Source organism: Bacillus sp. FSL K6-1106 (assembly GCF_038005245.1).
In the GTDB taxonomy this organism is placed as follows: domain Bacteria; phylum Bacillota; class Bacilli; order Bacillales; family Bacillaceae; genus Bacillus; species Bacillus altitudinis.
Genome location: NZ_JBBOSV010000001.1, coordinates 2,304,974 through 2,362,644, shown reverse-complemented (window position 1 = coordinate 2,362,644; position 57,671 = coordinate 2,304,974). Strand labels below are relative to the sequence as shown.

The 57,671-nt window shown below is 41.1% G+C and carries 55 protein-coding genes, 1 pseudogene and 2 riboswitches (1 of these 58 cut by a window edge); of the genes and pseudogenes, 39 read left to right on the top strand and 17 right to left on the bottom strand.

Translation table 11 applies throughout. The features are described 5' to 3' along the window. Together MHI20_RS12375 and MHI20_RS12370 are read left to right on the top strand one after the other, a co-directional pair. Positions 1-356, top strand: partial view of a GntP family permease gene (locus MHI20_RS12375; protein ID WP_340938716.1) — the 3' end only. It extends 973 nt beyond the left edge of the window; 356 of the gene's 1,329 nt are visible here — the last part of the coding sequence; its start codon lies off the left edge, out of view; it ends in the stop codon at positions 354-356. A gap of 109 nt (positions 357-465) precedes the next feature. Further along, complete coding sequence (locus MHI20_RS12370; RefSeq protein ID WP_414642644.1) at positions 466-1,566, top strand: DNA alkylation repair protein; 1,101 nt, start codon at positions 466-468, stop codon at positions 1,564-1,566. Positions 1,567-1,587: 21 nt separating this feature from the next. Here the strand turns inward: MHI20_RS12370 and MHI20_RS12365 are convergent, their stop codons facing one another. Continuing rightward, on the bottom strand, positions 1,588-2,925 hold the full coding sequence (locus MHI20_RS12365; protein WP_168948355.1) for an amino acid permease: 1,338 nt from the start codon (positions 2,923-2,925) through the stop codon (positions 1,588-1,590). Positions 2,926-3,243: 318 nt separating this feature from the next. Here MHI20_RS12365 and MHI20_RS12360 point away from each other — a divergent pair, with 318 nt between their 5' ends. Continuing rightward, positions 3,244-4,758: a methyl-accepting chemotaxis protein gene (locus MHI20_RS12360; protein WP_340938711.1), complete on the top strand. Its 1,515-nt coding sequence runs from the start codon at positions 3,244-3,246 to the stop codon at positions 4,756-4,758. 41 nt (positions 4,759-4,799) lie between these two features. On the opposite strand, the gene MHI20_RS12355 is transcribed toward MHI20_RS12360, so the two are convergent. Together MHI20_RS12355 and MHI20_RS12350 are read right to left on the bottom strand one after the other, a co-directional pair. Next, a complete protein-coding gene (locus tag MHI20_RS12355; RefSeq protein ID WP_125589265.1) occupies positions 4,800-5,783 on the bottom strand; it encodes a Gfo/Idh/MocA family protein in 984 nt (327 codons plus the stop codon). Positions 5,784-5,927: 144 nt separating this feature from the next. Further along, positions 5,928-6,287, bottom strand: coding sequence for a MerR family transcriptional regulator (locus tag MHI20_RS12350; RefSeq protein ID WP_007498034.1), 360 nt, complete (start codon positions 6,285-6,287; stop codon positions 5,928-5,930). Between the two features lie 311 nt (positions 6,288-6,598). Between MHI20_RS12350 and yidA the strand changes: the two genes are divergently transcribed. Beyond that, positions 6,599-7,411, top strand: a complete 813-nt coding sequence (gene yidA, locus MHI20_RS12345; RefSeq protein WP_024719208.1) for a sugar-phosphatase — start codon at positions 6,599-6,601, stop codon at positions 7,409-7,411. Positions 7,412-7,446: 35 nt separating this feature from the next. On the opposite strand, the gene MHI20_RS12340 is transcribed toward yidA, so the two are convergent. Continuing rightward, positions 7,447-8,454, bottom strand: coding sequence for a helix-turn-helix transcriptional regulator (locus tag MHI20_RS12340; protein ID WP_268430832.1), 1,008 nt, complete (start codon positions 8,452-8,454; stop codon positions 7,447-7,449). 125 nt (positions 8,455-8,579) lie between these two features. Between MHI20_RS12340 and MHI20_RS12335 the strand changes: the two genes are divergently transcribed. The 3 genes from MHI20_RS12335 (at position 8,580) to MHI20_RS12325 (ending at position 11,872) form a co-directional block, all read left to right on the top strand. Continuing rightward, complete coding sequence (locus tag MHI20_RS12335; RefSeq protein ID WP_340938704.1) at positions 8,580-9,287, top strand: class I SAM-dependent methyltransferase; 708 nt, start codon at positions 8,580-8,582, stop codon at positions 9,285-9,287. After that, positions 9,284-10,381 carry a saccharopine dehydrogenase family protein gene (locus MHI20_RS12330; RefSeq protein WP_178929719.1) on the top strand — a complete coding sequence of 366 codons (1,098 nt, stop codon included), beginning with the start codon at positions 9,284-9,286 and terminating at the stop codon, positions 10,379-10,381. The genes MHI20_RS12335 and MHI20_RS12330 overlap by 4 nt, the downstream gene beginning before the upstream one ends. Positions 10,382-10,600: 219 nt before the next feature. Then, a complete protein-coding gene (locus MHI20_RS12325) occupies positions 10,601-11,872 on the top strand; it encodes an MFS transporter (RefSeq protein ID WP_340938700.1) in 1,272 nt (423 codons plus the stop codon). A gap of 95 nt (positions 11,873-11,967) precedes the next feature. On the opposite strand, the gene MHI20_RS12320 is transcribed toward MHI20_RS12325, so the two are convergent. Then, positions 11,968-13,791, bottom strand: a complete 1,824-nt coding sequence (locus MHI20_RS12320; RefSeq protein WP_047947041.1) for an acyltransferase family protein — start codon at positions 13,789-13,791, stop codon at positions 11,968-11,970. 239 nt (positions 13,792-14,030) lie between these two features. On the opposite strand from MHI20_RS12320, the gene MHI20_RS12315 reads away from it, so the two are divergent. From MHI20_RS12315 to MHI20_RS12265, 11 genes are all read left to right on the top strand, one after another. Next, a complete protein-coding gene (locus tag MHI20_RS12315) occupies positions 14,031-14,906 on the top strand; it encodes an aldose 1-epimerase family protein (RefSeq protein WP_007498022.1) in 876 nt (291 codons plus the stop codon). 60 nt (positions 14,907-14,966) lie between these two features. Continuing rightward, positions 14,967-15,911: a sugar-binding transcriptional regulator gene (locus tag MHI20_RS12310; RefSeq protein ID WP_007498020.1), complete on the top strand. Its 945-nt coding sequence runs from the start codon at positions 14,967-14,969 to the stop codon at positions 15,909-15,911. Positions 15,912-15,995: 84 nt separating this feature from the next. Next, complete coding sequence (gene deoC / locus MHI20_RS12305; RefSeq protein WP_096882069.1) at positions 15,996-16,667, top strand: deoxyribose-phosphate aldolase; 672 nt, start codon at positions 15,996-15,998, stop codon at positions 16,665-16,667. A 167-nt stretch (positions 16,668-16,834) separates the two neighbouring features. Next, positions 16,835-18,016, top strand: coding sequence for a NupC/NupG family nucleoside CNT transporter (locus tag MHI20_RS12300; RefSeq protein ID WP_017358632.1), 1,182 nt, complete (start codon positions 16,835-16,837; stop codon positions 18,014-18,016). Between the two features lie 24 nt (positions 18,017-18,040). Beyond that, positions 18,041-19,342 (top strand): pyrimidine-nucleoside phosphorylase, encoded by a 1,302-nt coding sequence (locus MHI20_RS12295; RefSeq protein WP_039164991.1) that lies wholly within the window; start codon positions 18,041-18,043, stop codon positions 19,340-19,342. Positions 19,343-19,694: 352 nt separating this feature from the next. Continuing rightward, positions 19,695-20,138 carry a MarR family winged helix-turn-helix transcriptional regulator gene (locus MHI20_RS12290; protein ID WP_045033720.1) on the top strand — a complete coding sequence of 148 codons (444 nt, stop codon included), beginning with the start codon at positions 19,695-19,697 and terminating at the stop codon, positions 20,136-20,138. Positions 20,139-20,151: 13 nt separating this feature from the next. Then, complete coding sequence (locus tag MHI20_RS12285) at positions 20,152-20,790, top strand: nitroreductase family protein (protein ID WP_017368360.1); 639 nt, start codon at positions 20,152-20,154, stop codon at positions 20,788-20,790. Positions 20,791-20,815: 25 nt separating this feature from the next. Then, positions 20,816-21,109 (top strand): putative quinol monooxygenase, encoded by a 294-nt coding sequence (locus MHI20_RS12280; RefSeq protein WP_340938689.1) that lies wholly within the window; start codon positions 20,816-20,818, stop codon positions 21,107-21,109. A gap of 189 nt (positions 21,110-21,298) precedes the next feature. Then, on the top strand, positions 21,299-23,680 hold the full coding sequence (locus tag MHI20_RS12275) for an immune inhibitor A domain-containing protein (RefSeq protein ID WP_340938687.1): 2,382 nt from the start codon (positions 21,299-21,301) through the stop codon (positions 23,678-23,680). Between the two features lie 207 nt (positions 23,681-23,887). Next, on the top strand, positions 23,888-24,151 hold the full coding sequence (locus tag MHI20_RS12270; RefSeq protein WP_008345710.1) for an ORF6C domain-containing protein: 264 nt from the start codon (positions 23,888-23,890) through the stop codon (positions 24,149-24,151). Continuing rightward, positions 24,148-24,519 (top strand): DUF1304 domain-containing protein, encoded by a 372-nt coding sequence (locus tag MHI20_RS12265; protein WP_007498006.1) that lies wholly within the window; start codon positions 24,148-24,150, stop codon positions 24,517-24,519. Before MHI20_RS12270 ends, MHI20_RS12265 begins: the two co-directional genes overlap by 4 nt. Before the next feature lie 143 nt (positions 24,520-24,662). Here the strand turns inward: MHI20_RS12265 and MHI20_RS12260 are convergent. After that, positions 24,663-24,854 (bottom strand): annotated as a pseudogene (locus MHI20_RS12260) (hypothetical protein); the annotation flags it as partial. Between the two features lie 227 nt (positions 24,855-25,081). Here MHI20_RS12260 and MHI20_RS12255 point away from each other — a divergent pair. The 11 genes from MHI20_RS12255 (at position 25,082) to MHI20_RS12205 (ending at position 37,487) form a co-directional block, all read left to right on the top strand. Further along, on the top strand, positions 25,082-25,738 hold the full coding sequence (locus MHI20_RS12255; RefSeq protein ID WP_017358640.1) for a type 1 glutamine amidotransferase domain-containing protein: 657 nt from the start codon (positions 25,082-25,084) through the stop codon (positions 25,736-25,738). Positions 25,739-25,879: 141 nt separating this feature from the next. Beyond that, the gene (locus tag MHI20_RS12250; protein ID WP_340938682.1) at positions 25,880-27,007 is read left to right on the top strand and encodes a hypothetical protein; all 1,128 of its coding nucleotides are present in this window, start codon (positions 25,880-25,882) and stop codon (positions 27,005-27,007) included. A gap of 56 nt (positions 27,008-27,063) precedes the next feature. Continuing rightward, a riboswitch (TPP riboswitch) is annotated at positions 27,064-27,167 on the top strand. Between the two features lie 87 nt (positions 27,168-27,254). After that, complete coding sequence (tenA, locus tag MHI20_RS12245) at positions 27,255-27,941, top strand: thiaminase II (RefSeq protein ID WP_017358641.1); 687 nt, start codon at positions 27,255-27,257, stop codon at positions 27,939-27,941. After that, positions 27,938-28,537: an ECF transporter S component gene (locus tag MHI20_RS12240; protein WP_019743666.1), complete on the top strand. Its 600-nt coding sequence runs from the start codon at positions 27,938-27,940 to the stop codon at positions 28,535-28,537. Before tenA ends, MHI20_RS12240 begins: the two co-directional genes overlap by 4 nt. Then, positions 28,512-30,104, top strand: coding sequence for an ABC transporter ATP-binding protein (locus MHI20_RS12235; RefSeq protein ID WP_340938679.1), 1,593 nt, complete (start codon positions 28,512-28,514; stop codon positions 30,102-30,104). Before MHI20_RS12240 ends, MHI20_RS12235 begins: the two co-directional genes overlap by 26 nt. Beyond that, positions 30,094-30,828 carry an energy-coupling factor transporter transmembrane component T family protein gene (locus MHI20_RS12230; RefSeq protein ID WP_340938678.1) on the top strand — a complete coding sequence of 245 codons (735 nt, stop codon included), beginning with the start codon at positions 30,094-30,096 and terminating at the stop codon, positions 30,826-30,828. Before MHI20_RS12235 ends, MHI20_RS12230 begins: the two co-directional genes overlap by 11 nt. Before the next feature lie 149 nt (positions 30,829-30,977). Next, on the top strand, positions 30,978-31,817 hold the full coding sequence (locus MHI20_RS12225) for a methyl-accepting chemotaxis protein (protein ID WP_116306502.1): 840 nt from the start codon (positions 30,978-30,980) through the stop codon (positions 31,815-31,817). A gap of 173 nt (positions 31,818-31,990) precedes the next feature. Beyond that, positions 31,991-32,806 (top strand): YwqG family protein, encoded by an 816-nt coding sequence (locus MHI20_RS12220; RefSeq protein WP_265154548.1) that lies wholly within the window; start codon positions 31,991-31,993, stop codon positions 32,804-32,806. Between the two features lie 224 nt (positions 32,807-33,030). Beyond that, positions 33,031-33,864: a BglG family transcription antiterminator LicT gene (licT, locus tag MHI20_RS12215; RefSeq protein ID WP_017368351.1), complete on the top strand. Its 834-nt coding sequence runs from the start codon at positions 33,031-33,033 to the stop codon at positions 33,862-33,864. A 325-nt stretch (positions 33,865-34,189) separates the two neighbouring features. Continuing rightward, positions 34,190-36,097: a beta-glucoside-specific PTS transporter subunit IIABC gene (locus MHI20_RS12210; RefSeq protein ID WP_340938671.1), complete on the top strand. Its 1,908-nt coding sequence runs from the start codon at positions 34,190-34,192 to the stop codon at positions 36,095-36,097. Continuing rightward, positions 36,069-37,487: a glycoside hydrolase family 1 protein gene (locus MHI20_RS12205; RefSeq protein WP_035702586.1), complete on the top strand. Its 1,419-nt coding sequence runs from the start codon at positions 36,069-36,071 to the stop codon at positions 37,485-37,487. Before MHI20_RS12210 ends, MHI20_RS12205 begins: the two co-directional genes overlap by 29 nt. 214 nt (positions 37,488-37,701) lie before the next feature. Here MHI20_RS12205 and MHI20_RS12200 read toward each other — a convergent pair whose 3' ends face one another. From MHI20_RS12200 to MHI20_RS12190, 3 genes are all read right to left on the bottom strand, one after another. Then, positions 37,702-37,956 (bottom strand): hypothetical protein, encoded by a 255-nt coding sequence (locus tag MHI20_RS12200; RefSeq protein WP_024719226.1) that lies wholly within the window; start codon positions 37,954-37,956, stop codon positions 37,702-37,704. A 115-nt stretch (positions 37,957-38,071) separates the two neighbouring features. Beyond that, the gene (locus tag MHI20_RS12195) at positions 38,072-39,061 is read right to left on the bottom strand and encodes a GNAT family N-acetyltransferase (RefSeq protein WP_017358651.1); all 990 of its coding nucleotides are present in this window, start codon (positions 39,059-39,061) and stop codon (positions 38,072-38,074) included. Further along, a complete protein-coding gene (locus MHI20_RS12190) occupies positions 39,058-39,234 on the bottom strand; it encodes a PqqD family protein (RefSeq protein WP_017358652.1) in 177 nt (58 codons plus the stop codon). The genes MHI20_RS12195 and MHI20_RS12190 overlap by 4 nt, the downstream gene beginning before the upstream one ends. A 681-nt stretch (positions 39,235-39,915) precedes the next feature. Between MHI20_RS12190 and MHI20_RS12185 the strand changes: the two genes are divergently transcribed. Further along, complete coding sequence (locus MHI20_RS12185; protein WP_327872008.1) at positions 39,916-40,461, top strand: JmjC domain-containing protein; 546 nt, start codon at positions 39,916-39,918, stop codon at positions 40,459-40,461. Positions 40,462-40,674: 213 nt separating this feature from the next. Here the strand turns inward: MHI20_RS12185 and MHI20_RS12180 are convergent, their stop codons facing one another. The 5 genes from MHI20_RS12180 to MHI20_RS12160 form a co-directional block, all read right to left on the bottom strand. Then, entirely contained in the window at positions 40,675-41,796 is a 1,122-nt protein-coding gene (locus MHI20_RS12180; protein WP_025208229.1) for a 5-methyltetrahydropteroyltriglutamate--homocysteine S-methyltransferase, read from the bottom strand. An 87-nt stretch (positions 41,797-41,883) separates the two neighbouring features. Continuing rightward, a riboswitch (SAM riboswitch) is annotated at positions 41,884-41,996 on the bottom strand. An 82-nt stretch (positions 41,997-42,078) separates the two neighbouring features. After that, a complete protein-coding gene (locus MHI20_RS12175) occupies positions 42,079-43,398 on the bottom strand; it encodes a gluconate:H+ symporter (RefSeq protein ID WP_173408409.1) in 1,320 nt (439 codons plus the stop codon). A 50-nt stretch (positions 43,399-43,448) separates the two neighbouring features. Further along, positions 43,449-44,870, bottom strand: a complete 1,422-nt coding sequence (locus MHI20_RS12170) for a four-carbon acid sugar kinase family protein (protein ID WP_251210594.1) — start codon at positions 44,868-44,870, stop codon at positions 43,449-43,451. A 6-nt stretch (positions 44,871-44,876) separates the two neighbouring features. Next, positions 44,877-45,770: a 2-hydroxy-3-oxopropionate reductase gene (gene garR, locus MHI20_RS12165; protein ID WP_144667503.1), complete on the bottom strand. Its 894-nt coding sequence runs from the start codon at positions 45,768-45,770 to the stop codon at positions 44,877-44,879. Between the two features lie 200 nt (positions 45,771-45,970). Continuing rightward, complete coding sequence (locus tag MHI20_RS12160; protein ID WP_024719230.1) at positions 45,971-46,828, bottom strand: MurR/RpiR family transcriptional regulator; 858 nt, start codon at positions 46,826-46,828, stop codon at positions 45,971-45,973. A 161-nt stretch (positions 46,829-46,989) separates the two neighbouring features. Between MHI20_RS12160 and MHI20_RS12155 the strand changes: the two genes are divergently transcribed. Further along, complete coding sequence (locus MHI20_RS12155) at positions 46,990-47,667, top strand: DUF3298 and DUF4163 domain-containing protein (RefSeq protein WP_024719231.1); 678 nt, start codon at positions 46,990-46,992, stop codon at positions 47,665-47,667. Between the two features lie 78 nt (positions 47,668-47,745). On the opposite strand, the gene MHI20_RS12150 is transcribed toward MHI20_RS12155, so the two are convergent. Together MHI20_RS12150 and pepT are read right to left on the bottom strand one after the other, a co-directional pair. Further along, positions 47,746-47,925 (bottom strand): hypothetical protein, encoded by a 180-nt coding sequence (locus tag MHI20_RS12150; protein ID WP_008345664.1) that lies wholly within the window; start codon positions 47,923-47,925, stop codon positions 47,746-47,748. Positions 47,926-48,213: 288 nt separating this feature from the next. After that, on the bottom strand, positions 48,214-49,446 hold the full coding sequence (gene pepT / locus MHI20_RS12145) for a peptidase T (RefSeq protein ID WP_008345662.1): 1,233 nt from the start codon (positions 49,444-49,446) through the stop codon (positions 48,214-48,216). 226 nt (positions 49,447-49,672) lie between these two features. On the opposite strand from pepT, the gene MHI20_RS12140 reads away from it, so the two are divergent. From MHI20_RS12140 to MHI20_RS12120, 5 genes are all read left to right on the top strand, one after another. Then, positions 49,673-49,996: a WXG100 family type VII secretion target gene (locus MHI20_RS12140; RefSeq protein ID WP_017358661.1), complete on the top strand. Its 324-nt coding sequence runs from the start codon at positions 49,673-49,675 to the stop codon at positions 49,994-49,996. Between the two features lie 4 nt (positions 49,997-50,000). Then, positions 50,001-51,197, top strand: coding sequence for a DUF6861 domain-containing protein (locus MHI20_RS12135; protein WP_017358662.1), 1,197 nt, complete (start codon positions 50,001-50,003; stop codon positions 51,195-51,197). Positions 51,198-51,209: 12 nt separating this feature from the next. Then, a complete protein-coding gene (locus MHI20_RS12130) occupies positions 51,210-51,968 on the top strand; it encodes a hypothetical protein (RefSeq protein WP_173408408.1) in 759 nt (252 codons plus the stop codon). Positions 51,969-51,989: 21 nt separating this feature from the next. Further along, positions 51,990-52,517, top strand: a complete 528-nt coding sequence (locus tag MHI20_RS12125; protein WP_024719538.1) for a YfjD family protein — start codon at positions 51,990-51,992, stop codon at positions 52,515-52,517. A 96-nt stretch (positions 52,518-52,613) separates the two neighbouring features. Then, on the top strand, positions 52,614-53,069 hold the full coding sequence (locus MHI20_RS12120) for a helix-turn-helix domain-containing protein (RefSeq protein ID WP_017368337.1): 456 nt from the start codon (positions 52,614-52,616) through the stop codon (positions 53,067-53,069). A gap of 51 nt (positions 53,070-53,120) precedes the next feature. On the opposite strand, the gene MHI20_RS12115 is transcribed toward MHI20_RS12120, so the two are convergent. Continuing rightward, positions 53,121-53,468, bottom strand: a complete 348-nt coding sequence (locus MHI20_RS12115) for a helix-turn-helix domain-containing protein (RefSeq protein ID WP_017368336.1) — start codon at positions 53,466-53,468, stop codon at positions 53,121-53,123. A gap of 206 nt (positions 53,469-53,674) precedes the next feature. On the opposite strand from MHI20_RS12115, the gene MHI20_RS12110 reads away from it, so the two are divergent. The 3 genes from MHI20_RS12110 to nhaC all read left to right on the top strand — a co-directional run bounded on the left by MHI20_RS12110 (position 53,675) and on the right by nhaC (position 57,664). Next, the gene (locus MHI20_RS12110; protein ID WP_017358664.1) at positions 53,675-54,664 is read left to right on the top strand and encodes an asparaginase; all 990 of its coding nucleotides are present in this window, start codon (positions 53,675-53,677) and stop codon (positions 54,662-54,664) included. A 28-nt stretch (positions 54,665-54,692) separates the two neighbouring features. Beyond that, positions 54,693-56,114: an aspartate ammonia-lyase gene (aspA, locus tag MHI20_RS12105; RefSeq protein WP_017368335.1), complete on the top strand. Its 1,422-nt coding sequence runs from the start codon at positions 54,693-54,695 to the stop codon at positions 56,112-56,114. Positions 56,115-56,257: 143 nt separating this feature from the next. Continuing rightward, on the top strand, positions 56,258-57,664 hold the full coding sequence (gene nhaC, locus MHI20_RS12100) for a Na+/H+ antiporter NhaC (RefSeq protein WP_327872004.1): 1,407 nt from the start codon (positions 56,258-56,260) through the stop codon (positions 57,662-57,664). Positions 57,665-57,671: the final 7 nt, after the last annotated feature.

Sequence of the window (57,671 nt, the reverse complement as noted above, 5' to 3'; positions counted from 1 at the left end):
GGGATTATATTGCTGATTTAGCCAAACACTCCCCAATCTCACCGATTTTACTTAGCTGGCTGATTGCTGCGGTTATTCGTGTGGCAACAGGATCAGCTACAGTATCCATGATGACAGCGGCCGGAATTGTAGCCCCAATCGCTGCATCCATGCCGGATGTGAGCAGAGAGCTGCTTGTTTTAGCAACAGGAGCGGGTTCACTGATTTTGTCTCATGTCAATGACTCTGGTTTTTGGCTGATCAAAGAGTATTTTGGTATGACCATTAAAGAGACGTTCTTGACTTGGACGGCTATGGAGACCATCATTTCCGTTAGCGCCATTGCATTTATTATGATCATAAATATGTTTATATAACGGGACAACAGCTCAATTCTTCGGGATTGGGCTGTTTTTGGCTTGTTGTTATGCCGCTTTTGACAATTTAGGATAAAATAATGATATTGAGCTATGGGAGGCGGACACGATCGAACCTTTAAAACATGTATATAATGAACCATTTATTCAACATTTAGCAGAAAAACTGGCGCAAGCGTCAACTGTATTTGATGCTGATCACTTTCAGCAGCTCGTGTTTCAAGAGGATTGGGAGCAGCTGGAGTTGAAAGGACGAATGAGAAGAGTGACTGAATCGATGCACGCCTGTCTGCCTGAGGATTATGAGAAGGCAATCGATGTACTGCGTCAGACAGCACCGCATTTTACAGGGCTCAGTGCGCTTGTATTTCCAGACTACGTCGAGACATATGGTGTTGACCATTGGGATATCTCGATCAAAGCACTTGAATTCTTTACACCGTTTTCCACTGCTGAATTTGCCGTTCGACCTTTTCTCATTCAAGATCAAGAGAAAATGCTGGCGCAGATGCTTGTGTGGTCACAGGATCAAAATGAACATATTCGCCGTCTCGCTAGTGAAGGATGCAGGCCTCGTTTGCCGTGGGGATTATCCGTCCCTGCGCTGAAAAAGGACCCTTCTGTCACGCTGCCCATTTTAGAAAATTTGAAGTCAGATTCGGCCAAGTATGTGCAAAAAAGTGTAGCGAATCATTTAAATGATATTTCTGCAATTCAGCCAGACCTCATGAAGCAAATGGTCAAAAGCTGGTATGGAACCAATGAACATACAAACTGGATTGTCAAACATGCATCCCGTACGTTATTGAAAAAAGGCGATCCAGATATCATGGCTTTATTTGGCTATGGAGATGATCCGTCTATCCAAGTAACGGATTTGAAGGTGACGCAAGACCCCGTTCGTATTGGAGAGAAGCTGACCTTTCATTTTATTCTTCAAACTGATAAGCCATTAAAGCTGCGCGTAGAGTATGCCATTGATTACGTGAAAGCTCGTGGTACACGCAATCAAAAGGTATTTAAAATCACAGAATTTGATACAGGATCGGCCCTGCATAGAGAATTTGTCCGATCACAGTCGTTTCAAAATATGACAACGAGAAAGCACTATGAGGGCATTCATACATTAACCATCATCATCAACGGCATCCCAAAAGCGTCTGTTGATTTCGAAGTCACAGCAGCTGCTCATGAAAAAACCCGCCACTGAGGCGGGTTTTTGCTTGCGTTTCTAAGCTTTCTTTTTCATTAAGAATGAAGCAATGATGGCGGCTGCTAAGAAACCGATACTGATAATCGAGCTAGGTAAGTTCTCTGGTCTGAATAGGAACATAACAAAACTGACACTGAGTACAAGACCAGCAAATAAAGTGAAATACGGGAATAACCAAACTTTGAAATACGGCTCCTGCGGATATCTTGGACGCAGTTTCAAATGAGCCAGACAGATGCTGATCCAAATAAGAGAAACCGCAAAACCAGGGATAGCCAGCATATAGCTGAAAATTTGATCTGGGTACAAGTAAGCAAAGAATGTTCCGATTAAAAGAAATAGAACGGTCACCCATAAACTTAAAATAGGTACACCTCTTTTGTTGACCTGTGCCAGCTTTTTTGGACCGCCGTCTGATTTAGATAGAGAATGAATCATTCTCGTCGTGCCGTAAATACCAGAGTTGGCGGCAGATAGAACGGCTGTAATTAAGACGAAATTAATGAAGTGAGAGGCACCTTGCATGCCAGCTGCTGAAAAGACTTGGACAAAAGGACTGTTATTCGGATCAATTTGATTCCAAGGAATGAGTCCACAAATAATCAAAATCGGCAGTGTGTAAAACAAGATGATGCGCCACATCATACTTTTGACAACACCAGGTAATACCTTTTCTGCATCCTTTGTTTCTGTAATGGTCAGCCCGATCAATTCAGAGCCTCCATACGAGAAGATCACCACTAATAATGAGGCAAAGACAGCACCCCATCCGTTCGGGACAAAGTTTTGGTAATTGGTGAGAACAGGCGTGCTTTGTTCGCTCGGAATGATTCCAAATAATAGTGCAGCACCGAGAATAATAAACACAATAATAACGAAAATCTTCATTCCAGCGAACCAAAACTCAATTTCACCAAAGTATTTTACATTATTTAAATTAATTCCGATGACTAAGAGCGAGCAAAGTAAACATAAAGACCATAATGGTACGTTCGGCAACCAATATTGAAGCAAACTGCCCGCTGCAATGATTTCAATGACACATACAGTGAGCCACATAAAACAGTAAACCCATCCGACAACAAATGAAAAACGTTGACCAAGCGCAATCTGTATGAGGTCGCGAAGGTTATTCCCCGGGTAGACGATGGCCATTTCAGCTAAAGCCGCCATGACAATGAGAAGAAGCAATCCAGCAAATACATAGGAAAAGATGACTCCAGGACCTGCTAAGCCGATTGTATCGGCACTTCCTTTAAAGATTCCTGTACCAATGACCCCGCCCATCGCAATCATGCGAATATGACGCGGCGATAAAAGCTTTTTTAATTCGTGTTGTTCCTGATTCGCGCTCATGACGTTCTCCTTTTTTAAAATGCTTATGTTCCATTTTCTTTTTTCGAGCGGTCAGTGTCAATATAAAAAAAGAGATTTTTCAGACAAAATAGGCGGTTGATTCTATCAAATGAGCCGTTTTCTTCCATAAATCTTTTCCATGACCCATCCCCAAAATCTAAAACTTCGTGAAAAAATGAACATTTGCCTTCATTCTGACATAAACAATTTTCAGTTTTTGTCGATATATCTTTCGTGTTACTAAAGTCCTAATAAAGAATTGTTTATAACTGTAAAATATTTCAAAAATGTATGAAAGAATGAAAGGAGTTATTGAAGATGTTTATGAGAAAAGCAAGTGATTCATCGTCGGAAGCCCTTCTTAGTGAAAGCAGTCAATTAGTTGAACGAATTGAGAAGGGAGATTTTTCAGCCAGAATTGATACTGCTGCATTCTCTTCTAGTCAAACAATAGAAGCAGTGGCTCAAATAAATGAAGCGTTGCAAAAGATGCAAGAAGTGCAAGAAGATATTCATATGCGTATGAATTTAGTGACAAAAGCGATTCAAGTGGGTCTATGGGATATGACGGTTGTAGCAGGAGATCCTGTGAATCCAAAAAACGAATTCACATGGACGGATGATTTCCGCAAAATGCTAGGTTTTCAGAATGAAAACGATTTTCCGAATGTCTTAGACAGCTGGGCATCTCGAATTCATCCAGATGAGCAGGAATACACCTTGAATGCATTCTCTGCGCATTTATTGGATCATTCTGGCCGTACACCGTATGATATCGAGTATCGTCTGAAGTTGAAAAATGGCGAGTATCGCTGGTTCAAAGCAACTGGAACGACGATTCGAGATCGAAATGGGGTACCTCTTCGTGTGGCAGGGGCTCTTTTTGATATTCATGATCAGAAATTGAAAGAAGAAGAGCTGCAAGCATTCGTGACAAGATATGACTTGATCAACCGTGCGCTTGTGGAAGCGCCTTGGGATATGATTGTAGAGGCTGGCGATCCTGTCAATCCAAACAATGAATTCTGGTGGTCTCCGCAGTTTAGAAAAACGCTTGGTTTTATAGATGAAAAGGATTTCCCGAACGTGTTGAGCAGCTGGAGTGATCGTTTGCATCCTGAAGATAAAGAATCGGCCCTCCAAGCCTTTGCGGATCACTTAAATGATCATTCTGGCCGTACACCATTTGACATTGATTATAGATTGCAGAGTAAAAATGGCGAGTACCGCTGGTATCATGCGGGCGGTGAAACCATTCGTGATGAGAAGGGTGTCCCTTTACGTGTCGCAGGAACGATTCGTGATATTACGTTAGAAAAAAATAAAGAAAAAACAGCCCATGAAATGGCTTCCCAAGTAGAGCAGCTTTCAAGTTCTATTAGTGAGATGGTATCTGGCATCAGTTCTGTGACAAACCAAGCACAGGAGCTTGCTGTCGCCCAAGAGCAGTCAACGTCTGCTGCTAATCTGGCGAAAAACAGTGCAGATGAGACGAAGAACATTTCAGACTTGATCAAAGAAGTGGCAAACCAAACGAATCTGCTTGGTTTGAATGCCGCAATTGAAGCAGCAAGAGCAGGCGAGCAGGGCCGCGGTTTCTCAGTCGTTGCCGATGAAGTACGTAAGCTAGCGCTTCATAGTGCCAATGCGACAGAAAATATCGAATCTAGTTTAACTGAAATGAAAACACAAATCGATCAAATTCTTGAAAATATCTCCAATATGACAGCTCTTACGCAAACACAGGCTGCTTTAACAGAGCAAGTGAACGCTTCAGTTGATGAAGTGAATCATATGTCTCAGCGTCTGGTGGCATATTCAAAGAGTATCTAATGTCAAAAAACCGCCTTTTCATCAGAAGGCGGTTTTTTTATTTAAGCATGATCCGCTGGGAAAACAATACCGGCGTCTTTCCTAGCGGCTTCAAGAACCTTCATGACAGAAAGACTGTCATCAAGCCATTCATAACACTTTTCGACATTTCCTGTTTCAATGATATGCTGAAATGCTTCTGCTTCATAAAACAGGCGGTTTGAATTGGTTTGTGCATTGAGTGAAGTGACTTGGTCTCCTATATGCAGCAACACTTCCTCACAGCCATTCGCACCATTTTTCACATGCAGGAACCCTTTTTCCCCTTGAATCAAAGCGAAATTCATACTGCTTGTATCTTTGCTGCCAACACTTGTGGCGATGAAATCATTGTAAGTAAAAGTTAAAACACCAGATGTGTCGATGCCGTTTGGATGGCGGTTGGCCTGGTAACGAACGTCTTTCGGTGAACCAAATAGATTCATAATGAAATGAACATTGTAAATGTTAATATCCATGAGGGCACCGCCAGAAAACTCTGGGTTAAAGACATTCGGCGTTTCCCCGGCGAGCAGCTGATTATATTTACTTGAATATTGACTATAGTTGCATTGAACGAGTTTGATTCTGCCTAATTGATGAAGGTGTTTTTTGATTAAATGATAGTTGGGCATATGAACGGTCGTAATGGCTTCAAATAGGAAGAGCTGCTTTTCCTTTGCGAGAGCGATTAAGGCTTCTAGCTCTTTCACATTAGAGGTAAAAGGCTTTTCGCAAATCACATGTTTTCCGTGTTTCAATGCAGCTGTGGCATGCTCGCTATGTAAACGATTGGGTGATGCGATATATACCGCTTCTATGTGGGGATCTTCGAACATAGCGGTTAAATCCGTATAAGTCGTTTGCACCCCAAATTGATCTGCGAGTTTCTTTGCCGTCGCTTCCTTTCTTGAATAGACAGCGTGGCAAGAAGCACCTTCAAGCTGTTCAATTGCCTGGAGGAAACCTTCCACAATCACACCTGTTCCAATGGTTGCTATTCTCATTCTATTCATAACCCCTTTCATACGATTGATGTCACGTCAAGCTGTCTCTAGTATACCTGATGTTTTCATACAACGTGTACTTAACAGCTAGGCGCAGAGGGGTGCCAGTAAAAAATACCGGCACATCTTTGGCAGCCTCTACAATTAACTAATGTTAGCTAATGTTTGTTTCGTTAACAGTTGAATGGCCGCCTTCCTCTTTTTTAACTCTTGAATGGATTTTTGAATATCTTCTACTTTTTGTTCGAGCAGCTGTTCCGCTTCTGTTTTCGACTGTTTCTCGAATAGTGACGTGATAATTTCTCGAATTTCTTTGAGTGAGAAATCTAGCTTTCTTGCTTCAGTGATAAAGGATAGCATGAGTACATATTTTTTATCATATAAACGATAGCCGTTATGTGCTCTCTTAGGCTCGGGGAGCACACCCTCATTTTCATAAAAACGAATGGTTTCAATATGTACACCAGACATTTTTGACAATTTTCCTCTCGTAAATGTAATCATTCCCTGCACCTCCTTTCTTTGCTATCCATCATACAATTAGATTTGCTAGTTTCAAAATATTCTCCGATGAACATTTGTTCCTTTTCATACTGTTAAAATGACAGGTCTCTTCTATTCACAGCGGATTCCATAGAATAGGTTATAATAGATGAGGATGAAGTGATTTTTTGTTAGAGATAGGAACAAGTAGACAGCGTGAGAAAAAAACGATAGGCTAAAATAGGTACATAGTATGATGAATAGCATGTGATCATGTAGATGATCACTCAAAATAGTGACAGCACGTTTTGCTGAGAAAAGGGGAGCAGTGAATGTATAAATTAGTCGCAATTGATATGGATGGTACGTTATTAAATGATCAGCATATGGTGCCGGATGAGGTGTTCGCTGCGATTCAACAGGCGAAGGCAGAAGGCGTTAAAATTGTTTTATGTACAGGCCGGCCGATTGGCGGGGTGCACCGCTATTTAAAAGAGCTGCAGCTTGATCAAGAGGGGGATTATGTCATCGCCTATAATGGAGCGCTTGTACAAAACAGCCATACAAATGAAGTCGTATCAGAATTAACTTTATCCTATGATGATTTGACTTCTTTATATGAACTGAGCCGTCAGCTGGATACACCTATGCATTATTTCGATTCGGCTCATCTATACACACCAAATCGGGATATTAGTGAATACACGGTACTTGAATCGTATTTAACGAAATTGCCGCTTAAGTATTTACCTGTCGAAGAGGCAGACCCATCCATGAGACTTCCGAAGATGATGTATATTGATCAGCCGGAACGTTTGGAAAAGACGATACAAGCCATTCCATCTGAAGTGAAGGATCAGTACATGATGGTAAAAAGCACAGATTTCTTCCTAGAAATTCTTCATCCTGATGTGAGCAAAGGGAATGCCGTGAAGCTTCTAGCGCATGAACTTGGGATTTCTCGTGAAGAAGTGATGGCGATTGGTGACAATGGGAACGACGTGTCGATGCTAGAATTTGCGGGCTGTGGCGTTGCGATGGGAAATGCCATTGAAGATGTCAAAGCAGTTGCGGATGTTGTGACAAAATCCAATAACGAAGCAGGAGTCGCACATGTCCTGCATGAGCGAGTCATCGGAAAATAAAGAAAGAGCGGTCTACCAATGAGGTAGCCGCTTTTTTATATGTGTGAGAAAAAGTAAACAAGCATACGTCTGCTGTTCAAATTTGTTTTTTCGAGCATCGCCTTTACATGATCATGCACCGTATGAGGCGAGATAAATAACGTACTGGCAATTTCTTTTGTGGATTGTCCTTTTATTAAACAGTCAAGGACGTTCATTTCTCTTTCTGTCAGCCGATATGTTTTCGCTATATAAGGAAGGATTTCACTTGTTTGAGCTCGCTTAATATGAATCATGACAGCCTCTTCCTCCCCGGCTGCCTGTGCTAAACGAAATGCTTGAAGAGAGAGAAAACGCCCTGTCGGCATTCTGGTGATGCTGACCGCTGTTTGGTCACCGCCGCCATATAAAAGCTTAGCACCTAATGCTCTAAACGGACGGGGCATGATGGCACCGTCATGAATTTGCTCAAAGGTTTGGAAGGTGTGGAGCCAATGAAGTCCAGTTTCATTTCCATAAAGAAGATGGTAATCGTGTGAAAGAATGAGGAAGCCTTGGTGTTCCGCCGTTTCATCTTCTTCCGTTTCTCTTCTTTTAAAAAGTTCATCTCTCAGCTTGGCTGCGAGTGCTGGTGTTTGGCGACTAACCGCTTGTATATCTTGTTCATGAAAAGGTTCCTTCTCCTTTTTCCGATAAAGGCTGGCGATTCCCCAGCATTCACCTTGAATCACAAGGGCTGCCCGCAATTCATCTGCCCATCCGTTAGGTAACAAAATGTGCTGGTATCGACCACTATTGATGTATTCTCCACTTTGGACGAGACTGGCAGCGTGGACAGGACCTTTCGCTAGATCCTCATGCTGGTGCACATCTTTTTTTAAATATTCATTTTGAAACAGCTCGTTATGTATGGCTTCAATCGGTTCATCTGTAAAAGAACCCGTCGAGAGGAGAGTAGCTGGATCAATGGTTGTGATACAGGCAGCATCAAAATCACAGATAGCAGCAAGTTCATCTCGAATGTTTTTTCTCAGCTGCTGAAAATGAGCGGCTGGATTGTTCATTTGATCTCCTCCTCAATATCCCTACTTTTAGGGATCGTTTTTTCTCATCTATCTTCTTACAATGAAGATAACATACCGTTAGTGTAAAGGAAACGAAGCAAAGCGGAAACTGGAGGAGAAGACATATGAGTGTAAATCAACATTGGCATGATCCTGTTGCTGAATCCTATGCAGCGACAATTGCACATAAAGTACCGGGCTATCATCTTTTGCATGAGCTGACAGTGGATAGAGTAGAAATCGAATTAATGGGAGCGGCTTCTCGCATGTTAACAGTCGGAGCAGGTGGGGGCGAAGAGATTATCAACATGCTTCAAAGAAATAAAGACTGGCATATCACAGGGGTTGATCCATCTCCAACCATGCTTGAGATGGCCAAGCGCAGAGTGGCACAGCTTCATATGCAAGATCGTGTCACATGGTATGAGATTGCCTTAGACAAAGTGCCGGTTGAAAAGTCGTACGATGCAGCAGTAAGTTTGCTTGTCATTCATTTTGTAAAAGATCAGCTGACCTTTTTACAGGAGATCGCCCGCCGGCTTCAACCAGGGGCGCCTCTCATGTTGGCGTTTATTCAAGGAGACCCGAAAACGCCGACATTTCAGCAGGAGCTTCATATGCTTTCTCTATTCATGAATCGTCAAGGCTTGGGAAAGGAAGTGTTTACGTCCTTCCGAGAAAGGCTGGGTGTCACAACATATCCCGTGTCTGAAGAAAAGATGACAGCACAATTAACCGAAGCAGGATTTCAAGACATCAGACCTTATTTTCAAGCGGGCATGATCAAAGGGATTGTTTGTAAAAGAGGCGATAGAAAGGCGGTTGGAAAATGAGGTCAAAAGTGATGGTGATAGGCGGTTATGGACATGTGGGGCAGCAAATATGTCTTCAATTAAGTGACGTGTATCCTGGGCAAGTCTTTGCGGCTGGCCGAAGTTATGAGAAGGCTGAACAATTTGCACGCCAAACGAATGGGCGTGTACGTCCATTTCAGATAGACGTAAGACAACCAATGGATACGGACTGGATGGATGAAACGAAACTCGTGATCATGTGTCTGGATCAAGACGACACGTCATTTGCTGAAACATGCTTACGGTCAGGTATTGATTATCTCGATATTTCGGCAAAAGGAGCCTATATTGAGAAGCTAGCAAAGGTCCATCAACAGCAATTGAACGCAACGGCTGTGCTGAGTGTAGGCCTTGCACCTGGTCTCACCAATTTGCTTGCAGCGAAGGCGGCATCTATTCTGACCTCTGTGGAGCAAATTGATATTAGTATCATGCTTGGGCTAGGTGACCAGCATGGAAAAGCAGCTATTGAATGGACGCTTGATCATGTGCATACGGATTATGAGCTGACGAAGAATCATCAGCGAAAGAAAGTCAAAAGTTTTACTGGAGGGAAACGCATTGATTTTGGCAAAACGCTTGGAAAGCGGCAAGCCTATCAGTTCCCTTTCTCTGACCAGCAAACATTGCCTTCGACGCTCCATGTGCCGTCTGTGACAACAAGGCTCTGTTTTGATTCTGGTGTAGCGACACGTGCATTTGCTCTCACAAGGAAACTCGGAATGACGTCCCTTCTCACGATGCCGAAAATCAAGGAACGTGCCATTTCACTGATTCAATCTGCTCAAATGGGTACAGATCAATATGCAGTGAAAGTGGAAGCGGTAGGAATGAAGGGTAACGAAATTCATCGAGCAGCGCTTGGAATAAAAGGTCGCGATGAGTCTCAAGCAACGGCTCAAGTCGCCAGTGCTGTGGCACTGCATGTATTGAGCAAGCAGTTTCAGGCAGGTGTTTTTCATATCGAAGAATTATTTTCATTAGCGTATGAGAATGGTGATTTTGCGTTGGTGGATCAAAAAACGAAGGAAAAGCACGCACTAGCATTGAGAGCCAGCCTTTTAACGGCATAAAAGAAAACGACAAAAGATACGCATCAGCTCAAAAGAACAGGTCAGTCATGTGGGCGCTTTATTCATGATTCATTTCAAAACAAGGTGTCTATGATCCGAAAACAACCGCTTGCTCTCCATGAAATGGCCGAGAGGTGGAAGAGATTTAAATCAAGGATTGTAGTCGCAACTGATATAATGGTTACATTGGGCAAATAAATCTCAAGTGGGTGTTTACAAGTGTTAGATACAGAAAAAGATGTAGTGAAGAATTATATAGATTCACCCCAAAAATTGAAAAATTTATATAAACGAGTATTGTTTGTTGTCAGTCTATCGCAAATATTTGGAGGGGCTGGAATAGCTGCAGGAATTACGGTAGGTGCCATTTTAGCACAACAAATGCTTGGAACTGAAGCCTATGCAGGAGTCCCAATCGCTTTATTTACTTTGGGGTCAGCTGGGTCAGCTTTCATTGTAGGAAAGCTTTCACAACGTTATGGACGACGCATCGGTTTATCGACAGGTTTTGTTGTTGGAGGGCTCGGAGCAATTGGCGTTGTGCTGGCAGCTATGATGAATAGTGTCATTTTATTATTTGCATCGCTCTTCATTTACGGAGCAGGAACATCCACGAACTTACAAGCGCGTTATGCTGGGACGGACTTAGCAAATTCTAAACAGCGTGCAACTGCAATTAGTACAACAATGGTCATGACAACATTTGGAGCAGTAGCAGGTCCGAATTTAGTTGAAGTGATGGGTAAATTTGCAGTGTCCATTGGTGTTCCAGCACTTGCCGGTCCTTTTATTTTATCAGCAGTAGCATTTATTGTAGCTGGTCTTGTCCTTTTTATTCTGCTGCGTCCTGATCCATTAGACATTGCCCGAAGAATAGCAACTTACAAAGCAGAACATGGGCATGGAAATAAACCAGATGCTGCTGATAAAAAAACAGATAAAAAAGGGCTTACAGTAGGTGCCACAGTGATGATCTTAACTCAAATTGTCATGGTGGCACTCATGACCATGACACCGGTGCATATGCAGCATCATGGTCATGGATTAGCCGAAGTGGGCATTGTGATTGGTTTTCATATAGGAGCCATGTATCTTCCTTCACCTATCACGGGTGTACTTGTAGATAAACTAGGACGAACAGCTATGAGCATAGCGTCGGGCGTCACATTGTTACTTGCTGGTTTATTAGCAGCATTCGCACCAAGTGATTCAATGATTCTATTAATCATTGCTTTGTCTTTACTTGGATTGGGATGGAACTTTGGTTTAATTAGTGGTACTGCTCAAATAGTGGATTCTACAGAACCATCAAACCGGGCAAAAACCCAAGGAACACTCGATGTTTTTGTTGCGTTAGCAGGTGCTTCTGGCGGTGCCCTTTCAGGAATGGTCATGGCGAATACGAGTTATGCTACATTATCTTTAAGCGGAGGAATTTTATCGTTAATTCTCATCCCTGTCATCGTTTGGTCTTTTAAAAGTAAAACATAATGCAGCTCCGTGCTCATCCATCACAAAAAAGACATGCCTCCAATCATAGGAAAGCATGTCTTTTTTGAATCTCTCTTCACAGGATGCTAGTCTTCTTATGATGCCGAGGACACATCTCCTTTTTTCTTGATACTGGCTTTAATGAGCTCAGTCAATGTGTCAGAGCCTTTTGTGGAAAGATGAACACCATCTGGCTGAAAATAGGATGGCTGTCCGGTAGCGGCTGAATGCCAATCGACTAAGCTCACATTGTGGTGTTGATTGGCCACACGCTCAATGACTGCATTCACATCATTTTCCCAAGATCTTGGAACGCGAGTGTTCACAAGAAAAATATGTGCCTTCGAGAAATGTTGAATGAATGAGGTCAAAGTCCCCTCTGTAAAATAACCATTTGTGCCAAGCTCAATAATAACAGCGGCATCAGCCTTGTTAAAAGAAGCATATTGAGGGGCGATGCGGATGGCTTCGTTCATTTGCCTTCCGACCCTTGCGTCAATGGTGATGGGTTCATAGGCCTTTTCTAAATTTGAAGCAATGTCTAACATGACGGAATCACCAATGGCAAGAACTTGGTGAAATTGTTTAGGATCCGCTGCTTTTTTCTCATGTTTGTCTTTCTTTTTCTTCACTTTTGATTCTGTCTGACCGCCTGCCTTTTGGGGCGCTGTCTTAATTTGTGTGACTTCTTGCGCATGCGGGGATGTATGAGACGAGCTAGACATGCCAATGGTAAATAAAATCAAAAGGACTGCGGCAATCCCAAGAAACACTTTATTGGACATAGACCATTGCTTGATTCCTGTTTTCCAAATCGACCAAGAGGCAAAATAGTGTCTAAACCCGAGTTTACGAATCGGCTGTTCAATCAAACGATAGGAAGCCTCTGATATGAGTAGAATTGCGATGAGCTGCAATGTGACACGTCCCATGGAAGGCTGTCCAATCTCAATGACCGGTGTGGTCAGCACGATAATTGGATAATGCCATAAGTAGATGCCATAAGACCGCTTTCCGAGCCAAACGAGTGGTTGAAATGACAGCCATTTCCCAATAAGACTGGCAGGATGGCAGACACACGCAATTAAGATCGCTGCATTCAAACAGAATAAAAGCATACCGCCTTGATAGAGAAAGCCGTCAAATTCGTCGACTGCATAAACACATAAGAGGAAAATGACCATCGAACCGAATCCGGCTATTTGTAACATACGTCTGCCGATAGGAAGTAATTTTCTGCTGGAAAGTCTGTGCATGGGCCAGACAAATGCAAGACTGCACCCGATGAGGAGTGCAAACGCACGTGTGTCTGTTCCATAATAGATCCTGCTCGGGTCAGTATCCGGTGAATAGAGAATGGCCATCCATAAAGCAGATACAAGTGCCAGACCAAAGGTGATCATAGGAAGATGGGATCTATTTTTCACCCATTTCAGTCCAGCAATCAACAGTACCGGCCAAATGAGATAAAATTGCTCTTCAATCGCCAAAGACCATAAATTTTTTAGTGGAGATACAGCATTGAAGCTGTCAAAGTAAGAGAGCTGATGAAAAATATACCACCAGTTACTCACATAAAAAAAGGACGATAAGGCATCGCCACGAATGGACATTAATGCATTTGAACCAGCAATGGCGCACCAGCTGACGATTAAAAAAATCATGACGTAGGCAGCTGGAAGCAGCCTTCTGATGCGGCCCATCCAAAAAGGCAGAAGCTCTTGATAGCCCAAATCCTGCTTATGCAGCAAGATGGTTGTAATCAAGTAACCAGAAATCACAAAAAACAAATCAACGCCAAGAAACCCGCCGCTTGCGGGTTCAATATGTAAGTGATAAGCAATGACCGCCAATACGGCAACAGCTCTCAGCCCATCTAATCCTAATATGTAACGTAAACGGTTTTCCTTGCTGTTCATGAAAAAGAATCCCCCATCAATGTCAAACGCGTCTTTTTTGTTGTCACTCCAAAAGAACAACGATTCTTTTATTTTATATAAGATTAGACGAATCAGCATTACATTTTGTTGGCGAATTTCTGTCTTTTTTAAAATTTTTTTATATGAAGAAACATTCTAAGGCTTGAGGGATTCTTATTTTTATACTCAAACCGAAATTCCCTGTCATAATAAAAGAAGAAGGAAAGGGGATGTGTTGAATGAGAACGATTGAAAATGATCTGTTATTGGTTCAAATCAATGAGAGAGGTGCCGAGGTGAGAGAGGTGCTTCATAAAGAAAGTGGACGTCAATATATGTGGTCTGGTGACCCTGCTTATTGGGGCAGGGTGTCGCCCGTCTTATTTCCGATTGTCGGACGGTTGAAGGATGATCAATACAAGATAGACGATCAAACGTATCAACTCTCGCAGCATGGATTTTTGCGTGATGTTGATTTTGAACTATTTGAAGAAGCAAAAGATCAGGTGATTTTTCAATATCAATCAAATGGCCGTCACACGTCACAATATCCGTATGAATTTACAGCGCGCATCAGTTATGCACTGTCGGAAAATGGACTAACGATTTCCTGGGAAATTGTTCATGAAGGAGATGGCACGATGTATTTCTCGATTGGTGGGCATCCGGCATTTCATGTCCCGCTTGTTGAAGGCGAGCAGACAGCTGATTATTCACTCACATTGATACCTTCCACCGAACATGATCCAGTTCAATATGAACTTCATGATTCACTTGTGAGAGAGAAGGAGAAAGGTGTTGAGTTTGAGCCGATTCAACTTCGCCCAGAACTTTTTCAGAACGATGCAATGATCTTTAGTCATATTGATCAAGTATCATTGACTTCTCAAGCAGGTCACGGCGTTGAGGTCGATCTCAGTGGTTTTCCGTTCGTTGGTATTTGGTCTCCATATGATCAAGAAAAGGGAACAATGGCTCCTTTTGTTTGTATTGAGCCTTGGTATGGGATCGCTGATATGGAAGGGACAAACGGGCAGTATAAGGAGAAATTCGGCATTCAAACCTTAGAGAAGCAAGAGACCTTTCACGCAGCTTACACCATTTTCTTTAAATGAACATTTGTGCATGGTGAAGTGAACAATTTGTTATGATAGAGGAAAAAAGGAGGCGTACGAATGGATCGGGAGAAACAGCAATTAAGTATTGAAGCAGCAAGGCTCTATTACTTATCTGATTACAGTCAGCAGGAAATCGCCAAGCAGCTTGACCTGTCGAGGCCAACGGTGTCTCGTCTGCTTCAGTATGCGAAGGAAAAAGGGTACGTCCAAATTACAGTGATGGACCCATTTGAGGATTTAAATGAGCTGTCCTTATTGCTGAAAGAAAAATATGATCTGCTCGAGGCTCATGTGGTATTTTCGCCAAAGGACGATTATCCAACGATTACGGATTACTTGAGCCGGTTTGGTGCAGATTATCTTCAGAATACGGTGAAAGACGGTGATATCGTTGGAGTGAGCTGGGGCACCACGATGTATCAAATTGCTCAAAAGATGCAACCTAAACAGGTAAAAGGGGTAGAAGTTGTTCAGCTGAAAGGCGGAATCAGCCATTCACATGTGAATACATATTCTGCGGAAACGATCCAGCTGTTTGCATCAGCTTTTCAAACGGCACCACGCTATTTGCCACTGCCTGTTGTGTTCGATAGTGCCGCCGTTAAAGAGATGGTCGAACAGGACAGACATATTCAGCGCATTATTGAAATGGGCAAACAGGCAAATATCGCTGTGTTTACTGTTGGGACGGTAAGAGATGAGGCGCTTTTGTTTAGGCTTGGTTATTTCCGTGAAGAAGAAAAGGCGCTGCTCAAGACATCCAGTGTTGGAGATATCTGTTCGCGTTTTTATGATCAAGAAGGACGCATTTGCAGTGAAGCGATTAACAATCGCACAATCGGTGTGGAGCTGGATGATTTGAGAACAAAAGAGCGTTCCATTCTTGTTGCTGGTGGACATCGAAAGGTTGCCTCTATCCATGGGGCGCTGAGAGGAAAATATGCGAACGTATTGATGATCGATCAGCACACAGCAAGAGCTCTTTTAAATGTCACAAAATAGATGAACAAAATTTCATAACTATATTTACAATTGTTCAATAGTCATTTAAGATGAAAGTATCATATTTAAAAGGAAGTGTGAATCATGACAATAGCAAAGCTCATTGATCATACAGCACTAAAACCAGATACATCTAAAGCTGCGATCATGCAGTTACTAGATGAAGCAAAGACATATCAATTTGCTTCCGTTTGTGTGAACCCAACTTGGGTATCTCTTGCGGCGAAAGAACTAGAAGGAACAGGCGTTGATGTATGTACAGTCATCGGTTTCCCGTTAGGTGCAAACACAACAGCAGTGAAAGCATTTGAAACAAAGGATGCCATTGAAAACGGTGCAACTGAAGTGGACATGGTCATCAATATTGCGGCATTGAAAGATGGCGAATATGATGCAGTTGAACAAGATATTCGTGCCGTTGTAGACGCAGCAAAAGGCAAAGCCTTAGTGAAAGTCATCATTGAAACTTGTTTACTCACAGATGAAGAGAAAGTACGAGCTTGTGAACTTTCTGTAAAAGCTGGCGCTGATTTCGTCAAAACATCGACTGGATTTAGTACAGGCGGTGCAACAGCTGAGGACATCGCATTAATGCGTAAAACAGTTGGACCTGACATCGGTGTCAAAGCATCAGGCGGCGTGAGAACAAAAGAAGACGTAGAAGCGATGACAGCTGCAGGCGCAACCCGTATTGGTGCCAGTGCAGGCGTTTCCATTATTAAAGGGGATCAATCAGCTCCTTCTAAAGACTATTAATTCATACGATCCTATGGTAGGATAACAATCATGACTCATTAGATGATGAAAAAGTCATATGCGGAAGGGTCTCATTTCTGGGATTTTCTTCCGCAATTTGTTTGCGAAATAGGGTTTGTTCCATACAAGCACATTAATGTAAACGAATTCATTCAAGGAGGAAAAACATGAAATACGTCATTGGTATTATCGGTTTGCTGGTGATTCTCGCCATTGCATGGCTGGCAAGTAACGGGAAAAAGCGAGTGAAATTCCGTCCAGTCATTGTCATGATTGTACTGCAATTTATTTTAGGTTATATTCTGCTCAATACAGGTGTTGGAAACTTCCTAGTCGGGGGCTTTGCAAAAGGATTCCAAATGCTTCTAGGCTATGCTGGTGAAGGGATCAACTTCGTATTTGGCGGTTTAATGAATGATAATGCGTCAACTTTCTTTATCAATGTCTTGCTACCGATCGTCTTCATTTCTGCCTTGATTGGTATCCTGCAGCATTGGCGTATCCTTCCGCTGATCGTACGCGGAATTGGGTATTTGCTTAGTAAAGTCAATGGAATGGGGAAACTAGAATCTTACAACGCCGTAGCGTCAGCGATTTTAGGTCAATCCGAAGTGTTCATTTCCATTAAGAAGCAGCTTGGATTATTACCTCAACAGCGTCTTTATACATTGTGTGCATCTGCGATGTCGACTGTATCAATGTCCATTGTCGGTGCGTATATGCAAATGATTAAACCGGAGTACGTTGTTACAGCACTTGTGCTGAACCTATTTGGTGGATTTATTATTGCGTCTATCATCAATCCATATGAAGTGTCTAAAGACGAAGACATGCTTGAAGTCGTAGAAGAAGAAAGACAATCTTTCTTCGAAATGCTCGGCGAATACATTATGGATGGTTTCAAAGTAGCCATTGTTGTGGCTGCGATGTTGATTGGATTCGTTGCATTAATTGCGATGATTAATGGCATTTTCACAGCTGCCATCGGTGTTTCTTTCCAAGATGTACTTGGATATGTGTTTGCACCATTTGCTTTCCTTGTTGGTGTACCTTGGAGTGAAGCGGTACAAGCAGGAAGTATTATGGCGACCAAAATGGTATCTAACGAATTTGTAGCGATGCTTGCTCTATCTGGCGACGGTCTTCATTTCACTGCTCGTACAGAAGCGATCATTTCTGTATTCCTTGTGTCATTTGCGAACTTCTCGTCTATCGGTATCATTGCTGGAGCAGTGAAAGGCTTAAATGAAAAACAAGGAAACGTTGTCGCACGCTTTGGATTAAAGCTGTTATTCGGTGCAACACTCGTCAGCTTCTTAACAGCAGGCGTTGTCGGTTTGATTTACTAAACTAAAAAAGGAATGGTGAAAACAATGAGAATGGTAGATATCATTGCGAAAAAACGTGACGGAAAAGAATTATCTTCAGAGGAAATTTCTTTCTTTGTCAAAGGTTATACGGACGGAACAATTCCTGACTACCAAGCAAGTGCCTTGGCGATGGCGATTTTCTTCCAAGATATGACGGATCAAGAACGTGCAGATTTAACACTCGCTATGGCAAACTCAGGGGACACAATTGACCTGTCTGCTATCGACGGCATTAAAGTAGACAAGCATTCAACAGGCGGTGTAGGCGATACAACAACGCTTGTACTCGCTCCTCTTGTTGCAGCACTTGATGTGCCTGTTGCAAAAATGTCTGGGCGTGGTCTTGGACATACGGGTGGAACTGTCGACAAGCTAGAGGCAGTCAAAGGCTTCCATGTTGAAATTACAAAAGACGAGTTCATCGAGCTGGTGAACCGTCATAAAGTAGCGGTCATTGGACAATCAGGCAACCTGACACCTGCTGATAAAAAACTTTATGCCCTTCGTGATGTAACAGGAACTGTTAACTCAATCCCGCTCATTGCAAGCTCGATTATGAGTAAGAAAATCGCTGCTGGCGCAGATGCCATTGTACTAGATGTAAAAACAGGTGCAGGTGCTTTCATGAAAACACCTGAAGACTCTGAGAAGCTTGCAAAAGCAATGGTTCGTATCGGAAATAATGTTGGCAGACAAACGATGGCTGTCATCTCAGACATGTCTCAGCCGCTAGGATTAGCGATTGGAAATTCCCTTGAAGTGAAAGAGGCGATTGACACGCTTAAAGGCGAAGGCCCTGAAGACTTAAACGAGCTTGTGCTCACATTAGGAAGTCAAATGGTCGTTCTTGCGAAAAAAGCAGAGACACTTGATGAAGCAAGAGAAAAGCTAATTGAAGTCATGAAAAACGGCAAAGCACTTGAGAAATTCAAGGAATTTTTAGAAAACCAAGGTGGAGACGGCTCGATTGTAGATCAACCGGAAAAACTGCCACAAGCACCTTATCAAATCGAAGTGCCGGCAAAAGAATCAGGTGTGATCGCTGAAATCGTCGCAGACGAAATCGGTGTTGCAGCGATGATTCTTGGAGCAGGACGTGCAACAAAAGAAGACGATATCGACCTATCTGTTGGCATCATGCTCAACAAAAAAGTAGGCGATCGTGTAGAAAAAGGTGAATCTCTCGTGACGCTGCATGCAAATCGTGAAGATGTTGCGAATGTCATGGAGAAAATTTATGACAACATCCGCATCGCTGACCATGCTGATGCTCCGACTTTGATTCATACAGTGATTACAGAATAAAGAGAAGAAGACAAAAGTGATGAATCGCTTTTGTCTTTTTTTATGTAAATTTTAGGTAGCGCTTCTTCTAGATATGATAAGTTAGATGAGTGGGAGGGGATAAACCATGAGAATGCTCAAACTCATTCTCTTTATTTTTGTAGTCTTGATGATCATTGGATTTATCAGCTACTATGTGGGACCAACATCGACACCAAGTTCTTAAGACGAGCAAAAGCTCGTCTTTTTTAATTGAAATAAAAAATTTCACTTTATGAAACAAACCTCTTGCAATCATGAAACAGTGGGTGTATATTAGTTGACGAGTCAATGATTGATATATCAACTAATTGATCTGAATAGAAAAGAGGGGATGGCATTGACTGCATTTTGCTCTGAAGAAGCAGAGGTATTATATCGTTTGCAGTGCGTGAACCGTATGATGGGTGTGAAGTTCGAAGCATGCACGGGCATCAGCCAATCAAGACTGGAGTTGCTATCACTGTTATTCCAAGCCGACGAAATCAGCCAATCCGATTTGCAGAAAAAAGTAAATATTGATAGTGCGGCTGTGACGCGTCACTTAAAACAGTTAGAAACAAAAGGAATGGTCACGCGCAGAAGAAAGCCGGAAGATAATCGAGTCACGCTTGTTCGTCTGACAGATGAAGGCAGAACAAGAATCGAAGCTTCTAAAAAAGAAAAAGAACGATTTATCTCAGAAATGCTTGAAAACGTAAGTGATGAAGAACGAAAGCTTCTCACTGATGTGCTCATCCGTATACAACAAAATATCGAGAAGATTCAAACAACCTAAAGGAGTGTTACACATGGCTACAACATTAAAAACAAACGATTTTATGGATATTATGAAAGGGCGCCGCTCCATTCGTAACTATGATCCAGCAGTGAAAATTAGCAAAGAAGAAATGACGGAGATTTTAGAAGAGGCAACAACAGCACCATCATCAGTGAATGCACAGCCTTGGCGCTTCATGGTCATTGACAGCCCAGAAGGAAAAGAAAAGCTCGCACCACTCGCAAAATTCAACCAAACACAAGTAGCTACATCATCAGCTGTCATCGCTGTGTTTGCAGATATGAAAAACAATGAATACTTAGAAGAAATTTATTCAAAAGCAGTAGAAAATGGCTACATGCCGCAGGAAGTAAAAGAAAGACAAATTGCTGCATTAACTGCACATTTTGAAGCTCTTCCAGAGCAAGTGAATCGTGAAACGATCTTAATTGACGGTGGACTTGTGTCAATGCAGCTGATGCTTGCTGCTCGTGCGCATGGCTATGATACAAACCCAATTGGCGGATATGACAAAGAAGTCATCGCTGAAACATTCGGCTGGGATAAAGAGCGCTATGTACCAGTTATGCTTCTATCCATTGGGAAAGCAGCTGACGAAGGTTATGCTTCTTACCGTTTACCGATCGATCGCATCACAGAGTGGAAATAATTTTTAAAAAAAGGGAGACGATCATATGATTATTATTCATGCAGGGATGACCATTCATCCAGAGAAAGAAAACGTATTTCTAGAAGAAATCAATGGTTTAATGAAAGCTTCACAGGAAGAAGCAGGCAATGTGTCCTACAAGCTTTTCAAGGATACAGAGAAAGAAAACACCTTTTTAATGGTAGAAGTGTGGAAAGATGAAGCAGCGGTTCAAAGCCATAATGCAAGTGCACATTTCCAAGCTTTCGTCGCAAAGGCAAAAGAATTTTTAGCCGCTCCACTTAATGTTGTTGCATATCAAGGAGAGCAACTTTCATAGAAAAACAACAAACACCCTAGGCATTTATAGCCTAGGGTTCTTTTATTTTCGACAATTCGTTCCACCTATTTCAATCTCGTATTGTGCATTTTCCACAAAGTTTCTGAAAATAAAATGTTTTTCGACTTAAGTGTATTGGAATATGCTAGAATTAGATATTATTTATTACCAAATTAGGGAGGAACCAATATGAAAAAAGGGAAATGGACGAGCATCGCACTAACAGCTGTCCTCAGTTTAGGCACATTGACAGCTTTCAGCACCCCTCTATCTGCCCACACCTCAGAAAAGTCATTATCCTCAGATGGTGGTCATTATTCAGGTATTCCATTCGACGCAAGTGTTGTCAATGAAGACCGCCTCATCAAAGCCTTGAAAAAACAAGGAAAGATCAAAAAGAATGCCAATGAGGCAGAAACCCAAAAAGCATTAAAGAACTACCTAAAGAAAAAAGAAGAAGCAGCGATGAAACAAAGCGCAAGTACCTTAACAGAAGAACCTGAATTCCTAAAAGAATACAAACAAAATGTACATAATAAACTAGCCAAAAAGAAAAAGTTAAAGAAGCATAAAGGAAAAGAAGGCAATCAAGTAAAGCCGGTGAAAAAGGAAAAATATAAAGGCGACGTCCGTAATGATAAAGTTTTGGTATTATTAGTAGATTTTAAAGATTATAAGCATAATAGTATTAAAAAAGAAGAGACTGATATGTACTATGACAAGTACGATCAGCAGCATTACCAAGATATGCTTTTCGGAAAAAATGGCTACATCGGTCCAGATGGTAAAAGAAAAGTATCTATGAAGCAGTATTATGAAAAGCAGTCCGGTGGAAGCTACACGATTAGTGGAACAGTAGCTGGATGGTATACAGCCAAGCATGAAGCAGCATATTATGGCGGGAACGTACCAGACGAATCAGGCAGTGACGGCAGACCGCGCGAATTGGTGAAAGAAGCCCTCGAAGCAGCGGCAAAGGATCCAAATATTGACCTTGGTGAATATGATCAATGGGACCGCTATGATATGGATGGGGACGGTGTTTATAATGAGCCGGACGGTATCATTGACCACCTCATGGTTGTACACGCTGGCGTAGGTGAAGAAGCTGGCGGCGGACAGCTTGGCTCTGACGCGATTTGGTCGCATCGCTGGTCACTTGGTGATGTATTTGAGATTCCAAACACTGAATCAGAAGTGGGTCAAGGCGGAAAGTTAGGCGCTCTAGATTATACGATTGAGCCTGAAGATGGCGCAGCAGGTGTGTTCACACATGAATTTGGACATGATCTTGGTCTGCCTGATGAATACGATACACAATACACAGGCAGAGGAGAGCCCGTTTCTTATTGGTCTATCATGTCAAGCGGGAGCTGGGCAGGTAAAGTACCTGGTACGGAACCAACAGGTTTTAGTCCATATGCAAAAGAAATGCTTCAAAACTTGCATGGCGGCAACTGGCTTTCTGGAAAAACCATTGATGGTAAGACATTAACAAAAAGCAAAACAGTTTTAATCGATGAAGCAGCAACAAAAGGAACCAACCATGATGCGGTTCGAGTCGATTTGCCAGATAAAGAGATTGTGGTCACTCAGCCTGCACAAGGGCAATATTCATACTTCAGCGGAACAGGTGACAATTTGAATGCTACCATGACGACATCAGGGATTGATTTGTCGAAGGGAAGCAAAGCCGAGCTTACGTTTAAAGCATGGTACGATATCGAAGAAGATTACGACTATGCGTATGTAGAAGTTCGTGAAACTGGGACAGACAAATGGACAACCATTGCTGGTAATATTACGAATGATCGAAATGAGGCAGGAGCGAATGAAGGCAATGGCATCGATGGAAAATCAGATGGCTGGGTAGATGCATCCTTTGACCTTTCTGCTTATGCAGGGAAGAAGATCGATCTGCAATTCCGCTATACAACCGATGCAGGATATTCACTGCCAGGTTTATTTGTAGATGATCTAAAGATTACAGCAGATGGAGCAAAAGTGTGGTCAGATGATGCCGAGGGAACGTCCACGTTCACTTTTAATGGATTCTCTCAATCTAATGGAAAACAATATGCCGCTCAGTATTATTTACTAGAATGGCGCTCTTATGCTGATGTCGATAAAGGCTTAAAGCATATCAAACGAGGAGCAAGTCTGATGAGCTATAATAACGGTTTGGTCGTGTGGTACGTCGATCAATCGTACAGTGATAACTGGGTTGGAAAACATCCAGGGAACGGCTTCCTTGGAGTCGTAGATGCAGATCAACAAGTGTTGAAATGGAGTGACGGCTCTATTGCAGCGACAGGTTTCCAAGTACATGATGCAGCATTCTCTTTGAATCCAAGCACGAAGCTGAATATTGATTATACAGCGACAACAGGCTTAACCTTAGAGGATCGCTATATCCGCCCAACGCGTACATTTAGTGATAAAAAGAACTATGTGAATCCAAATAACCCGGATGCAGGACGTGATGTGCCAACATACGGCCTATCCTTTAAAGTCGTCGGACAAAGTAAGGACCGTTCTGTTGGAAAGGTATTAATTTCTAAAAGCAACTAAACAAAAAGCCGGATTCTATCCATGAATCCGGCTTTTTGATACGTTAAGACATGGATTTTTAGCGTATGACTCGTCTTTGATCGAATGTTTGTTCTTTTTTATTTTGATATCCGAATGAAACCATTATATAATAGAGATTGGAAGGTTTTTCTTTCATTCAATGTTCTTTTTAGTTGTTAAAAAACCAAGAAAGGATGAGCGTTACCAATGAGTTGTGTCACTGCCAAGCAATTAAAGGTGATTCGAGGGACGATGCAGACTTTTTGCAGCCATTTAGAGTATGATGGCCACGGTAAGCTTCATATTAATACCATCATGGCTTTTATTAAAAAGGAATTTGGTGTAAGAAAAATGAAAGACATTCCACAAAGTCGTTTTCATGAGGCGTTAGAGCTAATCCAAGACTTTGATTTATACACGGACAAAATACAAATACGAGACCGTCTATCAGAAAGGAATTCACTAAATTGAATATTTTAGCAATGATTTTAGTAGGAATTGTCGCTTTAGAGCACATTGTCATCATGTTACTAGAAATGTTTTTTATGGAATCAAAAATGGCGAAAAGATCTTTCAATCTGCCTGAACACTTACAAAAGGATCCAAATGTGAAAGTGATGTTTGCTAATCAAGGGCTATACAATGGCTTTCTAGCTGCTGGACTCATTTGGGGGCTCATTCTTGGTTCGAATACCGTAGGATATATGATTCAGCTATTTTTCGTTCTTTGTGTGTTCATCGCAGCAGTATTTGGCGGTGTGACGTCTAATAAATCGATTATCATCAAACAAGGGTTACCAGCTTTTCTTGCATTAATTGCACTTATCCTGGCTATATAATCCTATCAACGTGATAGAAAACCTTTGCAGTTTAGGAAGGACGAGCATCGGAGCGAATCTGACATGGGTGAGCACCGAAGCGCAGGACTGACACTGAATGCGAGGGTTTGTCTACACGGTAAAGCCGCCCCAGAGGGCGGCTTTTATCTTTTACGCATTCCCATCAAACGAATAATGGACGTAAGACAAAGGGCAACAGCGACAGCCAATATGATTTTTCCATACATGACGCCCGTAAGATTCATTAAAAAGACAGCCAATATGATACAGAGCGTGATGATAATCATCACAATCGAATAGGTTTTCATCTCTTTTTCCACTCCTTTTAAATTCCCTCTAGCGCAAGAGGTCTGTCAATTGTTTCTCATATTATATCATTTCATCACAATTTTACATGAAATTCCCTGTCAATAGAATGTGACAGAATGATTAGATTTGAAGTGAGGCTATATTTTTAAAAAAATCGGGTATAACATAAAGAGTTGTATCCAAGTCTGATTGCTTGATATTTAATTGTGCAAAATATAAAATAGCCACATGATAAATAGAAAGGATGATAAAGTTGAGCAAGAACGTTTTATTAGTATCAACAAGCAGCTCAGAAATGAACGGACACCCAACAGGCTTATGGCTAGAAGAATTGGCCGAGCCATTTCATATTTTTAAAGAAAATGGACTCAACGTGCAAATTGTTTCAATAAAAGGTGGAACAGTACCGATCGATAAAAATTCAATTCCTGAAGGAGTTCCAGCACAATATCAAGATGTGTATGAATTACTTCAAGACACAAAGGCACTGACCGATGTAAACCCAGCTGAGTATGATGGCATTTTCTTTGCTGGAGGACATGGCCCAATGATCGACTTTGCGTCCAATCAATTGGTTGCCGATGCGATCTTAGCGATTTCAGACAAAAATGGAGCCGTTGGGGCAGTTTGCCATGGCGTTTCTGCCTTTGTTGATGTGAAGGATCGTGATGGAAAATCATTTATCGACGGCAAGAAAATAACAGGATTCACAAATGAGGAAGAGGATGCTGTTCAGCTGACATCTAAAGTTCCATTTTTATTGGAAACAAAACTTCGCGAGCAAGGGGCAGCATTTGAAAAAGGCGATGCATTTGCGCCATTCGCTGTTGTAGACGGACAAATTATTACTGGACAAAATCCAGGATCAAGTGCAGAAACAGCACGCTTATTTGTCAAAACCATTGCATAAATCATCAAATAAACCAGTCGTGACGCATACGGCTGGTTTTTTGTTATAAAAATTTCCTAAAAAAGTCCAAAACAAGTATTAGAAAAATGGTAAAATAATCACAGGGTAAAAAACCCAAATTAGGGAAAAGGGGATGTTCCTGTGAGAGCATTTTATGTCAAAATCACCGCCGCCTTACTGTCTATTTTATTGGTCACAACAGGTTTATTTTCACCAGCAATCAAAGCAGAAGATGCACCAAAATCAAGTGAAAAAGTATCGCCACTGACTGAAAAAGCCATTCAGCAAGTGCAAGAGTCGTTTGAAAAGCAGGATAAAGGGACTGCGGTTCAACAGAAGGAAGTAAAAAAATCATTTAAAGTAGATAAGAAAAAGGGAATAAGTATTAAACGAAAAGCGGCTACAGATGGAAAGATGCGCACGTCTGCCGTTCGCTCTATTGATGGACTAGCCATTAATCAATCGGCAGTTTTAAACGAGGAAGATCCAGTTGATTTATGGTTCTTGACTACATCGTCCCCTCAGGCGCTCATCAGCCGGATTACCTCTCCAAATGCTGATTATTTCGTTCAGTTATTTGTTATTGATTATGAAGAAGGACAAGCTTATCCAACGGATCTGATTCAACCGGCAGGCAGTCTGCTTGCGTTAAGCAATTTACCAGCGGGGGATTATGCGTTTGGTATTACTAGCGGTGGAGACTTTGGAGACTCATATACATTACAGGTGAATGCAAAAAACCCACCAAATTTCACAGGTGCTGAATCCCTGTCATCAACATTGCAATACTTTGTTGCTGCGTATGCCAATGGGGATGTTTTCGCAAATGGTACAAAAGTGTATAACAAACAATCTAAGACCGCTGATTATAAATGGGAGCGTGTATTTTATTTCTCATATGATGGAAAATATCAACAGAGAACGCATTCTGTTGACAGTGTAAAAGTGAAAAGTATTTCGGCACCAGTATCGTACTCTGCTCCATATGCGAGTTCCTCTGAGGCCATTCTTGTCTACTTAGATGTGGAGACATTATTTATGTATCATGAATCATCGTTTGCTAGTGGGCAGTACTACCATAGCAGCTTTGTTGATACTCTCGGAAAGACAACGCCAAGGCGTTTAGACATTGATGACCTGACAAATTACGGCGATCATATTTTGGCTGTTGATTTAAAGACAGGAAAGCCAATTGATTTCTTCAGTGTCCTTAATTTCTACTATGCAGCAGGGATCGAGAAGCTGCCAACGATCAATACATTGAATTAAGATCGGCGGTTGACATCAAATCGCCACATGTGTAGAGTAAAGATAATTAAATGACAAAAGTCCACTAGGGGAGTCATGTATGACTGAGACAAGAGGAAATCTTGGACCCTTTGAACCTGATCTAGTTTGTACTAGCGGAGGGAAGTGGAGCTGGACCTTGTCTTATTCATGATTGAATCGATAAGAAGGCCGCTCCATTTGGGGTGGCTTTTTCATTTATTCAACTGAAAAAGAGGAGGCTTTTTTTATGACATTTTCAACCCAATTAAGGCAAGAAGCAGAACCATTATTTGAAGCGATTTATCAGCATCCGTTTGTGAGAGGACTCGCAGCAGGAGAACTCGAAAAGGAACAGATCATTCATTATGTCAAACAGGATGCAGAATATTTAAATGCCTTTATTAAAATTTATGCGGCAGCCATCAGCAGATGTACAGACAGAGAGGACATTACCTTTTTCCATCAACAAATGGCTTTTGTCCTTGATAGTGAGACACATCCTCATCAAAACCTTTGCCGAGTGGCAGGTGTCGCTTATGATGAACTGCAAGGTGCGTCTTTGGCGCCAAGTGCCCATCACTATATTCATCACATGCTGCAAGTCGCAAAGGAAGGGACGCTAGGAGAAATCATTGCGGTTTTGCTCCCTTGCCCTTGGACCTATTGGGAAATAGGCAAACGAATGCTTAAAGATGTTGAGCCCGACCCTGCCCATCCATTCTATGAGTGGATCACGTTTTATGGCGGGTTAACGGACTCTGTTACAGTGGAGCTTTGCAAACGGCTTGATCAGTGGGCGGAAGGAGCAAGTGAGAAGGAAAAGGAGAAAATGAAACAGCACTTCATCTTAAGCTGTCAGCTTGAGTATAAATTCTGGGACATGGCCTTTACTGTCGAAGAGTGGCCTGTCCAAATGGAGGTGCATTCTTCATGACATGGAAGATGAAAGAAGTCGTTCTTGCTGTCATTTTATCAGTGGCATGCGGAGTCATCTATTTAGGGTGGTCGACTCTTTATTTACCGATTACAGCCCTTGTCGGTCCAGCAGGAGGCAACATCATGTTCGGAATTTGGGTCATTGCCAGTCCAATCGTTGCTTACATTATCCAAAAGCCTGGCGCTGCCCTCATCGCAGAAACAGCTGCCGCTGCCGTGGAATTACTGACAGGCAGCCACTTCGGTCTTTCTGCGCTTTTGATTGGTGTATGCCAAGGACTTGGAGCAGAAATCGCCTTCGCTCTATTTGGCTATAAGCGATATCGCATGTGGACACTCATGTTGTCTGGTGCCTTTGCAGCAGTAGGGGCAATGGCATATAGCCTCATTGCCAATGGATTCGGCTATTACACGCCTCAAGTGTTACTCATGACACTTGTCACTCAAGTCATCAGCGGTATGTTACTCGGTGGTTGCTTGGCAAAGGTTGTGGTGGATGCTTTATCTAAAACGGGTGTGCTGAATCAATATGCCATCATGAAAGAAAAACGAAGTAAGGGTGACCAGCATGGATTCATTTCTCGCGTGCAGTAATCTCACTGTCCGTTTTTATGAACAGCCGAATCCCGTTCTTCATCAAGTATCTCTTTCTATTCAAAAGGGGGAAAAGGTGCTGATATTAGGACCAAGTGGAAGCGGGAAATCTACGCTGATTTCTGTGCTTGCTGGCATTATTCCAGAGCATATGGAAGCTGAAGTACAGGGAGAAGTGATGCGGCAAAGGCATACTGGTGTCATGTTTCAAGACCCAGATTCGCAGTTTTGTATGCACCGAGTCAATGAAGAAATTGCGTTTAGCTTAGAGAATCGATCTGTCCCTCGAGAACAAATGGATGACATGATTCAGCATCTCATGAAAAAGGTACAGCTGGATGTCGACCCAAACACAGATATTCATACCTTATCTGGCGGCATGAAGCAGCGGTTGGCGCTTGCTTGTTTACTAGCATTAGAGCCAGACGTCCTGTTCTTTGATGAACCGACAGCACAGCTTGATCCAGCAGGAAGAATGGAGATATTTCAATTGCTTCAGCAGCTTTCAGCTGAACAGAATCAGACGATGATTTTTGTGGAGCATGTGTTAGACGGTGTCATCGAGTGGATGGATCGGGTGATCTTATTAGATCATCAAGGCCGTATCATAGCAGATGGAACGCCAAAAGACGTGATGAACACATTTGAGGGAGAAATGAAAGAAGCCGGCATTTGGCGTCCGAAAATATTTCCCGAGAAATGGTCCACTATCGTACAAGATCCGTTTCATCCACTGAGTCAAACACTCTTGCAAACCTTTGAGGCGAGAAAAGAACGTCATGAGACATCAACAAATCGAGAGGTCATTATTCGCACTGATCATCTACAATTAAGCTACGGGAAAAAAAGCATTATAGATGACCTAGACCTTAATATAAAAGCAGGAGATTGGGTTGCGATCATCGGTGAAAATGGGAGCGGAAAAAGTACGTTTCTTAAACATGTCATCCGTTTAGAACCAATAAAGAAAGGTCACATTTACTTAAAAGGAAAACATCTGAAAAAGTGGTCTGACCGAACATTATATGAAAAAGCAGGCTTTGTATTTCAAAATCCAGAACTTCAATTTATACAGGACACAGTGTTTGATGAAATCGCATTTGGTGGGAGACAGCGAAATTGGTCAGAGTCTGTGGTGCAAGAAAAAACGAATCAGCTATTAGCAGAGTTCGGCCTAGAGAAGCATAGAGACGTGCATCCTTTCACCTTAAGCTTAGGACAAAAAAGAAGATTAAGTGTTGCCACGATGCTTCTTTTTGATCAGGATGTACTCATTTTAGATGAGCCGACATTCGGGCAGGATGAGAAAACGGCGAGGGAGTTAATCCGGCGTTTAAAAGAACGTCAACGACAAGGCACCACTATTATCATGGTCACACATGATATGGAACTCGTTGATGAGTGCGCTGATCAGGTGCTTGTTTTTCATCAAGGGGAGCATGTTTATGATGGTACGCCTTTTGATTTATTTTCTCATCAGGAACTTGTCACTTCCTGTGAGCTGAGAGTGCCGTTACATTATCGCTATATGGCTGAAAGAAAGGAAGTGATGACGATTGCAAAGTAATCACTCCTTTCTATCCACTGTAAATCCAGTCATGAAATTACTCGCCCATCTCCTTGCGATGTGCTGTCTGATGGCGATTTCTGATCCTAAAACGACGGTCATCATCTGGCTGTTTGCACTTGGAATTGGACTTGTCCTAGGCGGCTGGAATTTGAAATACCTCATCACCAGACTTGTACCTTATCTGCTCTTTTTCATTCTCGTGTTTTGGATGATCGCGGCCTTTGGCAAGGGAGATCATACAGTTTGGAAGTGGGCATGGTTTCATATCACAGAGGAGAGTTTAAGAAATGGGCTGACCATTTCTTTTAGAATGCTTGGGTTTGTGACATTTGGTCTCCTTTTTACATCAACAACTGATTTGACGGCCTTTATGATGAGCTTAATCCATCAATGCCGAATGTCACCCAAATGGGCATATGGGATGCTGGCAGGCTTCCGGTTTATCCCGTTGTTTCAAAGTGAATTGAAGCAAATGAAGGCTGCACATAAAATTAGAGGTTACAAGCAAAAAAACAGTTGGAAAGCCTTTATACGTTATGCACTCCCTCTTTTCACGCAAGGCGTACGGAAATCTGAACGACTAGCCATTGCGATGGAAGCAAGAGGCTTCACAGGGACGAGGGAGAGAACGTATTATCATGTCATCAGCACTTCATGGATCGACTGCATGTATCTTTTTTTCATCGTCATTAGTGTGTTGATATGCATCTTCTTCTTTTAAAAACAGCCACATTCTCTTGATAGAATGTGGCTGTTTTATATGTCTTAGGTCATTTGGTTGATATTAGTACTCATTGCAGGCTGTAATAGATCATATAAAGAACCGATAAAGAGAGTGTACTGAGAAAAAGAGAGGATGAACGTGAGCGAATGTCACAGAGAATTGATAACATAATAGACGCTTTACCAATCGTTGGACTAGCTATGAGAGAGCAGCTAACCTTTTCTGTATTAGGGAAAGAGAAGGTTCTTTATTATCAGCAGCACGGGAACATTGACTTAGGGTTTAAAGCTGGGGATGTTGTAGCTCCCGGGTTCCAAAACTTTTCAATGTTGAAAAATGGGAGAGAGCCATCGTTTATCCAGATTCCTAAAGAGGTGTACGGAATTCCTATGGACATCGTCGCCGTCCCGATTAAAGATGACAATGGTCAAGTGGTCGCTGCCTTCTGTGTAGCATATGACCAAACGAATCAACAACGATTAGAACACATTATGACGGAAAGTAACGATGCTTCCGAAAAACTAGTCGCGATGGTACAGCAAGTGGCTGCACATTCAGAGGAACTACAAGCGACAAGTGAACAAATTCTACAAAATACAAAAACCACTGTCGAAAATTCCTCTAAAATCAACCAAGTGTCTAATCTCATCAAAGGTATCTCTGATCAAACGAACTTACTTGGACTCAATGCATCCATTGAGGCTGCAAGAGTAGGTGAAGCAGGAGCAGGCTTTGGGGTGGTTGCTACGGAAGTGAGAAAGCTGTCTACTCACGCGAAGCAAGCAACGACTGATATTGAAACAGCGCTAAAAGATGTGCAAGGCTCTATCAAAGGAATGGAAGAAGAAATAGCACAAATCGTGGCTTCTTCTGAACATCAAGCAGAACTCGTTGGCACTTTCACAAAAATTATTGAGGGGCTGCACGAAACGAACGAAACGATGAAAACATTGGCAACAGACTTAGTGAATTATCAAGTGAAATAAATAAACGAATCACAAAACCTCCAGCTGTATCGGAGGTTTTTTAACGTGTTGAAGTGAGTTTTTTGTCATGATATTGACGGGTTTTTCACTGACAGGGAAGTTACACTTCTGTATGATAGAAAAAGATAGACCTGTTTTGATCATTAGACCTATTCATAAGGAGGAAGACCATCTTGACACAATCAGCAAAGCTGCAAGAAGTACTTGCGCCTTACCGTCCATCGTTAGATCAAACTGACAAACCACTGATTCAATTACAGATAAAACAAGGAAAAACAGGGCCATATGACAGTAAAATAGCAGGTGATCCTTATTTCCCCAAAAACGACGAATATCCCGTTGATGGAGAAGGCCATCCTATGAAGCTGCTGGCACAAATCAATTTCGGCCAGCTGCCAAAGCTGAAAGATTACCCAGAAACAGGACTTTTGCAAGTGTTTATTTCTGTACATGATGATCTTTATGGGATGAATATTGACCAAAAAACAGAGCAAAAAGATTTTCGGATCAAATTTATTGAGGAACCTTTCTTAGCTGAAGAAGACTTATTGACTGATTTTTCATTCGTGAAAATTCCTGACGATTTTTATTTTCCAGTTACGAAGGAAGGTGCGATTACAGGTGAATTATCAAGCGAAACGATCAGTGTAGGAGATTTCCGCTTTGAAAAAGTCACAGGAAAGCAAAGTTGGGATCTATTCGAAGATGCTGTTGGTATTGATGGTGATGAAGCAGATCAATTGCTAGATGAATTTTATGAGACAGCAAGTGGTTTTGGCCATAAAGTTGGCGGATACCCAGGTTTTACACAAGAAGACCCGCGTACCTATGTAGACCAAGAACATACTGTGCTATTATTGCAAATTGACTCAGATGATGAAGTGGACATGTTGTGGGGAGATTGCGGCATTGCTAACTTTTTTATCAAACCAGAAGACCTCAAACGAAAACATTTCGAAAATGTCGTCTATAACTGGGATTGCTCCTAATTTTGTAAAAAACACTCTTTTTGAAGAGTGTTTTTTGTCTATTTTTAGCCTTTTTGCCCCTAAATCGTCATTTCTGAGAGGTAATATGTCATTCTTTCTAGTTGACCGTATCAAAAAAAAATGTAAAATCATCTTAAAGTCCTCTTTTTTGAAAATAATAATAACATGACATATCAATCAACAATGAAATGCTCGAAAAAGCGGAATGTACTGGGGGGGATCAATTGATCATTTCGAAAGTAATCAACAATAATGTGGTCAGTGCGTATGATGACGAGCAGCATGAGCTGGTCATTATGGGCAGAGGGATTGCGTTTCAAAAGAAAAGCGGAGACCCGATTGACGAAGAACGTATCGAAAAAGTATTTTCCATTCAAAATAAAGATATATCAGAAAAATTCAAAACCCTGCTTTATGATATTCCGATCGAGTATATGCAAGTGTGTGAGGCAATTATCGATCACGCGAGAACGACCCTTAACAAAAATTTAAATGACAGCATCTATGTCACGTTAACGGATCATATTACCTTTGCTATTGAACGTCATCAAAAAGGAATGGACATTAAAAATGCCTTGCTTTGGGAAATCAAACGGCTGTACAAAGAGGAATTCATGTGTGGTGTAGAAGCGATTCGGATCATACAGGACAAGCTCAACATCCATCTTCCCGAGGATGAAGCAGGCTTTATTGCGATGCATATTGTCAATGCAGAACTGAATGAGGAAATGCCGAATGTCATTCAAATTACAAAACTGATTCAAGATATTTTGAACATCGTAAAGTATCATTTCCAAATTGATTTGGACGAAGAATCATTAAACTATTTCCGTTTTGTCACGCATTTGAAGTTTTTTGGACAGCGTCTGTTTAACGAAACACAAATGGAAAATCAAAATGAGTTTCTGTATGAAGTCGTAAAAGAAAAAAATACAGCCGCTTTTCAATGTGCGGAGAAAATTAATGACTATGTTCAAAAAGAATACAACCGAAGTCTCATAGAAGATGAGATGTTATACTTAACTTTGCACATCGATCGAGTCATAAAAAGAAAATAAATCAAAAAGAAAGCGTTGACATATCAAAATTAACATGCTAATTTATAACTATAAACTCAATAACCCACAATCTTTTAGGATTGTTACTGGTCAAGCAGGCAAAACCTAAATCATTGTCCCTATCTTTGATAAGGCGTGATTTAGGTTTTTTTGTATCTAAAGGCTTATAAAATTGAATAACGATCAATCGCTATGAAGGATTGTTACTGGTTAAGCAGGCAAAACCTAAATATCGATTAATGTCTGAATCGCTATTTTTCGGGCATTAATGGATGTTTAGGTTTTTTCTATATCAAGATGAAATCAACGATTGGAGGGTAACACAATGAACCACAAACAAACAGCAAAAGAAGTTCTAGAGCTTGTCGGCGGTGAAAAGAATGTAAAGCAAGTCATGCACTGTATGACAAGGCTCCGCTTCAACCTATACGATGAAAGCAAAGCGGATAAAGAGAAGCTGCAATCAACAGACGGCGTCATGGGCGTGAATCAAAGCGGCGGTCAATACCATGTCATTATTGGCAACGACGTATCAAACGTCTATCAAGCAATGATTGCTGATTCTGGGTTATCAACAGATGTAAAGTCAGGCGATTCAGAAGAAGCATCAAAACAAAATGTGATTTCAAAGCTTTTCGATTTTATCTCTGGTGTCTTCACACCGATTCTTCCAGCCATCGCTGGAGCTGGTATGATCAAAGGGATCTTGGCATTAATGCTGACGTTCCAATGGATCTCAGATAAAAGCAGCACATATGCGATTTTAACAGCTATCGGAGACGGAGCCTTTTACTTCTTACCGATTCTGCTTGCTGTAAGCGTAGCCAAAAAAATTGACACAAATCAGTATATCGCCGCTGCCATTGCAGCAGCCGCACTGCACCCGCAGCTCACTGCTTTACTAGGCGCAGGAAATACAGAATTTCTAGGCTTGCCAGTTGTTGCCGTTGTGTACTCTTCATCGGTGATTCCAATTCTACTCACTATCTGGCTCGGCTCATATGTTGAAAGATTCGCGGAAAAATATAGTCCGAAATCACTAAAAATCATTCTTGTTCCAACAGTTACACTTCTTGTCGTGGTACCAGTTATGCTCATCGCGGTTGGACCGCTTGGTGGGATTATCGGAAATGGCCTTTCCGGTGGAATTGATTTATTGTTCAAACATGCAGGTATTTTGGCCGGACTCTTAATCGGTGGCTTTATGTCACCATTGATCATTACGGGTATGCACTATGCACTACTTCCAATCATGATCAACAACATTACATTAAACGGTTTTGACTTCATTCTTCCAATGATGTTTGTAGCGAATATGGCACAAGCAGGCGCAGCATTCGGTGTCTTCTTAAGATCAAAAAACAAAACATTCAAATCATTGGCGATGTCTACAAGTATCACTGCGTTAATGGGTATTACTGAACCTGCTATGTATGGTGTGAACATGCGATTGAAAAAACCGTTCCTTGCAGCCCTCATTGGTGCAGCAGCAGGCGGCGTGTTCATGTCTATCTTCAAAGTAAAGTCATATGTGATATCAGGATCAGCGGGTCTTCCAGGTCTCCCAACGTTCATTGGACCGACATTTGTTTACTCCATCATTGGATTAGTGATCGGCTTTGTTGTAGCAACCATCATGACACTTGTTCTAGGGTTCAAAGATGTACCAGTGAAAGATGATACAAAAGCAGAAAAACCAGAAGAAAAGAAAGACACAGTAGCGCTTCAAAATGAAGTGGTACAAAGCCCACTTGAAGGTCAACTAAAGCCGCTCAATCAAGTAAATGATGCAACATTCTCTAATGAAATCATGGGCAAAGGAACAGCCATTGTCCCAACAGTTGGACGTGTAGTAGCACCGTTCAACGGCAAGGTTGAAACCATTTTCCAAACGAAACATGCCATTGGTTTAAAGAGTGATCAAGGCACAGAGCTTCTCATCCATGTGGGGATTGATACAGTAAAACTTGGCGGTAAACATTTCACAAGTCATGTGCAGTCAGGTGATCTCGTTCAAGCAGGAGATCTGCTAGTTGAATTTGATATCAAGGGCATTCAGCAAGATGGCTATGATGTAACAACGCCAATTATCGTCACCAACACAAATGATTTTGCACAAGTTGATGCGAAAACAGATGGGGCGATTACAGTAAAAGAGACATTGCTTACAGTCAGTGTAGAAGAAAATGAGGAGGGCATTCAACATGACCAATTTAGAAAAAACATTTCCTAAAGGTTTCTTATGGGGCGGCGCAGTAGCCGCCAACCAAATTGAAGGCGCTTATAACAAAGATGGAAAAGGCTTATCGACAGCGGATGTATCACCACACGGTATTATGCACCCATTCGATGAATCAATGAAAGACCTTAACTTATATCATGATGCGATCGACTTCTATCATCGCTATAAAGAAGATATTGCCCTGTTTGCAGAAATGGGATTCAAGTGCTTTAGACTATCCATTTCTTGGCCACGTATTTTCCCAAATGGCGACGATGCGGAACCGAATGAAGCAGGCCTCGCTTTCTATGAAAAAGTATTTGATGAACTGCATAAGCATGGAATTGAGCCAGTTGTCACGATCTCTCACTATGAAATGCCACTTGCACTTGTGAAAAACTACGGCGGTTGGAGAAACCGTAAGCTTGTGGGTCTTTATGAAACATACGCTAAAACATTGTTCACTCGCTTTAAAGATAAAGTGAAATATTGGATGACCTTCAATGAAATTAACGTCGTCTTACATGCTCCATTCACAGGGGGCGGCCTTGTATTTGAAGAAGGCGAAGACGAGAAAAGCATACAATATCAAGCAGCGCATCACCAATTTGTTGCAAGTGCTCTAGCTGTTAAAGCAGGACACGAAATCATTCCAGATGCGAAAATCGGTTGTATGATTGCAGCGATGACAACTTATCCGTACAGCTCAAGACCAGAAGATATGTTTGCTGCGATTGATCAAGATCGTAAAACATTGTTCTTCTCAGATGTACAGGCAAGAGGCTATTACCCTGGATACATGAAACGTTATTTCCTGGAAAATAACATCAACATTGAATTCCAAGACGGTGACGAAGACATTCTAAGAAACCATACAGTCGACTATATCGGCTTCAGCTATTATATGAGTTTTGTGACAAGTACAGATCCAGAGGTACTTGGACAAGTTACTGGTGGCAACCTATTTGAAGGCGTGAAAAACCCTTATCTAGAAGCAAGTGATTGGGGCTGGCAAATTGATCCAAAAGGACTTCGTACAACACTAAACCAACTATATGACCGCTACCAAAAACCATTGTTTATCGTAGAAAATGGATTGGGTGCTGTGGATCAAGTAGAAGAAGACGGCTCCATTCAAGACGATTACCGAATTGATTACCTCAGAAGTCATTTGCTTGAGGCAAGAGAAGCGATCGCAGACGGCGTTGATCTGATCGGCTATACAAGCTGGGGCCCAATTGATCTTGTCAGTGCATCAACAGCTGAAATGAAAAAACGCTACGGCTTCATTTATGTCGACCGTGACAATGAAGGCAACGGTACATTAGATAGAAAGAAAAAGAAAAGCTTTGATTGGTATAAACAAGTGATCGCGACAAATGGAAAGCATTTAGACGCATAAATAGAGAAAATATTGTTTGGTTTCTTTGAGAACACACGGTTTCATAAAACGATGAAAACAATTTGAATCGAGGCATTATCATTCTTTAGGTGTCACTTTGGAATGATAATGCTTTTTGTTTTATGAAAAAGACAAAATTTTACAAAAAAAATAAACCACACTTTAAATTTTTGTGTGGTTCAAATAAATCATATGATCTTTCGAATATATTTATTTATGCTTTTGAAGAAGAGCTTTGATCTTCAAAAAGTGGTTTTAATTCGATAATATCAAGTAATACTGATTCTTCAAGTCTTTCTTTTATATATCTAAAGTCTTGATTATTTTGAGATATAATATCTTTTATGGATTTGATACCATTGATTTTACTTAAAAAAGTAAACCATTCATAAGCAGCGCGTGAATCAACAAGGTATTCAATGCTATTATTAATAGTGATATATAATAAGTTATCCTCTTGTAAAGGCATTAAAACATCTATGATTTCTTTTAGTATTGGAATGTGTAATGTATTAATCGTGAGAGCTGCGTCTTGGTTTAAGTTAAAAGTGAAATCGCAATAACAATCAATCTGCTTTTTATAGTCATCGTATCAACCTTTTTTCAAATTCTAATTCATCTTTGACATTTATTCCGTAATTTCCTATAGAGGGAATTGTCGGCTTAAGCATTCTTGCTTTATCAATTGCACCAATATAGATGTTTTTGAAAGAATATCCCTTTCTTTGATAAAACCTAATGGCATTTAAGTTATCATTACTAGTGATTAAATTAATAGATTGTATATTTTGTGTTTTTAGATGTTGTTCTAACTCAAAAAGCAATTTACTGCCAACCCCATGGTACTTTTCTAGAGCCTCTAAAGTCAGGATTTCTGCCTCTTCTTTGAATATTTTGTAAACTAATATTCCTACTATAGTATCTCCACGTTTAGCCAACATAATGTTTTCATTTAAAACATTATAAGTTGTCCCTTTAGACACCATAGTCGTTCCACCCCAATGTTCATTGAAAAAACATGTTAACCAAGAAAAGTCTTTTGAACTTGGCTGAGTTACTGTCAATTCTTCTGAAAGAGACCATTTTTTTGAAAGCTGGATATGAGCTATTTCGTTGTCATTCGCTTGATCCTTAGAAAAATTGATTGAGATACCTAGTTTTTCGGCGTTTATTTGAGCAAGTTTTTGTGCGTAGTTCGAAAAATCTTCAGGGTCAATACCAAAATAAAAAAAACTTTCAGGTGGATTCTTTTTGTACCACAATTTGCTACTGATGACATATTCGTTTTGTTTTGTTTCAGTTATGTTGATATCATCATATAATAGTGCTCTTCCTTCAATAAACTCTACGACAAATTCATCTAATTTGTTTTGAGTAAATAAACGGTTTTTTTCTTGAAAATATCCTATTGCACTTAATTTACTGTGAATCCAATTAATTAAATCATCCTCGTTTAGTTCATGATCTCTTGCTAGTGCCATTAGCATTGCAATGTAATTAACGATTGTTTTGCTTCTCTTAGTTGAAATGTTTTTATAGATGTTTTCTAGAATATCATCATTCAGTTTATTCATTTTACATATACAACTTCCTTTTCAATTAATTGTTTACTCAATGCTTGGAGGTCTTTGATACAAGTTTGAACATCAGTATCATATTCTTCAGCAATTTCCGTTACTATTGAAATAAACTCTCTTTGTCCGTCAATTCGTTCATAAAAATCAGCTGCGACTTGATTTAGGGACATGCCCGGTTCGATAATGATACCTTTTAAGTACTTTCTTGTTCATTATCAGGATTTTTTACGAAAATTGTATTATTCTTCATTGTGATTCCCTTCATTCTTTTTTCTATAACAAGGTACCAAGATTGTAGCTTTGGCTCGTTTGTGTCAGGGGATGATTTAAGATTTTATTATCTTCAAAGGATATATGTATAGTTGATTTTCTTTGACAAAATCATTATATAAATAACATTCGTCATGAGTCAGCAAAGATTATACACTCCTTTCATAAAGTGTTAGGGTATGAAAAACTAGTTATTAATGTCCTCCAGCAACAACTACATTACGAATCTCAACAAGACATGGAGCTTTATTTTTTTGATGTAACATTCCTCCTGTATATGTATTAAATTCCTATTTTATATCCTAACAAAAGTGATAATAGCATGCCGTTTATATTTTTTTCAATATTTAAATAATGATTTTTTAACAAATTTTATGTTTATAAAGTAATAGTGATGAGTAGATTGATGTTGCAAATAGAGTGATAGTTTGTAAAAAAGAAATTGGAGAAAATACAAAAGATGGCTAGAATCATCGGTTATTTTAATCTAGGAAGGCGTTTATGGTTTTAGAGAGCTGTATATCCACTAAATTGAATTCTAAATGGTATAGGATAATCTTTTAGGCTTGCCTGAGGGAACAATGGCAAAAGCAGTATTGTACGCTGCTAAAGAATCAGCTGGATTTTCAGCACATTTTGATGCGTATTGCAATTTCATTTTTCAACTTAAAGGGAAAAAGAAATGGAAGTTGGATGGAAATTTTAATACAGTGAATCCACTTCAACATTATGAATTAATTGAGGCTCCTCATTTGCCAGATCCATTAAAGTCGTATTGGAATGGTGATTTTCCTGATGAAAATTTATCTAATGGAAGGGAATTGATTTTGGATACGGGATCATTTTTATTTCTTCCAAGAGGTTGTTGGCATTCAACTAGTTCTTCTGAAGAAACCATTGCATTAAACTTTACCTTCGGTCAGCCAGCTTGGCTAGATCTAATTTTAATAGAATTAAGGAATCGATTGATTCAAAAAGACGAATGGAGAGAACTCGTTAATATTGATCTTTTGGATGAAAATGAACGAAAAAAGGTAGAAGAAAAATTAAAATCAATGATAAATAATTTGCCAAACGATTTCAAGGGGATTTCAGTAGGGGATATACTGGCAAGAAAGATGACTTAGATGTATATCAATCTACACAACTTGTTGTAAGACAACTTATGAGTATAAAAGATGGTTTTTAAGAAGATAACTTATATTCATTATCTTCTTAACTCTACTATAGAAGTATGACGATTAAACTTAATATAATGTTGATAGAGATGACAAAAAATAAAGAACCGCCAAAAAAGCGGTTCTTTATTATGACGGTAAGCTTTTTCTGCAGATTTCCGCCTATTTCCACACTTGATCCGCAATCTCAATCACATGACGCAGCTTTTCCCATTGCTGTTCTTCTGTTAACAAATTGCCTTCCTCTGTTGAGGCGAATCCACATTGTGGGCTCAAACAGATTTGGTTGATGTCCACATATTGTGCCGCTTCCTCGATTCTTCTTTTGATCTGATCAACGGGTTCAAGTTCCCCATACTTTGAAGTGACAAGACCTAGTACGATTTGAAGGTTTGGATTTTTCACATAACGAAGGGGTTCGAATCCGCCAGAACGGTCATCGTCGAATTCTAAGAAGAGACCATCCAAATCCAGACCGGCAAAAATCGTTTCTGCCGCTGCCTCGTAACCACCTTCGGCTGCCCAAGTTGATTTAAAGTTACCACGGCAAATGTGCATGGTGATCACTAAATCATCTGGTCGATCGGCAACCGCTTCATTGATTGTTTTCGCAAACGATTCACGCAGTTCATCTTCCTCGCGGCCAAAAGCTTTGATTTGTTCATGTCCTTTTTCAGAAAAGAACACAGCCCAAGCTGTATCATCTAGCTGTAAGTAACGGCAGCCTGCATCATAAAAAGCACGGATGGCTTTTTTATAAGCTTGTGCCACGTCATGGTGAAAATCATCTAAGCTGTCGTACACACCTTCTTCAAGCTTTCCACGGAAAAAGAGCATATTCGGACTTGGAATCGTCATTTTAGCCGTATGATCACCCGCGATGCTGTGAAGGAAGCGATAATCCTCCAGCATTGGATGATCAGTAAAATCAATCTTACCTGTTACTTTGATGCCTCTCGCTTTTGTTGTCGTATTGTGGAATTGAATGCCTTGGTCTGCTTCAAATCCTTCGACTCCATCGAGTCCCTCAAGAAAGTCAAAATGCCACCATGCACGTCTGAATTCTCCATCTGTGACAACCTCTAATCCAATTTCTTTTTGCTTCTCTACAATACGAGTGATTTCTTCGTTTTCAATTTGTCTGAGCTGTTCTGCTGTGAGTGTACCGTCTGCTTTTTGCTTGCGTGCTTCCTTGATACGTTCTGAACGAAGTAAACTCCCTACTTGATCTGCGCGAAATGGCGGCTTTGTTGTTTTCTTACCAATGGTTTGTACTTGTGTCATGCTGAATCCCTTCTTTCTTCAGGTTATAAATCAAATAAAAAAGCTCTTCCTTGGATAAGGAAGAGCATCATATACTGAGAGAACTCTGCCTTATCTTCAAACAAGCATCAGCTTGCTTAAGGAATTAGCACCATTCTGTTCCTAGGAACAGCGGTTGCCGGGTTTCACAGGGCCAGTCCCTCCACCACTCTTAATAAGGTTACCTTTTGATTCAATTTTCTTAATAAACACAATTATTCAATCTTTTCGAGAAAAAGTCAATGGTTTTTCCTATTTATTTTCCTACATAAACAAATCAGCGACGAGAACACCAGCTAATCCAACAAGTGAAAGAACAGTCACCATTAATGTCCAAGTTTTAAAAGTTTGGGCTATCGACAGATTAAAGTATTCTTTGTAAATCCAGAAACCCGCATCATTCACGTGAGAGAATGTAATACTGCCGGCGCCTGTTGCAATCACCATTAATTCTGGGCTGACTCCCGTCAAGCCAATCAGCGGTGCAGAAATGCCAGCTGCTGTGAGACCCGCGACAGTCGCTGACCCTAAAGAGACACGAAGGACAGCTGCAATCAGCCAAGTGAGGAGCAGAGGAGACAGTGTGCTTCCTTGCATAATCCCTGCAATGTATTGATCAACACCGCTGTCAATGAGCACCTGTTTAAAGGCGCCGCCGCCTGCAATGATCAATAGAATCATCGCAATGGAACCAATTGAATCCGTAATCGACTTCATGACGTCCTGCATGCTCTTTCCTCTGCCAAGACCAAATGTGTAGATGGCAAGCAGCACAGAGATTAATAGGGCAATCGCCGGCTCACCTAAAAACTCAGCCGCCGGTAGCAGCGGGGAGGACGGGAAGAAAATTTCTAAACATGCTCTGAATGTCATGAGCAATACAGGTAAAATAGCGGTGAAAATACTAATGCCGAAGCTTGGCATTTCCTCTTCTGTAAATTCCTTTGGATTAAACAAGTCCTTTGGAATGTGTGCATGCAGTTGATCTTTCTTAAATAGTTTCGTAAACAGAAGTCCGCCTACTAAAACAGCAGGAATGGCTAAAATAATTCCAACCAATAAGGTTTGTCCCATGTTGGCTTGAAATACATTGGCAATGGCTGTCGGCCCTGGGTGAGGAGGGAGGAAGCCATGTGTTGTAATGAGTGCAGCGACGAGCGGCATTCCCACATACAACACAGGAAGTCTTGCGGCTTGAGCAATGGTAAAGACTAATGGAATAAGAATAATGAATCCGGTTTCATAAAATAGAGCAATTCCGATAACAAATCCAGTCAGCATCGTCGCCCATTGGATTTTCCCGATACCAAAGCGGTCGATGAGTGTCATGGCAATACGCTGAGCACCGCCAGAATCAGCCATCAATTTACCAAGCATCGCTCCAAAGCCAAGAACCAACGCCAGATGGCCGAGTGTACTTCCAAGCCCTTTTTCGACTGAAGCAATCGCTTCAAGTGGTGACATGCCTTCTAAAACGGCAACGATTAAAGAGACAATAATCAACGAAATGAAAGCGTTTAACTTAAAGACAACCATGAGTAAAAGTAATAACAAAACGCCAAGTCCGATAAAAACTAACGACATGATCTTTCCTCCTTTGTGCTGCATAAGGGAGCGTGAACGCCCCCTCTGCTTTATCCTTCAAGTATGTCTACTGCTTCTTTTAACGTATCCTTTGAGCCAACATTTCCCGGGAAAATCACATAAGACATAAATGGGAATTTGCTTTCTTCTCCTGTTTGCCAAACGGGAATACCTGGTCTGATTTGACCTGCGACGGTCGCACGTTTGACGCTGAGTCCTCTTGTTCCAATATCGCTAGAGGTGATTCCACCTTTGGCAATGAGGTACTTAGGGCGAATGGAGAGGCGCTGAACAATGCTTGTCACAGCATCACTAATCTGAACAGACAGTTTCAATTCTTCCTCTTGACGATCGTCCCCAAGATCAAGCCGTTCTCTCCTTGTATAAACAGCAACCGATTGCCCGGTTGTTAAAAGCCGTTCAGTTTGTTGAATCACGCGGTCAATTTCCTCTTGAAATGCTTCAGGTTCTAACACGAGGTGTGTATCAAATTCAATAAATGCAATGTCTTTATTTTGCTGCAGCGCTCGCAATTGTTCGGTTGTTTTTTTGACATGGGAACCGACCATGATGAGGCCACCGTGCGTGCTTTCTTCCTGTATTAAGTCTTGTCTAGTTAATAGTGCTTGATCCTCAACACCGCCAAGCACTTTTGTGAGAGCTGCGGCACTTCTAAATAGAAAGTGCTGACCTGCTTTGATGGCATCTATGAGGGCAATGACAAAGACTTTGACATCGTCATAGTCTACTGCATTTACAACCACTTTTTGAAAATCCTTCACGGTCATCAGCTGATCCTTGATTTGTTCAATACGTAAAGCCCGGATATCTACTAAAGAAATATAAGTAGTGTTTTCCTTAGTGAACGATCCGTTTGATTTCTCTTCGATCCATTCTCCGAGGTGAGAAGATTGAAATCCGAATGTACGATCCAATGCAAATTCTGTGTCACCAGCAGGAATTAATTCGTGACCTTCCTGTACGTAGTGAATATTGCCAATCGTAAAGCGGCCGCCTTCTTTAAAAAAGGGAAGAAGGATTTCGCCGTCAAATTGGCGGGAGCTTTGCTGTTCAATGGTCGTTCTGAGAATGTGAGTCTCTAGCGGGAAGTGTCCACGCAGGGTGGAGTCCCCCCGGCTGACAATGATGAAATCTTGATCAAGCCGTTCAGCCGTTTTCACAATCGTTGATGCGATCGTTTCATGAAGAACCGCCGTTTCTTTCTCTGTCATACTGCGAGAGTTGGTTAAGATAAAGAACATACGGCTGTCTTCAAGAAAACCAGCTTCAATGCTTTTCTCTGACCAATCGGTGAAAACAGAGACGCCGTGTACGGTTTGAATGCCTGTTGGGTCATCGTCTAATACAATCACTTTATGGTGGAAATGGTTTAGTGCTTGTTCGTATGCTGATTGAATGCGCTCTGAATCCGCTTTCGGAATGGCATTTAGTAACTCAATGCTTTGTTTCATAGAACCTCATCCTTTCTTCACTTCAACATGAGCCATTTTTTCGTAATATTGAACGATCCCACCGTGATCAAGTCCAGACTTTCCGTCCGCTTTGAGGGCGTGGAAGATTTCCAGCAGCTGACTAGAAAGCGGGAGAGGAACGCCGATATCGTGGGCAGTTTCCATGACATTGGTTAAATCCTTTAAGTTGATGTCAATACGTCCGCCAGGCTCAAAGTTTCGTTCTAAAATGAGAGGAACCTTCGCATCGAGTACAGCACTTCCTGCCAGTCCACCTCGGATGGCTTCATACATTTTATCAATCGCAATGCCAGACTTAGCGGCAAGGACGAGTGCCTCGGACATGGCAGCGATATTTAAGTTGACGATGATTTGATTCGCAAGCTTTGCGGTTGTCCCGCTTCCATTTGATCCAACTAATACGACATCTGTGCCCATGGCATAGAGGACATCCTTTACTTGTTCAAAAATCTCTTTTTCTCCGCCCACCATAATCGCAAGTGTCCCGTCTATCGCCTTTGGCTCTCCGCCACTGACAGGAGCATCGATAAATTCGACCTGATGTTGTTTGGCCAGTGCCGCTAATGCTCTAGAAGTAACAGGTGAAATAGAGCTCATATCTATAATGATCGTGCCAGGTTTTGCTGTAGCCAATATGCCTTGTTCACCTGCTACGACTGCTTCTACATGCTCACCTTTTGGAAGCATCGTGATTATGATATCGCTTTCAGATGCTGCCTCAGCAGCTGATGCAGCGGCATTTGCGCCCAATTCTTTTAATGCTAGAACAGCTTCTGTATGAATATCGAAAACAGTCACAGTATGACCGGCTTTTAATAGATTGAGTGCCATAGGTTTCCCCATAATGCCTAATCCAATGAATCCAATTTGCTTTGCCATTTTGTCCGCCTCCTATTTAGAAACCCCTTACAAAAAGCGCTTTCTTTTCTTTTTGTTAGTATATATACTATCGATTTAAATTAATAGTAGGAAATAAACTATTGTTCATTTAATGTACATGACGAAATAGGAATGTGTCAACGGAAAATATGAGAAAAGTCACAAAAAAAAGACCGGAAACAGCTCCGGTCTATGGTCGATTATGTTTTATTTTTAGCTACAGCTAATCGAGAACGTTTGACGTTGTCGATTGCATTTGATCCTAATTCTAAAACAGCTGTGACGTACAAAACATCAATAATCACAAGCTGATTAATACGAGAAATCATTGAGTCAGAACGATAGGTTGTTTCTCTCGATGAACTGAGCAGATGAAAGTCGGATTTCTTGGCGAGCTCTGATTTCGGATAGCTGGTAATCGAGGCGACCGTTGCACCTTTTTCCTTTGCAAATTGCACGGCATCAAGGATTTCTCTACTTTCCCCTGAATGTGAGATCGCGACGATAAAATCATGTTCCGTTGCATGTGTTGCAATCATATTCATCATATGAGGATCACTGCATAGACTCACTTCAAAGCCAAGCTGGAGAAACTTATGATAGGCATCTCCGGCAATAAAACTGGAGGCACCTGCTCCAAAGAAGACGGTTTTATGTGCCTGTTTCATTTGCTCAATAAATTGTGTCACAGCTTGGTCTTCTAAAATATGTTTCATATCCTGAATAGAGTTGGTTGTTAACTCTATGACCTTATGTTTAATATCTGCGACACTATCAGATGCTTCGATCTCACCGTATATGGATTGAGGCGTATTGGTCGCAATATCCTGCGCGACATGGACACGAAACACTTGATAGGACTCATAGCCGATTTTTCGCAGAAAACGAAAGATCGTCGTTTCACTTGTGTTGCATTCAGCAGCGAGTGCACTAATCGAATGAAGCACAACTTTCTGAGGGTTTTGTAAAATGTAATTGGCAATCTTTTTCTGGGTAGGGGACAAACTATGAAATGTTGTCCGGATATGACTAAAAATATTCTCTTCTATGATAAACACCACACTTCATCTAACATTCTATCTTAAGCATACAGGAACTTATGAAAACGGTAAACAAACCTCACATGAAATATAAAGAATAATATGGAAGAAAACACTTCTTTTGGTTCTTTTGTCATGGTATACTCAATTGGTAATAGACAAAAATGGGGGTTTTTACTATGACAATGAAAAAAGGCCTAACGATCAGCCTGCTCATTTTTTCGCTGATTGTTTCGTTGTTTGCGCCAGTTGGATCTGCGGATGCCAAACAAGTGAAAAAAGCAAAAGTAAGTACACACTATTATAAAAAGAAAAAAACGTTTAAATATGCACAGGTGAAAAACCTTAGTAAAGCGCATATGAAAACCATCAATCGTGATTTAAAAGATGATATTGCATTCTCTTATTCTACGTACTTGTTCTTAAAGGACGAAGCGAAAAAAGAAGGCATTGGGAAGATCACATACGAGAGATCGTTTAAAACGAAATTTAACAATGGGAAGAAACTAAGTATCCTAAACTATGATTACATGAATGACGGTAGCATGCACGGGGATACGATGGTTACGAGCATGAACTATGTGTTAACAAAGAAAAAAACAAAGCAACTGTACTTTACAGATGTGGTAAAAACAAAGAAAAAGCGTACAAAAGTAAGAGATTATATCTATAACTACACAAAGAAGCATAAAAGTAAATTCTATGCGAATCTGAAAAAAAGCGATATTCAAATCGGCTACGACACGCAGTACTACTTCACGAAAAAGGGAATCGCTGTTGTCTTCCAGCCATATGAAATTTCACCGTACTATGTAGGAATTCCTATGATTCAAGTACCTGCGAAGGTGTATAAATAAACAAGAGAAACGGCCATGAATTTGGTCGTTTTTTATACATAAAAAGAGCCCCTGGTGATGAGGCTCTTCTTTTTACATTTATACTTGTTTGGGTGCATCGTTTAGTGGGTGACGGCGTTTGCCGTTGTAGTGGCGGCGCATACGAAAGATTTCAAACTCCGAAAGCTCTGCGCTTTTTCGTTTTTGGGTGCGGTTATCTTTTTTGAAAGAGAATAGTAAGTAGCAGCAAAGTGAAGCGATAATCAATAAAATCATCATATGACATTCCTCCAATTCATCCTATTCTTTAAGTGTAGACAGGGTGAGTGATGTTTATAACTGAAAATAGTTAGCAAATCGCGTTTAGTTCTAAAGGTTTATTCTAGGTGCTTTTTTAGGTCTAAAATACTGGTTGTTTTTAACTATTATATTTCCAGTTATTTCACTCGTCAAGAAGAATTTTTCTGGGGTTGTCTCTATTAGTACGATTAAGTGTCATAAAAGTTTCAGAAAATTGTAAACTTTTATTAAAAAACCGTTCCCGAACAGGAACGGTTGTAAACATGTTTATGCTTTTTCTTCAAATAAACGTGCAATTTCCACGATCACTTCTGACGCTTTCAGCATGTTCTCTACAGAGATGAATTCATATTTACCGTGGAAGTTTTCCCCGCCAGTAAAGATGTTTGGCGTTGGAAGTCCTTTATATGAAAGCTGTGAGCCATCTGTACCGCCGCGGATTGGTTCAATGACAGGTGTCACTGAGCGGTTTTCCATGGCTTCATGAGCGATGTCTACGATATGTTTGACTGGCTCAATTTTTTCTCTCATATTGTAATATTGATCCTGAATGCTAAGGGTGATGCTGTTTTCGCCATAGACCGCTTTTAAGTCGTTTGCGATTTTTTCAAACAGTGCTTTGCGCTTGTTGAATTTCTCTTTATCAAAATCACGAATAATATATTGTAGCTCTGCTTCTTCTACTTCTCCTACAAACCTCGTGAGGTGGAAAAAGCCTTCGTATCCTTCTGTGTATTCTGGAGATTCATCTGAAGGAAGTTTGTTGTGAAAGAGCATGCCGATCTTTGCAGCACTGACCATTTTGTCTTTTGCTGTCCCTGGATGGACGTTGTTTCCTTTAATTGATACTTTTGCACCTGCGGCGTTGAAGCTTTCATATTGAAGCTCTCCTAGCGGGCCGCCGTCAATCGTATAAGCATAAGAAGCGCCAAAGGCATCAACATCGAATTTGTGAGGTCCTCTGCCGATCTCTTCATCTGGTGTGAAGGCGACACGAATTTTTCCATGCTTGATTTCTGGATGCTCAATCAGGTAATGCATGGCGGTCATAATTTCTGCGATACCTGCTTTGTTATCTGCACCAAGCAAGGTCGTGCCATCAGTCGTGATGAGCGTATGTCCTTGGTATTTTTGTAAATTTGGAAACTGTGCTGGAGATAATACGATATGTAGATCTTCGTTTAACGTGATGTCCCCGCCTTGATAGTTCTCATGAATCTGTGGTTTCACGTTCTTGCCAGTGAAGTCAGTGGCTGTGTCGATATGAGCCAGGAAGCCAATGGTTGGCACTTCTTTGTCTGTGTTAGATGGGATCGTGCCCATGACATAACCGTTTTCATCCATTGTCACTTCTTGAATGCCGATGGATTTCATCTCTTCAACAAGCTGCCTTGCTAGGTTCAGCTGTCCTTCAGTGGATGGACAGCTCTCTATGTCTGCATCAGACTGTGTATCCACTTTTACATAACTTGTGAATCGCTGGATCATTTCCTCTTTCATCAATACGTCACTCCTTTTGTAGAATATGTTCATTTTATCATGTCTTGAATGCGCTTCATAACAAGAAAGGCTTTCTCTGACAATTAGAGAGGAAAAAGACCTACTTTTATTTTGCGATGTGCTGAATGGTTCTTTAGGGTGATTTTTTTGGGTGTCTTTTTATTTATAATGAGGACATATAAAATCATCCATTTGTACGTTAATTTGGGAGAAAGGGGTGCGAAAGTTGGATTCTAGTCAAACACTTGCACTCGCTCAAAAGTTCCAGGAAGCTGCTGATGGCATTCGGCAGTCGAAGCAGCTGCTTGAGAATCGGCTGAAGGCAGTTGGATCAGGCTGGCAAGGGGAAGCAAGAGATAAATTTGATCAAAGCTTTGAGGAAACAGTGGCACGCTATGATCAATTTGAAAAGGACTTGCTTGAAACAAGTCAGGAACTGCGGGATGCTGCTGTCAAAATCGAGGAACGTAAAGCTGAAATCGCCAGAATGGAAGAGCTTGAGCGAAAAAGGCGAGAAGAACGGAGAGAAAGAAACCGAGAAGGGAGATGATGTGATGGCGCGTGACATTGTAGTAGATCCAGATCAGCTGACAGGGCTGGCGAATGATTTTGTAGGAGAGCTTTCGGCCATCGAAACAAAGCACCACGATTTACATAGTGAACTGGATGGCCTCATCCTAGGCTGTGATCCCCGTTATCGAAGCTGTTTTTCTGGAGTAGGAGATGCATGGGGTTCTGGACAAGCCTTAATGAGCAAATTGAGCAGTGACGACATTGCCATTCGTCATGCAACGGATAAAATGGTCGAAGCTGATGATATTTTAAGGAAAATGTACAGTCTTTATGATCAATATGGTACACTCACGAGCCTAGCTGGTATTGTGATGATGCAGGCAAAATACTATGGGCTTGGCATGACGACCTTTATTAAAGAAAATGGCCGCTATGCTGCGCAGCATTCAAAGCTCCTTCTTGATGTGACCGGACGGGTAGAAGGAACGAGATTTGACCGGTTGGCAAGGATTTGGCTGAGTAAAAAAGAATTATTAAAACGATCCAATTGGTCGATGGCTGACCTGGTCCATAAGAAATTTACGAAATTTTATCCTAGCGATACAGTTGCGTTCACGAACAGTGTACGTGATTTCACAAAAGGAAGTATCAATTGGAAGGACACGGCTGGCATCAAGTCTGTTCTGAAAAATGGTGCAAGGTTTGCGAAAGGAAATGCCATCATTGCAACGGTCGTCACGGGTGCAACAGAAACGGTTGGCTGCGGTCTGAAAATTGCGGAGAACTATGCGGAATTTGGGGATCAGCCAGAAGTTCTCAAGCGTGAAAATGCAAAGGCTGTTGGAAATGCAGTGAATAATACGGTCTTTATTGCAGGCGGATCTGTTGCAGGTGCCGTTGTGGGCGGCGCTCTTGGAAGCTTTGCAGGACCGATTGGAACAGTCGTTGGCGGTGCGATAGGATCAGCAGTAGGTGGCTTTATTGGTGAAAAAGTCGCCAAGCTTACTTCTGGTTTTGCAGAACAGGTCGCAGTGAAATTAAAAGACCCAATTCATGCGGTTGTCGATAAAGGAAAAAAAGCATTTGAACTGGCAGGTCAAGGTGTTAAAGCAGTCAATGACACCATTGATCAAGCAAATCAGGTGATACATAAAGGAATAGAAAAAACAAAAGAAACCGCAGATTCGCTGTTGAAAGGTGCAGGTGATTTCTTGAAGGGCGCATTTTCTTTTGGATAAGGAGAGATCAAGTTGGATCAGCTAAGTCTAAGTATCGAGGAACTCATCTTTAGTTTTTACAGTGAAGGCTATTTTGAGCAAGGGATGTCTTTAAAGGAAGCCTATTATCCAGATGTAGAGGATGAACGTCTTGGATTTTTATTTGAAATTGCATGTCGCTCTTTGCTGGCAAAAGACGTGCTGGAATTTCGAAATAGACAATACCGTTATAAAGAAAAATACCGGCATTTCATTCAAGCCATGAACGATGCATCACATACCGTGAAAGCTTCAAGGTTTGGTGCATTAGATGAAGAGGTCAGTACGTCCTTTCATACGACTCAGGCAGGTGTGTATTCACACCATACGCTTTATGATCAACAAGTGCATCAGATTCACAAACTAAAAGACGACCAGCAGACTGTGGAGCAAGTGACAACCTTTTTGAACATACACATGAGCGAACACCTTACACCAGTCATCAATTTGAAGGCGGAAGAATTTGAACTGCTGTTAGAACAATCCAGTCAAGGGAATGATGATTGGCCTTCTTTTCTAAATAAAGCAGAGAACCAAGAGCTTGTGCGGGCATTTGTTTCTGATGTAAGGGTCAGAAAAGGAAAAATGGATTCTTTGATGAAGGTCACTTATGATAAAAATAATACGCCGGATGTAGAGTCTATGATATTTGTTATTCCGGGGCAGAAGCATTCTTGGCTAGTGTCGGGCATGAAGGAAAATGAATTTCGGATAGAGACGGCTCATAGGGACGGATTACGTTCTATATTCTAATGGAGAAAAGGAGAATGGCGCTTGAATCCAAGTGAAGTAATAGAAGTGAGGAGCAGACCCTTTCTAAGAGTATGGGCATTCTTAGCAACGGGCGGGTTTGGCATCATCGGTATTTGGTTATTTTCAGAAGCTCTTACATTTGAATCGAATTATACGTTGTTTTTATTTTTAGGCGGATTATTAGGCATTGTCTATGGGTGGATCTCTTTTTTGATGATTCTTCCGGCTTTTACGAAGAGGGGAAATGTGATTTTTCGCATTCAGCGTGGAGAGAATGGCGCTGTTTTATACCGGCAACAAACAATCCCTTTTCAAGACATTCAATCTATTGATATGCGCAGGCATCGTTATAGTATCAGGGGATTTCTGTTCATGGATGTGCTCATTCGGAAAATTGATGGAAAATTGATCAAGATTCCGGCGTACAGTATTTTAGATGAAGAAGTATTTGAGCAAACGGTGAAACAAAACATTTATCCATATTTACATGAGACCGCCCAAGAGAATTGGAAACAGCAGCATGGTCATGGTGAAAAGCAGAATCAATAGATGTTTTCGCCATCATTCCATGAGGTGAGACGCCACTTTTTTTAAGAAATCGTGTAAGATGTCAGTAAAGACTGAACAATCAAGAGGTGATGAGAGATGGACAAAGAAATGGTAATTGACCTCGTCACAGAACAAATGGCACGAATTCGAAAAGAAAAAGACTATACACAGGACCGCATGGCTGAGGTGCTTGGGCTATCCAAACGGCATTTGCAGCAGGTAGAAAAGAATCGACTTCGCCTCAACTGGACGCAATCTGCGGCCGTATGTGCATTATTCAGGGATAGTGACATTTTAAAAGGGACACTTGGGGATGATCCGCTTGAGATTTTGGAAGTCGTCGCACACGATGAATTGCATTTATCTGTTGAACGTACGATTGGCGGAAAGGTTTGGTGGCGGACGTCTGTGAAAAAAGGTACATTTCGTCTTCAGCAGAATGTACTAAGCCAGCATTACCGCATCTTAGATGATGAGAATTATCGCTATTATAGTTCCTTTAATAAAGAAGAAGCGAAGCGGCGGTTAGAGGAATTAAGTGAGCTGTCGTAAGCAGAAAAAGAGAGGTCCCTCTATGACAGGGACCTCTCTTTTTTGTGTTGTTTATACTTTCAGAGTGTTTTTCGCCCGAATAAAGGCAACAAGCTGTTTGATTTCTTCATCTGTTAGTGGAACGCCGTCTACATGGATGGTTCCTTCTTTTGCTTCCGTCAGCTCAATTTTGATATCAGAGATTTTGCGTTGTATCTCTGGCTCGTCCGTTCTACCAAGTAAAAAATCAATGGACGTATCATACAAATCAGCCAGCAGTTTCACTGCTTCAAGCGAAGGTCGTCGGTACCCAGATTCGTAACCGGCATAGGTGCTTTTGGCGATACCTAGGCGATCTGCCGTATGCTGGAGAGACCATTTTTTCTTTTTTCTAAGGGTGGTTAAACGATCGAGTATCATACATGAACGCTCCTTTATATACAACAACAGTATATCATATTTTGACAAAGAGTGTACGCGTTATGCGTAATAATTTCTTGATTAATTCGCGTTATGTGACTATAATGGCAATGAAGGTACGCGTAAAGCGTATATTATAGAATAGCACAAGCTGGCTTATAATATGTGTGACAAACGAAGTAATTTTACTGAAAGAGGTGGACCTGTTGAAGAAATTATTGCTTTTAACCACTGGTGGGACGATTGCATCTGTAGAAAGTGAAAATGGTTTAGCTCCAGGTGTTAAAGCTGAGGACCTTTTAAGCTATTTAAACGAAATTAATGCAGACTACACAATGGACACAAAGTCCCTAATGAGTATAGATAGTACCAATATGCAGCCTGAATACTGGGTTGATATCGCAACAGCCATTTATGAAAATTATGATCAATATGACGGATTTGTCGTCACGCATGGTACGGACACAATGGCCTATACATCAGCAGCACTATCGTATATGCTGCAAAATCCTGATAAGCCAATTGTCATTACAGGATCACAAATCCCAATTACGTTTAAGAAAACAGATGCGAAGAAAAACATTACAGATGCGATTCGTTTTGCATGTGACGGTGTTGGCGGCGTATACGTCGTGTTTGATGGCAGAGTCATTCAAGGAACTCGCGCAATCAAACTAAGAACGAAAAGCTACGATGCATTTGAAAGTATTAACTACCCATATATTGCATCGATTGAAAATCATCAAATTGAATACAATAGCAAAGTAAAAAGATCATCAATGAAACCGCTTAAATTAGATGCATCCTTGAACACAGACGTTTGTTTACTAAAACTGCACCCTGGACTGAAGCCTGAGTTTTTAGATTCAATCAAAGGGTTGTACAAAGGAGTCGTCATTGAAAGCTACGGCAGCGGTGGAATTCCTTTCGAAGGAAGAAACCTTTTAGAAAAAATCAACGAATTGCTGGAAGAAGGCATTTCTGTTGTGATCACCACTCAGTGTCTCGAAGAAGGAGAAGACATGAGTGTGTATGAAGTAGGACGTAAAATCAATCAAGAACTGGTTGCTCGTTCAAGAAACATGAACACAGAAGCTATCGTGCCAAAGCTCATGTGGGCATTAGGTAAAACAACAGATCCACGAGAAGTGAAAAAGATTATGGAAACGCCAATCGCAGAAGATTTAGTGATTTAACTATTCTATAGAAAGCAGGTCATACGAGATGGTTCAAGCAACTTATCGTTACGAGAAGGATTTTCTAGGTGAAAAAGAAATTCCCGCAGACGTGTATTATGGTGTTCAAACGCTTCGTGCAAAAGAGAATTTCCCGATTACAGGATATCGCATGCATGAAGAACTCATTCGAGCATTTGCCATTGTCAAAAAAGCAGCAGCTCAAGCCAACATGGAAGTCGGACGTTTATATGAAGGAATTGGAAATGCGATCGTTCAAGCTTCAGATGAAGTCATTGAAGGCAAATTCCATGAATATTTCATCGTAGACCCGATTCAAGGCGGCGCAGGAACGTCTATGAATATGAATGCCAATGAGGTCATTGGAAACAGAGCCCTCGAGATCATGGGACATCAAAAGGGCGAATACATTCATTTAAGTCCAAACACACATGTGAACATGTCACAATCGACAAATGATTCGTTCCCAACGGCGATCCATATTGCAGTGCTCAAGCAGTTAGACATTTTACTTGAGACGATGCAGGCCATGCATGACGTATTTCAAAAGAAAGCAAAAGAATTCGATCATGTCATCAAAATGGGGCGTACTCATTTACAAGACGCTGTTCCGATCCGTTTAGGACAAGAGTTTGAAGCATACAGCCGTGTGCTCAGCCGTGATATTAAACGAATCAACCAATCAAAACAGCATTTATATGAAGTAAATATGGGTGCGACCGCTGTTGGGACAGGCCTCAATGCAGATCCTCGCTACATCGAAATCGTCGTGAAGAAGCTTGCTGATATTTCTGGACTGCCATTAGTAGGCGCAGAGCACCTCGTAGATGCGACACAAAATACAGATGCATACACAGAAGTATCTGCTGCCTTAAAAGTATGCATGATGAACATGTCTAAAATTGCGAATGACCTTCGCTTAATGGCATCTGGCCCACGTGCAGGTCTTGCTGAGATTGCATTGCCAGCCCGTCAGCCGGGATCATCCATTATGCCTGGAAAAGTCAATCCAGTCATGGCAGAGCTCATTAACCAAATCGCATTCCAGGTCATTGGGAACGACCACACCATCTGTCTTGCTTCTGAAGCAGGCCAGCTTGAGTTAAATGTGATGGAGCCTGTTCTGGTCTTTAACTTGCTTCAATCTATTAGTATAATGAATAACGGATTCCGCTCATTCACAGATCACTGCTTAGCGGACATCGAAGCAAATGAAAAACGTTTGAAAGAATATGTCGAAAAAAGTGCAGGTGTCATTACTGCGGTAAACCCTCACTTAGGCTATGAAGCCGCGGCTAGAATCGCAAGGGAAGCCATTTTAACAGGACAATCGATCAGAGATCTTTGCCTGCAAAATGATGTGTTAACAGAAGAAGAACTTGATATTATTTTGAATCCTTACGAGATGACAAAGCCTGGCATTGCGGGTGCAGAGCTCCTAGAGCGATAATAATATCAAAAATTTTATTTTATTAATATGTGGAATTGCCTGTGAAATAGAGAAAAACAGGCAATTCACTTTCTTTCGAATTGACACACTTTTTTCACAATATTTTGAAAACGCTTAACGCACGCACAAAGGGAGGAAACAAAATGAAAACACCACGTCTACCGTCTATTTTAGAAGTCGTGTCTGTACTTGGCTTATTTTTAGCAATTGTTTTATCATTCACTCTTTACTTCAAACTAGATATTCAACTCGCATTGTTTATCTCATGGTTTATGGTTATCGCTTTAGGAATTCGTTTAGGGCATTCGTACAAAGACCTTCAAAATGCGATCACAAAAGGGATATCAAATGGATTAGAGGCTGTTTTAATCTTAATTGCAGTAGGTGCACTTGTTGGTACATGGATTGCTGGCGGTGTTGTACCCACGTTAATTTATTACGGACTGGAATTTATTCATCCTAATATCTTCTTATTAGCTACACTGATTATCTGTTCTATTATGTCTGTTGCTACTGGTACGTCTTGGGGTACAGTTGGAACGGCAGGTATTGCGATGATTGCGATTGGTGAAGGATTGGGTATCCCATTACCGATCGTAGCTGGGGCTGTTTTATCTGGCGCTTATTTTGGTGATAAATTATCTCCTCTATCTGATAGTACTGTGCTCGCTTCCTCTCTTTCAAAAGTGGACGTGCTGGCGCATGTAAGAGCCATGATGGTTTTATCCATACCGGCCTTTGTTATTACGGCTATTATGTTTACAATTACTGGATTTATGTATGGTGGAAGAAATATTGATCAAGATAAAGTAGAGTTTTTAAAACAAGCATTGCAGGATACATTCACGATTAATATTTGGATGATTATTCCGGCAGTCATTGTTGTCCTATTACTTGTATTGAAAAAACCGTCAATGCCTGTTATCGCAATTGGTGCACTGCTTGGGGCAGTCTGGGCGATGGCATTCCAAGGAATGAACCCGGCAGATGCGCTTGGAACAGCTTATAATGGCTTTTCTATTAATTCAGATGTAGATTTCTTAAATACGCTGTTAAATCGTGGCGGTATTGTGAATATGCTTGGATCGCTAGTGGTCATTATTCTCGGACTTGGTTTTGGTGGCGTACTTGAATATCTCGGCGTCTTAAAAGTAATTGTCGCTACTTTCGAGAAGAAATTATATAATGCAGGAAATGTAACCCTATCTACACTTGTTGTTGCATTCTTCGCAAATATCTTCGGCTGTGCGATGTACGTTTCATTAATTCTTACACCGAAAATTATGGAAAAAAGCTATGATAAATTGAAAATAGACAGACGCGTTCTATCTAGAAATGCTGAAGTTGGTGGAACAATGACGTCTGGTATGGTTCCGTGGTCAGATAACGGAATTTACATGGCAGGGATTCTAGGCGTCTCGACATTCTCTTATTTACCATTTATGTGGCTGAGTTTTGTTGCCATTGGTCTTGCCATCATCTACGGATATACAGGGAAATTCATTTGGTACGTGAAAAATCAACAAGACTCAGAAGAATCGGCATCATAAGCCGCTG

Excerpts from the sequence above, each read along its gene's own strand:
- MHI20_RS12365 (WP_168948355.1), bottom strand. The coding sequence starts at position 2,925 with ATGAGCGCGAATCAGGAACAACACGAATTAAAAAAGCTTTTATCGCCG.
- MHI20_RS12360 (WP_340938711.1), top strand. The coding sequence starts at position 3,244 with ATGTTTATGAGAAAAGCAAGTGATTCATCGTCGGAAGCCCTTCTTAGT.
- MHI20_RS12355 (WP_125589265.1), bottom strand. The coding sequence starts at position 5,783 with ATGAGAATAGCAACCATTGGAACAGGTGTGATTGTGGAAGGTTTCCTC.
- MHI20_RS12350 (WP_007498034.1), bottom strand. The coding sequence starts at position 6,287 with ATGATTACATTTACGAGAGGAAAATTGTCAAAAATGTCTGGTGTACAT.
- yidA (WP_024719208.1), top strand. The coding sequence starts at position 6,599 with ATGTATAAATTAGTCGCAATTGATATGGATGGTACGTTATTAAATGAT.
- MHI20_RS12340 (WP_268430832.1), bottom strand. The coding sequence starts at position 8,454 with ATGAACAATCCAGCCGCTCATTTTCAGCAGCTGAGAAAAAACATTCGA.
- MHI20_RS12335 (WP_340938704.1), top strand. The coding sequence starts at position 8,580 with ATGAGTGTAAATCAACATTGGCATGATCCTGTTGCTGAATCCTATGCA.
- MHI20_RS12330 (WP_178929719.1), top strand. The coding sequence starts at position 9,284 with ATGAGGTCAAAAGTGATGGTGATAGGCGGTTATGGACATGTGGGGCAG.
- MHI20_RS12320 (WP_047947041.1), bottom strand. The coding sequence starts at position 13,791 with ATGAACAGCAAGGAAAACCGTTTACGTTACATATTAGGATTAGATGGG.
- MHI20_RS12315 (WP_007498022.1), top strand. The coding sequence starts at position 14,031 with ATGAGAACGATTGAAAATGATCTGTTATTGGTTCAAATCAATGAGAGA.
- MHI20_RS12310 (WP_007498020.1), top strand. The coding sequence starts at position 14,967 with ATGGATCGGGAGAAACAGCAATTAAGTATTGAAGCAGCAAGGCTCTAT.
- deoC (WP_096882069.1), top strand. The coding sequence starts at position 15,996 with ATGACAATAGCAAAGCTCATTGATCATACAGCACTAAAACCAGATACA.
- MHI20_RS12300 (WP_017358632.1), top strand. The coding sequence starts at position 16,835 with ATGAAATACGTCATTGGTATTATCGGTTTGCTGGTGATTCTCGCCATT.
- MHI20_RS12295 (WP_039164991.1), top strand. The coding sequence starts at position 18,041 with ATGAGAATGGTAGATATCATTGCGAAAAAACGTGACGGAAAAGAATTA.
- MHI20_RS12290 (WP_045033720.1), top strand. The coding sequence starts at position 19,695 with ATGGCATTGACTGCATTTTGCTCTGAAGAAGCAGAGGTATTATATCGT.
- MHI20_RS12285 (WP_017368360.1), top strand. The coding sequence starts at position 20,152 with ATGGCTACAACATTAAAAACAAACGATTTTATGGATATTATGAAAGGG.
- MHI20_RS12280 (WP_340938689.1), top strand. The coding sequence starts at position 20,816 with ATGATTATTATTCATGCAGGGATGACCATTCATCCAGAGAAAGAAAAC.
- MHI20_RS12275 (WP_340938687.1), top strand. The coding sequence starts at position 21,299 with ATGAAAAAAGGGAAATGGACGAGCATCGCACTAACAGCTGTCCTCAGT.
- MHI20_RS12270 (WP_008345710.1), top strand. The coding sequence starts at position 23,888 with ATGAGTTGTGTCACTGCCAAGCAATTAAAGGTGATTCGAGGGACGATG.
- tenA (WP_017358641.1), top strand. The coding sequence starts at position 27,255 with ATGACATTTTCAACCCAATTAAGGCAAGAAGCAGAACCATTATTTGAA.
- MHI20_RS12240 (WP_019743666.1), top strand. The coding sequence starts at position 27,938 with ATGACATGGAAGATGAAAGAAGTCGTTCTTGCTGTCATTTTATCAGTG.
- MHI20_RS12235 (WP_340938679.1), top strand. The coding sequence starts at position 28,512 with ATGGATTCATTTCTCGCGTGCAGTAATCTCACTGTCCGTTTTTATGAA.
- MHI20_RS12225 (WP_116306502.1), top strand. The coding sequence starts at position 30,978 with ATGTCACAGAGAATTGATAACATAATAGACGCTTTACCAATCGTTGGA.
- MHI20_RS12210 (WP_340938671.1), top strand. The coding sequence starts at position 34,190 with ATGAACCACAAACAAACAGCAAAAGAAGTTCTAGAGCTTGTCGGCGGT.
- MHI20_RS12205 (WP_035702586.1), top strand. The coding sequence starts at position 36,069 with ATGACCAATTTAGAAAAAACATTTCCTAAAGGTTTCTTATGGGGCGGC.
- MHI20_RS12200 (WP_024719226.1), bottom strand. The coding sequence starts at position 37,956 with ATGCCTTTACAAGAGGATAACTTATTATATATCACTATTAATAATAGC.
- MHI20_RS12195 (WP_017358651.1), bottom strand. The coding sequence starts at position 39,061 with ATGAATAAACTGAATGATGATATTCTAGAAAACATCTATAAAAACATT.
- MHI20_RS12190 (WP_017358652.1), bottom strand. The coding sequence starts at position 39,234 with ATGTCCCTAAATCAAGTCGCAGCTGATTTTTATGAACGAATTGACGGA.
- MHI20_RS12185 (WP_327872008.1), top strand. The coding sequence starts at position 39,916 with ATGGCAAAAGCAGTATTGTACGCTGCTAAAGAATCAGCTGGATTTTCA.
- MHI20_RS12180 (WP_025208229.1), bottom strand. The coding sequence starts at position 41,796 with ATGACACAAGTACAAACCATTGGTAAGAAAACAACAAAGCCGCCATTT.
- MHI20_RS12175 (WP_173408409.1), bottom strand. The coding sequence starts at position 43,398 with ATGTCGTTAGTTTTTATCGGACTTGGCGTTTTGTTATTACTTTTACTC.
- MHI20_RS12170 (WP_251210594.1), bottom strand. The coding sequence starts at position 44,870 with ATGAAACAAAGCATTGAGTTACTAAATGCCATTCCGAAAGCGGATTCA.
- garR (WP_144667503.1), bottom strand. The coding sequence starts at position 45,770 with ATGGCAAAGCAAATTGGATTCATTGGATTAGGCATTATGGGGAAACCT.
- MHI20_RS12155 (WP_024719231.1), top strand. The coding sequence starts at position 46,990 with ATGACAATGAAAAAAGGCCTAACGATCAGCCTGCTCATTTTTTCGCTG.
- MHI20_RS12150 (WP_008345664.1), bottom strand. The coding sequence starts at position 47,925 with ATGATGATTTTATTGATTATCGCTTCACTTTGCTGCTACTTACTATTC.
- pepT (WP_008345662.1), bottom strand. The coding sequence starts at position 49,446 with ATGAAAGAGGAAATGATCCAGCGATTCACAAGTTATGTAAAAGTGGAT.
- MHI20_RS12135 (WP_017358662.1), top strand. The coding sequence starts at position 50,001 with ATGGCGCGTGACATTGTAGTAGATCCAGATCAGCTGACAGGGCTGGCG.
- MHI20_RS12120 (WP_017368337.1), top strand. The coding sequence starts at position 52,614 with ATGGACAAAGAAATGGTAATTGACCTCGTCACAGAACAAATGGCACGA.
- MHI20_RS12115 (WP_017368336.1), bottom strand. The coding sequence starts at position 53,468 with ATGATACTCGATCGTTTAACCACCCTTAGAAAAAAGAAAAAATGGTCT.
- aspA (WP_017368335.1), top strand. The coding sequence starts at position 54,693 with ATGGTTCAAGCAACTTATCGTTACGAGAAGGATTTTCTAGGTGAAAAA.
- nhaC (WP_327872004.1), top strand. The coding sequence starts at position 56,258 with ATGAAAACACCACGTCTACCGTCTATTTTAGAAGTCGTGTCTGTACTT.